56 protein-coding genes, 1 other RNA gene and 2 pseudogenes (2 of these 59 cut by a window edge) are annotated in these 57,671 nt (G+C 50.7%); 17 read left to right on the top strand and 42 right to left on the bottom strand.

Features of this window, described 5'->3' with window-relative positions:
* The 7 genes from DQX05_RS00570 to DQX05_RS00540 all read right to left on the bottom strand — a co-directional run.
* Positions 1-1,618 carry the 5' portion of a glycoside hydrolase family 3 N-terminal domain-containing protein gene (locus DQX05_RS00570; protein ID WP_119789982.1) on the bottom strand. 515 nt of this gene lie to the left of the window's left edge, so 1,618 of the gene's 2,133 nt are visible here — the first part of the coding sequence; the start codon lies at positions 1,616-1,618; the stop codon falls past the left edge of the window.
* A gap of 18 nt (positions 1,619-1,636) precedes the next feature.
* Positions 1,637-2,461, bottom strand: coding sequence for a carbohydrate ABC transporter permease (locus DQX05_RS00565; protein WP_119789981.1), 825 nt, complete (start codon positions 2,459-2,461; stop codon positions 1,637-1,639).
* Between the two features lie 4 nt (positions 2,462-2,465).
* A complete protein-coding gene (locus DQX05_RS00560) occupies positions 2,466-3,410 on the bottom strand; it encodes a carbohydrate ABC transporter permease (RefSeq protein ID WP_087441526.1) in 945 nt (314 codons plus the stop codon).
* Between the two features lie 137 nt (positions 3,411-3,547).
* Complete coding sequence (locus DQX05_RS00555) at positions 3,548-4,801, bottom strand: ABC transporter substrate-binding protein (RefSeq protein WP_119789979.1); 1,254 nt, start codon at positions 4,799-4,801, stop codon at positions 3,548-3,550.
* A gap of 187 nt (positions 4,802-4,988) precedes the next feature.
* Positions 4,989-6,536, bottom strand: coding sequence for a response regulator (locus DQX05_RS00550; protein WP_119789978.1), 1,548 nt, complete (start codon positions 6,534-6,536; stop codon positions 4,989-4,991).
* Positions 6,537-6,541: 5 nt separating this feature from the next.
* A complete protein-coding gene (locus DQX05_RS00545) occupies positions 6,542-8,347 on the bottom strand; it encodes a sensor histidine kinase (protein WP_119789976.1) in 1,806 nt (601 codons plus the stop codon).
* Positions 8,348-8,372: 25 nt separating this feature from the next.
* On the bottom strand, positions 8,373-9,116 hold the full coding sequence (locus DQX05_RS00540; protein ID WP_119789974.1) for a helix-turn-helix domain-containing protein: 744 nt from the start codon (positions 9,114-9,116) through the stop codon (positions 8,373-8,375).
* 115 nt (positions 9,117-9,231) lie between these two features.
* On the opposite strand from DQX05_RS00540, the gene DQX05_RS00535 reads away from it, so the two are divergent.
* Both DQX05_RS00535 and pgmB read left to right on the top strand, forming a co-directional pair.
* Positions 9,232-11,520 carry a glycoside hydrolase family 65 protein gene (locus DQX05_RS00535; RefSeq protein ID WP_119789972.1) on the top strand — a complete coding sequence of 763 codons (2,289 nt, stop codon included), beginning with the start codon at positions 9,232-9,234 and terminating at the stop codon, positions 11,518-11,520.
* Between the two features lie 55 nt (positions 11,521-11,575).
* Entirely contained in the window at positions 11,576-12,247 is a 672-nt protein-coding gene (gene pgmB / locus DQX05_RS00530; protein ID WP_119789970.1) for a beta-phosphoglucomutase, read from the top strand.
* 452 nt (positions 12,248-12,699) lie between these two features.
* Here the strand turns inward: pgmB and DQX05_RS30180 are convergent, their stop codons facing one another.
* Positions 12,700-12,978 carry a hypothetical protein gene (locus tag DQX05_RS30180; RefSeq protein WP_147385139.1) on the bottom strand — a complete coding sequence of 93 codons (279 nt, stop codon included), beginning with the start codon at positions 12,976-12,978 and terminating at the stop codon, positions 12,700-12,702.
* Between DQX05_RS30180 and DQX05_RS31320 the strand changes: the two genes are divergently transcribed.
* Together DQX05_RS31320 and DQX05_RS31315 are read left to right on the top strand one after the other, a co-directional pair.
* Positions 12,958-13,134 (top strand): hypothetical protein, encoded by a 177-nt coding sequence (locus DQX05_RS31320; protein WP_220483141.1) that lies wholly within the window; start codon positions 12,958-12,960, stop codon positions 13,132-13,134. The genes DQX05_RS30180 and DQX05_RS31320 overlap by 21 nt on opposite strands.
* Entirely contained in the window at positions 13,074-13,286 is a 213-nt protein-coding gene (locus DQX05_RS31315; protein ID WP_220483150.1) for a DUF6054 family protein, read from the top strand. The genes DQX05_RS31320 and DQX05_RS31315 overlap by 61 nt, the downstream gene beginning before the upstream one ends.
* Before the next feature lie 148 nt (positions 13,287-13,434).
* Here the strand turns inward: DQX05_RS31315 and DQX05_RS00520 are convergent, their stop codons facing one another.
* The 6 genes from DQX05_RS00520 to DQX05_RS00495 form a co-directional block, all read right to left on the bottom strand.
* Positions 13,435-14,148 (bottom strand): YebC/PmpR family DNA-binding transcriptional regulator, encoded by a 714-nt coding sequence (locus DQX05_RS00520; protein WP_119789968.1) that lies wholly within the window; start codon positions 14,146-14,148, stop codon positions 13,435-13,437.
* 227 nt (positions 14,149-14,375) lie between these two features.
* Positions 14,376-14,870 carry a spore coat protein gene (locus DQX05_RS00515; protein ID WP_147385138.1) on the bottom strand — a complete coding sequence of 165 codons (495 nt, stop codon included), beginning with the start codon at positions 14,868-14,870 and terminating at the stop codon, positions 14,376-14,378.
* 35 nt (positions 14,871-14,905) lie between these two features.
* Complete coding sequence (locus DQX05_RS00510) at positions 14,906-15,151, bottom strand: hypothetical protein (protein ID WP_119789967.1); 246 nt, start codon at positions 15,149-15,151, stop codon at positions 14,906-14,908.
* A gap of 74 nt (positions 15,152-15,225) precedes the next feature.
* Positions 15,226-15,870, bottom strand: coding sequence for a ribonuclease H (gene rnhA, locus DQX05_RS00505; RefSeq protein ID WP_119789965.1), 645 nt, complete (start codon positions 15,868-15,870; stop codon positions 15,226-15,228).
* Positions 15,871-15,872: 2 nt separating this feature from the next.
* On the bottom strand, positions 15,873-16,109 hold the full coding sequence (locus tag DQX05_RS00500) for a DUF6953 family protein (protein ID WP_119789963.1): 237 nt from the start codon (positions 16,107-16,109) through the stop codon (positions 15,873-15,875).
* Positions 16,110-16,121: 12 nt separating this feature from the next.
* Positions 16,122-16,829, bottom strand: coding sequence for a DNA alkylation repair protein (locus DQX05_RS00495; protein ID WP_119789961.1), 708 nt, complete (start codon positions 16,827-16,829; stop codon positions 16,122-16,124).
* 760 nt (positions 16,830-17,589) lie between these two features.
* Here DQX05_RS00495 and DQX05_RS00485 point away from each other — a divergent pair.
* The 5 genes and pseudogenes from DQX05_RS00485 to DQX05_RS00470 all read left to right on the top strand — a co-directional run bounded on the left by DQX05_RS00485 (position 17,590) and on the right by DQX05_RS00470 (position 21,099).
* Positions 17,590-18,099: a DUF4825 domain-containing protein gene (locus tag DQX05_RS00485; RefSeq protein WP_119789957.1), complete on the top strand. Its 510-nt coding sequence runs from the start codon at positions 17,590-17,592 to the stop codon at positions 18,097-18,099.
* 196 nt (positions 18,100-18,295) lie between these two features.
* Entirely contained in the window at positions 18,296-19,603 is a 1,308-nt protein-coding gene (locus DQX05_RS00480; RefSeq protein WP_119789955.1) for an MFS transporter, read from the top strand.
* Complete coding sequence (locus DQX05_RS32770) at positions 19,600-20,109, top strand: ChbG/HpnK family deacetylase (RefSeq protein WP_310735634.1); 510 nt, start codon at positions 19,600-19,602, stop codon at positions 20,107-20,109. The genes DQX05_RS00480 and DQX05_RS32770 overlap by 4 nt, the downstream gene beginning before the upstream one ends.
* Positions 20,048-20,548: a ChbG/HpnK family deacetylase gene (locus tag DQX05_RS32765; RefSeq protein WP_310735633.1), complete on the top strand. Its 501-nt coding sequence runs from the start codon at positions 20,048-20,050 to the stop codon at positions 20,546-20,548. Before DQX05_RS32770 ends, DQX05_RS32765 begins: the two co-directional genes overlap by 62 nt.
* A gap of 112 nt (positions 20,549-20,660) precedes the next feature.
* Positions 20,661-21,099 (top strand): annotated as a pseudogene (locus DQX05_RS00470) (carboxymuconolactone decarboxylase family protein).
* 89 nt (positions 21,100-21,188) lie between these two features.
* Here DQX05_RS00470 and DQX05_RS00465 read toward each other — a convergent pair.
* Positions 21,189-21,641, bottom strand: coding sequence for an SRPBCC family protein (locus tag DQX05_RS00465; RefSeq protein WP_119789953.1), 453 nt, complete (start codon positions 21,639-21,641; stop codon positions 21,189-21,191).
* Positions 21,642-21,914: 273 nt separating this feature from the next.
* On the opposite strand from DQX05_RS00465, the gene DQX05_RS00460 reads away from it, so the two are divergent.
* From DQX05_RS00460 to DQX05_RS00435, 7 genes are all read left to right on the top strand, one after another.
* Positions 21,915-23,282: an amidohydrolase gene (locus tag DQX05_RS00460; RefSeq protein ID WP_119790716.1), complete on the top strand. Its 1,368-nt coding sequence runs from the start codon at positions 21,915-21,917 to the stop codon at positions 23,280-23,282.
* 315 nt (positions 23,283-23,597) lie between these two features.
* Positions 23,598-23,912, top strand: a complete 315-nt coding sequence (locus tag DQX05_RS32970) for a ChbG/HpnK family deacetylase (protein ID WP_119789951.1) — start codon at positions 23,598-23,600, stop codon at positions 23,910-23,912.
* A complete protein-coding gene (locus DQX05_RS00450; protein ID WP_182914563.1) occupies positions 23,851-24,360 on the top strand; it encodes a ChbG/HpnK family deacetylase in 510 nt (169 codons plus the stop codon). Before DQX05_RS32970 ends, DQX05_RS00450 begins: the two co-directional genes overlap by 62 nt.
* A gap of 257 nt (positions 24,361-24,617) precedes the next feature.
* Positions 24,618-25,016 (top strand): hypothetical protein, encoded by a 399-nt coding sequence (locus tag DQX05_RS30175; RefSeq protein ID WP_147385137.1) that lies wholly within the window; start codon positions 24,618-24,620, stop codon positions 25,014-25,016.
* Between the two features lie 111 nt (positions 25,017-25,127).
* Positions 25,128-26,327, top strand: a complete 1,200-nt coding sequence (locus DQX05_RS00445; protein ID WP_119789948.1) for a hypothetical protein — start codon at positions 25,128-25,130, stop codon at positions 26,325-26,327.
* Between the two features lie 35 nt (positions 26,328-26,362).
* Positions 26,363-28,771, top strand: a complete 2,409-nt coding sequence (locus DQX05_RS00440; RefSeq protein ID WP_119789946.1) for a hypothetical protein — start codon at positions 26,363-26,365, stop codon at positions 28,769-28,771.
* Positions 28,772-28,773: 2 nt separating this feature from the next.
* Positions 28,774-29,640 (top strand): ATP-binding cassette domain-containing protein, encoded by an 867-nt coding sequence (locus DQX05_RS00435; RefSeq protein WP_119789944.1) that lies wholly within the window; start codon positions 28,774-28,776, stop codon positions 29,638-29,640.
* 360 nt (positions 29,641-30,000) lie between these two features.
* Here DQX05_RS00435 and DQX05_RS00425 read toward each other — a convergent pair whose 3' ends face one another.
* From DQX05_RS00425 to DQX05_RS00400, 6 genes are all read right to left on the bottom strand, one after another.
* A complete protein-coding gene (locus tag DQX05_RS00425) occupies positions 30,001-30,984 on the bottom strand; it encodes an SPFH domain-containing protein (protein ID WP_119789942.1) in 984 nt (327 codons plus the stop codon).
* A gap of 26 nt (positions 30,985-31,010) precedes the next feature.
* Complete coding sequence (locus tag DQX05_RS00420; RefSeq protein ID WP_119789940.1) at positions 31,011-31,808, bottom strand: TPM domain-containing protein; 798 nt, start codon at positions 31,806-31,808, stop codon at positions 31,011-31,013.
* Entirely contained in the window at positions 31,805-32,842 is a 1,038-nt protein-coding gene (locus DQX05_RS00415; protein ID WP_119789938.1) for a TFIIB-type zinc ribbon-containing protein, read from the bottom strand. The genes DQX05_RS00420 and DQX05_RS00415 overlap by 4 nt, the downstream gene beginning before the upstream one ends.
* Before the next feature lie 28 nt (positions 32,843-32,870).
* Positions 32,871-33,554 carry a PspA/IM30 family protein gene (locus DQX05_RS00410; protein ID WP_119789936.1) on the bottom strand — a complete coding sequence of 228 codons (684 nt, stop codon included), beginning with the start codon at positions 33,552-33,554 and terminating at the stop codon, positions 32,871-32,873.
* 254 nt (positions 33,555-33,808) lie between these two features.
* A complete protein-coding gene (locus DQX05_RS00405; RefSeq protein ID WP_119789934.1) occupies positions 33,809-34,303 on the bottom strand; it encodes a hypothetical protein in 495 nt (164 codons plus the stop codon).
* Between the two features lie 160 nt (positions 34,304-34,463).
* A complete protein-coding gene (locus tag DQX05_RS00400) occupies positions 34,464-34,964 on the bottom strand; it encodes a GNAT family N-acetyltransferase (protein WP_119789932.1) in 501 nt (166 codons plus the stop codon).
* A gap of 173 nt (positions 34,965-35,137) precedes the next feature.
* Here DQX05_RS00400 and DQX05_RS00395 point away from each other — a divergent pair, with 173 nt between their 5' ends.
* The gene (locus DQX05_RS00395; protein WP_259391712.1) at positions 35,138-35,311 is read left to right on the top strand and encodes an AbrB/MazE/SpoVT family DNA-binding domain-containing protein; all 174 of its coding nucleotides are present in this window, start codon (positions 35,138-35,140) and stop codon (positions 35,309-35,311) included.
* 610 nt (positions 35,312-35,921) lie between these two features.
* Here the strand turns inward: DQX05_RS00395 and DQX05_RS32965 are convergent.
* From DQX05_RS32965 to rnr, 21 genes and pseudogenes are all read right to left on the bottom strand, one after another.
* Positions 35,922-36,143 carry a type II toxin-antitoxin system HicA family toxin gene (locus tag DQX05_RS32965; RefSeq protein WP_119789930.1) on the bottom strand — a complete coding sequence of 74 codons (222 nt, stop codon included), beginning with the start codon at positions 36,141-36,143 and terminating at the stop codon, positions 35,922-35,924.
* A complete protein-coding gene (locus DQX05_RS00385; protein ID WP_119789929.1) occupies positions 36,136-36,552 on the bottom strand; it encodes a hypothetical protein in 417 nt (138 codons plus the stop codon). The genes DQX05_RS32965 and DQX05_RS00385 overlap by 8 nt, the downstream gene beginning before the upstream one ends.
* A 133-nt stretch (positions 36,553-36,685) precedes the next feature.
* Entirely contained in the window at positions 36,686-37,444 is a 759-nt protein-coding gene (locus DQX05_RS00380) for an ABC transporter ATP-binding protein (RefSeq protein ID WP_119789927.1), read from the bottom strand.
* A gap of 3 nt (positions 37,445-37,447) precedes the next feature.
* A pseudogene (locus tag DQX05_RS00375) lies at positions 37,448-39,307 on the bottom strand (ABC transporter permease).
* A 116-nt stretch (positions 39,308-39,423) separates the two neighbouring features.
* Positions 39,424-40,074, bottom strand: a complete 651-nt coding sequence (locus DQX05_RS00370) for a TetR/AcrR family transcriptional regulator (RefSeq protein ID WP_119789925.1) — start codon at positions 40,072-40,074, stop codon at positions 39,424-39,426.
* Between the two features lie 498 nt (positions 40,075-40,572).
* Positions 40,573-41,307 (bottom strand): YheC/YheD family protein, encoded by a 735-nt coding sequence (locus tag DQX05_RS00365; RefSeq protein ID WP_119789923.1) that lies wholly within the window; start codon positions 41,305-41,307, stop codon positions 40,573-40,575.
* Between the two features lie 25 nt (positions 41,308-41,332).
* The gene (locus DQX05_RS00360; RefSeq protein WP_119789921.1) at positions 41,333-42,433 is read right to left on the bottom strand and encodes a 2-aminoethylphosphonate aminotransferase; all 1,101 of its coding nucleotides are present in this window, start codon (positions 42,431-42,433) and stop codon (positions 41,333-41,335) included.
* Positions 42,430-43,590, bottom strand: a complete 1,161-nt coding sequence (aepY, locus tag DQX05_RS00355) for a phosphonopyruvate decarboxylase (protein ID WP_119789919.1) — start codon at positions 43,588-43,590, stop codon at positions 42,430-42,432. The genes DQX05_RS00360 and aepY overlap by 4 nt, the downstream gene beginning before the upstream one ends.
* On the bottom strand, positions 43,591-44,490 hold the full coding sequence (aepX, locus tag DQX05_RS00350) for a phosphoenolpyruvate mutase (RefSeq protein ID WP_119789917.1): 900 nt from the start codon (positions 44,488-44,490) through the stop codon (positions 43,591-43,593).
* A 725-nt stretch (positions 44,491-45,215) separates the two neighbouring features.
* Positions 45,216-46,601 carry a hypothetical protein gene (locus DQX05_RS00340; RefSeq protein ID WP_182914601.1) on the bottom strand — a complete coding sequence of 462 codons (1,386 nt, stop codon included), beginning with the start codon at positions 46,599-46,601 and terminating at the stop codon, positions 45,216-45,218.
* Positions 46,520-46,921, bottom strand: coding sequence for an SWIM zinc finger family protein (locus DQX05_RS32960; protein WP_119789913.1), 402 nt, complete (start codon positions 46,919-46,921; stop codon positions 46,520-46,522). The genes DQX05_RS00340 and DQX05_RS32960 overlap by 82 nt, the downstream gene beginning before the upstream one ends.
* Positions 46,922-47,289: 368 nt before the next feature.
* Positions 47,290-47,656: a transfer-messenger RNA gene (gene ssrA, locus DQX05_RS00330) on the bottom strand.
* Between the two features lie 216 nt (positions 47,657-47,872).
* Positions 47,873-48,346: an SsrA-binding protein SmpB gene (smpB, locus tag DQX05_RS00325; RefSeq protein WP_119789911.1), complete on the bottom strand. Its 474-nt coding sequence runs from the start codon at positions 48,344-48,346 to the stop codon at positions 47,873-47,875.
* A gap of 521 nt (positions 48,347-48,867) precedes the next feature.
* A complete protein-coding gene (locus DQX05_RS00320; RefSeq protein WP_119789909.1) occupies positions 48,868-50,475 on the bottom strand; it encodes a copper amine oxidase N-terminal domain-containing protein in 1,608 nt (535 codons plus the stop codon).
* A gap of 213 nt (positions 50,476-50,688) precedes the next feature.
* A complete protein-coding gene (locus DQX05_RS00315) occupies positions 50,689-51,795 on the bottom strand; it encodes a sensor histidine kinase (protein WP_119789907.1) in 1,107 nt (368 codons plus the stop codon).
* On the bottom strand, positions 51,785-52,438 hold the full coding sequence (locus DQX05_RS00310; RefSeq protein ID WP_119789905.1) for a response regulator transcription factor: 654 nt from the start codon (positions 52,436-52,438) through the stop codon (positions 51,785-51,787). Before DQX05_RS00310 ends, DQX05_RS00315 begins: the two co-directional genes overlap by 11 nt.
* 70 nt (positions 52,439-52,508) lie before the next feature.
* Entirely contained in the window at positions 52,509-52,694 is a 186-nt protein-coding gene (locus DQX05_RS00305) for a hypothetical protein (protein ID WP_119789903.1), read from the bottom strand.
* Between the two features lie 381 nt (positions 52,695-53,075).
* Entirely contained in the window at positions 53,076-53,891 is an 816-nt protein-coding gene (locus DQX05_RS00295) for an MgtC/SapB family protein (protein WP_119789899.1), read from the bottom strand.
* Positions 53,892-54,261: 370 nt separating this feature from the next.
* Positions 54,262-54,483 (bottom strand): cold-shock protein, encoded by a 222-nt coding sequence (locus DQX05_RS00290; RefSeq protein WP_119789897.1) that lies wholly within the window; start codon positions 54,481-54,483, stop codon positions 54,262-54,264.
* 85 nt (positions 54,484-54,568) lie between these two features.
* The gene (locus DQX05_RS00285; RefSeq protein WP_006678561.1) at positions 54,569-54,769 is read right to left on the bottom strand and encodes a cold-shock protein; all 201 of its coding nucleotides are present in this window, start codon (positions 54,767-54,769) and stop codon (positions 54,569-54,571) included.
* A gap of 259 nt (positions 54,770-55,028) precedes the next feature.
* A protein-coding gene (gene rnr, locus DQX05_RS00280; RefSeq protein ID WP_119789895.1) for a ribonuclease R crosses the window boundary here: on the bottom strand, positions 55,029-57,671 show its 3' portion. 222 nt of this gene lie beyond the right edge of the window; 2,643 of the gene's 2,865 nt are visible here — the last part of the coding sequence; its start codon lies off the right edge, out of view — the gene reads right to left on this strand; the stop codon is at positions 55,029-55,031.

The following is a 57,671-nucleotide window of genomic DNA, read 5'->3' as shown; positions in this document are numbered from 1 at the left end:
GGCCCGTCAGCACATCGACGAGCGCAGAGCCGGTCATCGTCCCCAAGTGCCAAGCCTCCACCACCGCATCGGCGTGGTGATGCACCCATTCGGTCGCCAACGGCCGCCCGTTCATCAAGACGACGATGACCGGCGTGGCGCTCTTCTCCTTCAGCTCCCGGATCAGATACTCCTGGCAAGCCGGAAGCGTAATCGAGGCGACATTGTAATGCTCGCCGGTCATCGCCTCGCTCTCGCCCACCGTAACGACGGCGACATCACATTGCTTGGCCAGCTCGACGGCGCGATCGATGCCGCCCGGGATCGCCTCGTTGATGCCGCTGCCCGGCTCATAGAACACCTGGGCATGAGGCCCGATCTCGGATTGGAACGCATCCCATACCGTCACGACATCCTCGTCCCGGCCCTTCCAGGCCCAGCAGCCCATCGAGTTGTGGCGGTCATCCGCCAACGGGCCAAGCAAGGCGATCTTCCGGTGCCGTTCATCATCGAGCGGCAGGATGCCGCGGTCGTTCTGCAGCAGCACGATCGACTTGCGCGCGCTGTCTCGCGCCTGCTCCGCGTGTTCCGCCGGAATGCCAGCCGCTGGCGGCTCCCCGGCATCGACATACGGCCGTTCGAACAAGCCAAGCTGGAACTTCACCATCAGAATTCGCAGCACCGCCTCATCCAGCAGCTTCATCAGCTCGGGGCTCTCCTCCACGAGCGATTCCAGATGCTCCAGGTAGACGCCGGAATGCATGTCCATATCGACCCCGGCAAGCAGCCCTCTGCGGGCGGAATCGCGGCGATCCTCCGCATAGCCGTGATAGATCAATTCTTCAATCGATTCCCAGTCGCTGACCACCATGCCGGTGAAGCCCCATTCCTCCCGCAAAATATCCCGCAGCAAGTAGGAGCTGCCGGTGGCAGGCACCCCGTTCAGCTCGCTGAAGGCGCTCATGACGGTCAAGGCGCCGGCCTGAATGCCGCCGAGGTAAGGCGGCAGCACGGTCTCCCGCAGCGTTCGCTCCGACATGTCGGTCGTATCGTAATCGCGTCCGCCTTCCGCCCAGCCGTATCCGGCGAAATGCTTGACGCAGGCGGCGACCATCGGGTCCCCGGCCGCGTTCGGGCTCTGGAAGCCTCTCACCTTCGCGGCCGCGGCCAGGGACGACAGGTAGACGTCCTCTCCCGTGCTCTCCGCGATTCTCCCCCAGCGGGGCTCGCGCGTAAGGTCCGCCATCGGAGCGAACGTCCAGCGGATCCCTTCCGCCGCCGCCTCGATCGCCGCGATGCGGGCGTTCTTCTCCATCGCGTCCGGATCCCAGCTCGCCGCTTCGGCGAGCGGAATCGGGAAGATGGTGCGGAAGCCGTGAATGACATCATCGCCGATCAACAGCGGAATGCCCAGCCGGCTCCGCTCTACCGCGATTCGCTGCAGCTCATTCACTTTATCCGCGCCATGCACGTTCAGCAGCGAACCGATCTTCCCCTCCGCGATCAGTTCCCGCTCCCGCTCCTCGCAGCGGCCGTACTGAACGGTCTGGCCGATCTTCTCGGCCAGCGTCATTTTGCCAAGCAGTTCCTCAGCCCGGCTCCTCCATTGCTCCAACCCGCTCTTCTTGCTCTTCTCCATACCATTTCCCTCCATCCATCAGCCTTTGACGCCGGCATTGGAAATGCCTTCAATATATTGGCGCTGGAACACGAAAAAGAAGATGATAATCGGCAGCGTCGAGAGGACGACCCCCGCCATAATAAGCGGCGTATTCTCGAAGAACATATCCTTCACGCTGTTCAGACCGACGACGAGCACATATCTCTCCGGCGTATTGGCCAGCGTGCTCGGAATCAGGTAGCTGTTCCATGTTCCGGCAAAAGCAAGAATCGACATCGTAATCAGCGAAGAACGGGCCAGCGGGTACACAATCCGCCAGAAGGCGCCCATCTTCGTCAAGCCGTCAATCCGGGCCGCCTCGATGAATTCGTTCGGCACCGAGATGAAGAATTGGCGCAACATAAAGATATACAGGCCTTGGTACAAGAAAGGCACCGTCAATGCCCAGAATGTGTTCAGCCAGCCGAGTTGGGCCACATTGACGTATACCGGAATCAAAATCATATGGTAAGGAACCATCATCGTCGCGACGACAATCCAGTAGATAACACTTTTGCCCCGGAAATCGAGCTTGGCCAGCGCGAATCCCGCCATCGGGTTAATGATCAGATTCCCTATCACGACAATCCCCGTCATAATGAGCGTGTTGAGGAACCATCTTGGCACATCATACGCTTCATTGGTGAAGAACATTTTATAGTTGTCGAGCGTCCACAGAGTAGGCGACACCAGCTTGTTGACATATCGCATCGGAACGATTGACGTATAGATCGTGTAGAGAAAAGGAAGGGCAAACAAGAGCCCAATCAGGATCGCGCCGAGGTACAGAAATAACCTCCCGGTTCTGCTTCGAGTCTTCATGCGCTCACCCCTTCTCGTCCAATAATTTTTTTTGCAGGAACGTGATGAACATAATGATGAAGAAGAACAGCACGACGGCCGCGCTTCCGTAACCGATGTTCATATAGCGAATCCCGTGCTGGTAGAAATACGTCACGACCGTGCTCGTGGCGCCGGCCGGCGAACCGAGCGCGCCGTATCTGGAGATGGCCGCGATCTGGTCGTAAATCTGGAAGCCGGTAATCGTAGAGACCGAGACGATGAAGAACGTAATCGGCCGCAGCGAAGGCACCGTAATATAACGGAACTTATGCCATTTCGAAGCGCCGTCGATCTCGCCCGCCTCATACAGATCCTTCGGAATCTCCTGCAGCCCGGACAAATACACAATCATCGTGAAGCCCGCCTGCTGGAAAATAAACAGGATGCAGACGAACAGCAAGGCATAGCTCGTATCCGCGAACCAGGTGACATTGCCGAAGCCAAGCATGCCGAAGAAGTCCGTCAGGAACGTCCCCTTCTTGAAGAGCATCATGAATACCGTCGTAATCGCAATCTGAGACGTAATATAGGGGAGGAAAAAGACCGTTCGGAAGATTCCCTTCCCCTTCAGGTTCTGATTCACGACCAGCGCCAGCAGCAAGCCAAGCAGCGTCTGAATCGGAACAGACAAGACCACGATTTGCAGGGAATGAAGCACCGCCCGGAAAAATTCCTTGTCTTGAAGAATCGTAATATAGTTGTCCAGTCCGATGAACTTGGCCTGATCGAGATTGGCAAAGTTCGCATCCTGAAAGCTTCTCACGAAGGACTGGATAAACGGATATAAAAACCACCATGCCCATAAAATTAGAAAAGGTAGTGAAAACATCCAGCCCAGTGTCATATCGGAATCCGCCAGGGAACGGAACCAGGATTGCCTAATTTTCGCCCCCCTTACTTCCGCGTTGTTACTGCCATGTTTGGACATTGTTTTCCTCCTGGTACTGAAAGTGTAAGCGGCCTGTATGAACGACAACCTGTGTCGATGTCACGTATAGATAAAAAGGTACTGCTCCCCCTCCCGGGGAGGGAGAAAGGAGCAGCAATCAAGACGGCCGACTCACCTTATTGGAATTGCTTCTGAATATCGTCCAGAATTTGCTGTGCCGTTTTGCCGGAACCGCCAAGAATTCGTTCTTCCAACTGCTTGACCAGTTCGTCGGTGAAACGCTTCGTATCTGTCGGATATCCATAATCCGTACTGTATTCCAGCGCCGGCTGCACCGGTTTGAATTCCGGATTCTTCTCGAAGTATTCCTTCGACAGTTCCGGAACGGCCGGGTTGTAACCAAGCTCCATGAACTCGGTCTGCGTCTTGTCATTCGTCATGTAGTAAGCGGCTTTGAGCGCAGCTTCCTTATTTTTGGCATCCTTCAGCACCACATAGGCGTCGGAGCTCATCGTGCTGCCGTTGGCCGTGCCCTTCGGAACCGGAATGGCGGCATATTTCAGATCCGGATTCGCATCCTTCAGGAAGCCTTTGTACCAGTATCCGCCCGTGCTCATCGCGCCCAGCTCATTGCTGAACACTTCGCCGTCCCAGCCGAAGCCAAGCGCCTTCGGCGTTACGGCCAGTCCGTCATTATACATCTCGATAATCGTTTCCAGCGCTTTTACGTTCTCTGGGGAGTTGATCGTTTTGCCATTTCCCCAGCCACCGCCGAAGCTTTTCACATAGTTGGTGATATGGAATGCGTCCAGATTGATGATAATACCGTTCACTTTATCGGAATTCAGCTTCTTGGCCGCCGCTTTTACCTCATCCCAGGTTGTCGGGTAATCGCCCAGGCCCGCATTTTTCCACATCGTCTCATTAATCAGGAACATTGCCGGCATGTCGCTGTTCGGCACGCCGTATTGCTGGCCGTCTACGTTCCAGATCTTCATCGAAGCTTCCGGGAAGCGGGTCATGTCAACCTGCGCCGAGCTGATCAGCTCGTCCAACGGTGTGAACAATCCTTTATTGATATACTCAAAAGCGCCTTCATTGGAAATTTTGATAAAATCTGGAGCCACACCTGCGGCAATCTCGCCAGGAAGCGTGTTCCAGAACTGCTCACTGCTTGGGTATTGCTTAATCTTCAGTTCGATGTCAGGATATTGCTCGGAAATATGCGCGGCTGCATCCTGATAGACCTTCAAGTCCTGCGCGGTGCCCCAGAACCCCATGTTAACGGTTACTTTTTGGCCGGCAGCCTCGTTGCCTGTTCCTTGATCCGCGGTGTTGTCCGCTTTGCCGCCTCCGCAGGCCGTCAAGCCGACAAGCAGGGCCAGACAGAGAATCAACGTGGCCGAGATCTTTCTCTTCATCTTGCGCATGTACGGTTACCCCCCATGTAGTATGTTGGACTTTCCTTTGCTTCTTCATCATAAGATGAAACGGATACAAAAAAAATTAATCAAATGATGATTAATTTCAAAATATCGGCCAACTCGGCCCTTTTCTTTTTTTTATACTGCACCGAAAAAATCATTTTTATAAATTTTTGTGCTTTTTTTTCTATAATCACACTTTTTCTTTGCGATATTGCATTGGGGACAGGCCTGTGTATTTTTGAAATACAATGGAGAAATGGGCTTGATTATTGAAACCGACCATTTCCGCAATATCATAAATTTTATAACGGTAGTCCTTGAGCAGAGCTGTGGCCTTCTCGATCCGAAGCTCATTGATATAGTCGAACAGCCCTCTTCCTACCTCTTGCTTGAACAGCCTGCTGACATAATTCGGGCTGACATGGAACAGTTCGCCCAGCATCTTCAAGGATAATCGTTCCTGATAATGCTCGTGCGTATATTGAATAATATTCCGCGTCAATTGACTGTAGCCTTTATCCTCCCGCTCCCTGTCCTGCGCGCGCTTCATGAAGATCGTCCGGTAATAAGCCGACAGTTGTTCGAAGTTCTCCAACTCAGCGGCATTGCCGTCGCCGTCCGGGGAATCGAGCTCATTGCCGTCTCCCCCCATCATGAACAGCAGGCCTTCATAGATTTTGCGCACTTCCTTCTCGTCCAGGCATTCCTCCTGACGGAGATGTCCCTCCCAGCGAGTCAGCAAGCTCATGAAGGTCTGATCGGCCTCTTCTCTCAGCGCCGATTTCATCTCTGAGACATACGCGTCGGCCCGCTCCACGGCATCCTCGCTCGGCCGCTTCAGATGCTGGTAATAGAAGATCGAAGCATTCGGATGATAGAAGCTGCGCGAGAGCGCCTCCTCCGCTTGCGCGTAGCCGTTCGCTATCCCGTTGAAATCGGCGAACCAGTCGCTGATGCCGAACACCAGATTAATATTGACGAACCGCTTGAGAGCGGCTCCGATCATTTGAACCTTCTCATTGACCCGGGTCAATGAGGCCAGCAAGCTTTTCAGCTCACTGTTGCTGATGAAGACGGCGCTGCGCCGCTGATCCAGCTGCACATATTCGATCTCCTTCTCCTTGGAGAGCAGCTCGGAGACGATGTTCCGAATCGTGTTGGGGAGCACCGACTCCGTGTCTGCGGTATACCTTCGAATGACCTTGTCATAGTCCTTGACGGCGAACAGCACCACGTATATATTCCCTTCCCGCAGCCCCGTCGCCGACATATTGTGCGGATGGCCATGGAGCGCGTCAAGCAAGGCCTGGTCTGTCTGGCGGCTGGAGCTCCCGGCTGCGGGGACGGCTGCTTCCGTGCCGTTCGCGGCGTTCTGCTCCTTGATGGCCGTCAGCATGGAGACGAGTTCGCGCTCGTTAATGTCCGGCTTGTGGAAATAATCGACCGCCCCCAGCTTCAGCGCCTGCTTCACATAGGAAATATCATCGAAGCTGCTCAAAATAATGACTTTGGCCGGGATATGTCTCTCCTTCATCGCTTTCAGCACTTCAATGCCGTCCATCTTCGGCATTTTGATGTCCAGAAGCACGACATCCGGCACATGCGTTCCCATCATCTCGAGCGCTTCCTCGCCATCCCCCGCTTCCCCGACAATGTCCACGCCCTGCTTATCCCAATCGATCGCCGATTTAATCCCGATTCTGACAAGCGGCTCGTCATCTACAATTAGCAATCGCATCGATATCACCCTGCCGTTTCTTCGTTGATAACCGGAACCCGGATCGTCGCAACGGTTCCGCCCTGCTCCCGGTCTGTAATCCATAAGCCGTACTCCGTTCCGAAATGAAGCTCAATGCGGCTTCGCACATTGGCGATACCGATGGAATTGAACGGATCGCGCGGCCCATCCTCATTACGCGGCTCCTGTCCTTCTTCCGGAAAGCCGCGCCCGTTATCGGATACTTGCATCACCAGCTCATTCCGTTCCTTATCTTCATGTATCGAAATAATCAGGCTGCCTTTGTAGTCGATTCCGGTAAAGCCGTGGAACACCGCGTTCTCAACCAACGGCTGGAGCAAGAATTTTAAGGTTTTACAGGAGAGAACGCCGGGATCGATATCATAGGTCACCTCAAATTTGTTCATATAACGGTAATCGAGAATATTGGTATAATTCTTGATAAATTCCACCTCATCGGCAATCTTGACATAGTTGCCGCTCGTTTTTACGGTGAATTTGATAACCGACGAGAACGCATGCAGCGCTTCTTCGATTCCGGTGGCGCCCTGGATCTTGGCCATCCACGTAATCACGTTCAGCGTATTGTAAATAAAATGCGGCCGGATCTGGGATTGAAGGGCGATCATTTCCAGATCCCGCTTCTCTTCTTCCTCGCGGTAAATCCGCCCAATCAAGCCCCTTATCTCCTTCAGCATATTATCCACCGTATTGCTGATAATGCCGATCTCGCCATACTGCTTATCGAATTGCACATTGAGCTGGCCCTGGGAGACCAGCTTCATCTTGCTGTTCAAGTCCGAAAGCGGCTTCATGATCATGGTCGCAATCTGGGCCGAGATGAGGATGGACAGCACCAGCAGCAGGATGAGGCTGACCGCCATAATCCCTACCATGAGATAGACGATGGAGAACAGCTCATGCTTCGGAATGACGGTAACCGCCTTCCAGTTCGACAGCTTGGAAGAGGAAGATATGAGATAAGTATCCTTCTTCTCATGAGTCACCGTCTCTCCCGACAGCTCCCGGAACTGTTCCCCCAGTATTTTGGAAGCCGGTTGGCCGATCCCGTTCCGATCCTTGCTGTAGATGATGCGGTTGTCCTCGTCAATCAAATAAAAATTCGTGTTCTCCGTAATGGCGGAATCTCTCCACAGCGTCTTCAGCTTGTCAACGGATATGTTCAGCAGGATGAATCCCAGATCTTTTTTAGTATATGGATCAAGAATGGCTCTCCCGATCGACACGACCGGCTCCCCATGAGGCGACAGCAGCCGCTCCTGATGGATCCCGATAGGAACATAACCCCCGTGCTCCTCCTTAATCCTCCGGACGAACGGTTCGTGAATGAATTCCTTATCCAGGTAGGAGACGTTCAAATACTGGCTGTTGCTGCGGCCGATAATGACATGATCATTTTCGTGATAAATGATGACCGAATCGATCAGATCTGAGTACAGCATGATGCCGTTCAGGATCAAGCCGTTCACCGTGTCGAAGTCACGCCCCCGTTCCAGCATCGGGTACGGTTTCTTGCTGTATTCCTTGCGCATAATCTGGTGTATGGTCGATTCCTGGAGCGGGAACATGGACAAGCGCTGCAGCGGCTGCAGCGACGTGTCGATATTGTTCATAATCTGCCGGTTGTTCTCGACTGCGGCATCCAGCATCGTATTCCGGTTATTCTCCACATATACCCAGGACACAATGCCGCCGATCAGCAAGAGCGGAACGATAATAAAACAGGAAAATGCCGCGATTAACTTCTTTTCGAGGCTCCAATGCAATATTTTCTGCTTCAGTTTATTCATAGCTGATTCCTACTTTTTTTGAGGTTTACTTACCGGAATTGTCCCTGCGGAACTGCCTCGGCGTCATGCCCGTAAATTTTCTGAAGATCTGTGTATAATAACTTTGGCTGCAGAACTTGAACAGGAAAGCGATTTCGGAAATGGACTGATTCGTATAAATGAGCAGATGCTTCGACTCCTCCACCTTCTTCGCGTGAATGAACGAGGTGATGGACATGCCAGTCTCGCGCTTGAAGCGACCTGACAAATAACTCGGATGCACGCCAATATGAGCCGCGATCCCTTTCAAGGCAAGATCCTGGAAAATATGCTCCCGAATATAATGCACCGATAAATTGACAATATGCGAATAGGGCAACACTTCTTTCTCCCGCTGGATCGTAGCGATGAACTGCATCAGCATCTCGTACTCGAACAGGTTGAGCCGCTCTACGTCACTCATCCGCTCGATCTCCAGGATCAGCGTATCGCTCAACTGGAAGGCGGTCTCCGCATCGACGCCACCCTTGATAATCGCCCGGGTGAACAGTGTGCAGGAAGCAATCAGGGCATTCTTCCTGGAGCGCAGCGGATAGGAAGCCAGAACGGCGCCTTCCAGCTTGTTGATGCGGTTCAGCATATCGAGCGCCTTGGTCTCGTCGCCGAATCGGATCGCCTCCAGCAATTCTTGCTCATAATCGAACGGAGGATGAACATAATTATCCTGCAAATATTGCATGCGGGACGACAAGAAACTTGGCCGCTCCCCGGCATGATACGACTTGTTCATGCATCTCTCTCCATTTACCTAAAAATCTTGATAATAATCTGAATATTTTAGTATAATCTTATCCTTTTACGAAATAAAATTCAAATCATAATCACACAAGGGAGGCTTCGCAACCATGACCTGGACAATTTCCAACCGTGATTTGACATCGGACGCACTGCTCAATATGGAAAGTATCTTTGCTCTTGGCAACGGTTACTTGGGCGTACGGGGCAACTTCGAAGAAGGCTACGGGGAAGCCATGCCGACGATTCGCGGCACCTATTTGAACGCTTTTCACGATGTTATCGATATTCCTTACGGGGAGAAGCTCTTCGCCTTCCCGGATACGCAGCAGAAGCTGGTCAACCTTATCGACGCTCAGACTATCCAGATTTATGCCGGCGAGGAGGAAGAACCGTTCCGCCTCGATCAAGGCCAAGTGACGGCCTTCGAACGCCGCCTTCATCTGGACAAGGGATATTCTGAACGCACGGTGCGCTGGACCTCGCCATCGGGCAAGGAGCTGAAGCTGACCTTCCGCCGCTTGGTGTCGTTCATCCGCAGGGAACTGTTCGCCATCAACATCTTGATTGAGCCGGTCAACTTCACGGGCGGAATCAAGATTGTCTCGACGGTCAACGGCAATGTGACCAACTACACCAACCCGAATGATCCCCGCGTCGGCGCAGGCCATGCCAAGCGTCTGACCGTAGCGGACTTCGGAACCGAGGGCTCGTACGGCTATGTCGTGGACGAGACGATGGCGTCCTCGCTGCAAGCGGCCTGCGTGGCCTGCCACCGCTTCGACGGCGAAGCGAAGGAAGCTTGGGAAGCCGCATCCGGGCAGGTTGTCTATACGGCAACGGCCGATGTATCCGGTCCGGTGAGCTTCACGAAATACAGCATCTATACCGACACGCTGCGCCACGGCGACGGTCTGGTGAAGCAAGGCATTGCGCTTCATGAGCAGCTCGCGGCGCTGTCGTTCGACGATCTGCTTGCGGAGCAAGCGCATTATATGGAGAATTTCTGGAAGTCGGCAGATATCGTCATCGAGAAGGATGACAAGCTGCAGGAAGGCATCCGCTTCAATCTGTACCAGCTGCTTCAATCAGCCGGGCGGGACCGGCACAGCAACATCTCTGCCAAAGGCTTGAGCGGGGAAGGCTACGAAGGCCATTATTTCTGGGATACGGAAATCTATATGTTCCCGATCTTCCTCATGACCCAGCCCGAGATTGCAAAGCAGCTGCTGCTGTACCGCTATTCGATTCTGGATCAGGCGAGAGCGAGAGCGCGGGAGATGGGGCATCGCCAGGGCGCGCTGTTCCCGTGGCGCACGATCGCAGGGACGGAATGCTCGTCCTTCTTCCCGGCAGGCACCGCGCAGTATCATATCAGCGCCGATATCGCTTATAGCTATATTCAATATTATGTGGCCGAGCTGGACAACGAGTTCCTGCTCTCCTACGGAGCCGAGGTGCTTATCGAGACAGCCCGCCTCTGGGCGGAGATCGGGCATTACCATCAAGGGGCCTTCCATATCGACGAGGTCACCGGTCCGGACGAGTATACCTGTCTGGTCAACAACAACTACTATACGAACGTGATGGCTAAGCATAACCTGAAATGGGCGGCCAAGAGCTGCGCTATCCTGCAATCTTACGATGCGGCGGGGCTGAAGGCACTGTGCGATCGTCTCGGCGTCACTTCCGAGGAAATCGAGGCATGGGAGAAGGCCGCGGAGGCGATGCTGCTTCCGTATGATGAAGAGCTGGGCATCAACCCGCAGGATGATACGTTCCTGCGCAAGGCGGTCTGGGACTTCGAGAATACGCCGAAGGACAAGTATCCGCTTCTGCTTCATTATCATCCATTGACCATCTACCGCTATCAGGTCTGCAAGCAAGCGGACACGGTGCTGGCGCATTTCCTGCTTGAGGATGAGCAGGATCTCGACACCATCCGCCGGTCTTACGATTATTATGAACGGATCACAACGCATGACTCTTCCTTGTCCTCCTGCATCTTCAGCATTATGGCTGCCAAGATCGGCGACGTGGACAAGGCATACGACTACTTCATCGAGACAGCGCGCCTCGATCTGGACAATACGCATGGCAATACGAAGGACGGCTTGCACCTCGCCAACATGGGCGGCACGTGGATGTCGATCGTCTACGGCTTCGCCGGAATGCGCCTGAAGGAGAGCGGGCTGTCGCTCGCGCCGGTCCTGCCGGCGGCATGGGAGCAATACGCCTTCCGCCTTACGTTCCGCGGACGCCTGATCGCCGTGCGCGTCGCCGGCAATGGCGTCACGCTTGAGCTGCTGGAAGGCGACAAGCTGGACATCGCCTTGTACGGCGATTCGGTAAGCCTGGACAAGACCGGGGCGGTTCATCTTCCGCTTGGCGCCAAGTAAATAAGTAAGTAGGACAACGAAGAAGAAACCGGAACCTATGGGAGGAGCGATAACGATGAATCAGACAAGTTCGATGCAGGCTGTCCTGTTCGATCTGGATGGCGTCATTACGGATACGGCCGAGTATCATTATTTGGCCTGGAACGCGATTGCTGAAGAGCTGGGAATCCCGTTCAGCCGCGAATTCAACGAGAATCTCAAAGGCGTCTCGCGCATGGATTCCCTGAAGCTCCTGCTCAGCCAAGCGCCAACGCCGCCATCCTATACGGATGAGGAGATGGAGCAGCTCGCGGATCGGAAAAACAAGCTGTACCAGGAGTTGATCGATAAGGTGACGCCTGCCGACCTGCTGCCCGGCATTGCGGACTTCATCGCTGACATTAAGCGGCATGGCGTGAAGATGGGGATCGCCTCCGCCAGCAAAAACGCCCAGGCGGTCATCGGCCGCCTCGGCATCGCGGATCAGTTCGACGTCATCGTGGATGCCGCGAAGTTGAAGAACAACAAGCCGGATCCGGAAATCTTCCTGACCGGCGCCGCCGCGCTGAACGCCGATCCGAAGTACTGCATCGGGGTCGAGGATGCGGTCGCAGGCGTGGACGCCATCAAGGCCGCGGGCATGTTCGCGGTGGCCATCGGAAGCCCGGCCGCCTTCCCGCACGCCGATCTGGTGCTGGAGAACACCTCACAGCTCCGGTTCGAAGACTTGGCGAAGCGGTTCTCGTAAGCCGCGATATTTCACGTGAACAGGCAGAGACATCCGTCTCTGCCTTGTTTTGTATAATTGCTTGAACGGAACAGGCTGTCCCATTGGTTGCGGGCGCTCGCTCATTGGTTGTGGATGCTGTCCCATTGGGCCCTGGACCATTGGTCGTGCAGAAGATGCAGCGAAAGACGGGATAACCGGGAAGATACAAACAGGAAGACAGCGGCAGGGAAAGCTGTAGGAAAAGCAGCAGAAAAAGTGCCGGGGGAAGCGGCGGAATATGGATGATGTTGTGAATCAGACAGATAATGTAATGAAGTCAGATGGATAATGTAATGAAGCCAGATGGATAACCGGTGGAATCCTGCGTCACTGCAGCAATTTACGCTCTTTGAGCCGATTTTTTATTCAATTCCTGCAAAAGTACATTATTCTCGCCGATTCTGCTTTCTACCTCTTTCAAATTGCCGAAATTAATGCGGTTCTGCAGGAATTCCTGTCACGGAGTAAATGTCATAAGAGAAAGCTGCATATTTGCAGTTTTCGGCAGTTTGAGCTTTGAGAATCAGGGGCTGTCGCATACAGAGCTTGTGAAGCCAACACTCATTCCAGCCCATTCCATTGGACATTTTGTGCCCTCGTTTCTCCAGTTCAATATGTTGGGATGAAACATCGATTACCGCTTCATCGTATGAACAGATATACGCCAGTAACATGAAGGAGGCGCCGCGATGAGCAATATCAGCTTTCACGTCAGCATCCCACCCGGGAAGGCTCTGGAATTGGTCAAGGACAATCAAAATGCCAATCTGGTTCATGAGGAATATCATGAAATGCCAAAGGGGACATTCATCGGCACGCAAGTGTACGAAAGTACTATTTCCGCTCCAAAAACAGGGCAGCATTAGTAGTCATTATCAATAACCTCTACGGGCGAACCCACGTCCGCGCGATCTCGACAGGAAGCTCCGAAGGGTTGTTTTTCAATATCGATTGGGGTGCGGCATCGAACTTCACTTCTTCCATTGAGCGCATACTGGAGGAGTATATAATCAAATAAAAATGCACCCCCTAGAATTCATCGGATAACCTAGGGGGTTCCAATGTCTATTCTACGGGGTGCACTTCAGACATGACCCATACCCGGGAGGAGGGCTTGTCTCTTCTAAGCAGTGCGTCTCATTCAGCGTGCCTTCCGCGGCAAGCTTCTATTGATCGACGTTGTGATACACCTGCTGCACATCGTCCAAATCTTCCAAGGCATCAATCATTTTATCAAATTGCGCCTGCACGTCTTCCGGAAGGGCCACATAGCTTTGCGGCAGCATCGTCAGCTCGGCCACAGTGAATTCCGAAGTGCCCGCTTCACGCAGCGCATTCTGAACCGCATGGAACTGATCGGGCGCTGCATAGATGATGACCACCTCGTCCTCTTCGAGGATATCGCGGACATCCAGATCCGCATTCATCAGAGTCTCCAGCACTTCCTCGGCGGTCTTGCCTTCCAGGCCGATGACGGCCGTCTGATCGAACATATAATTGACCGATCCGCTGACACCAAGGCTGCCGCCGTTTTTGTTGAATGCGGCACGCACCTCGGACGCTGTCCGGTTCACGTTGTTGGTCAATGCGTCGACAATCACCATAGTCCCATTCGGACCGAAGCCCTCGTAGCGAAGCTCGTCATAGTTTTCATCCGAGCCGCCCTTGGCCTTCTCAATCGCACGATCAATGATTGCTTTCGGCACATTGTATGTTTTGGCGCGCTCAACTACAAACTTCAAGGCTTGGTTTGATTCGGGATTCGGCTCCCCCTGCTTCGCAGCCACATAAATCTCTCTTCCGAATCGGGCATATATACGACTCGTGTTAGTATCCTTGGATGCCTTCTTTTCCTTAATATTATTCCATTTACGCCCCATCTGTACTCGCTCACTTTCCACATTGAATGTCCACAATCATATTTATAATAATATCTCTTCGCCGAATCTTGAGCAACAGTGGTCACAAAGCACCAGTAAAAATTTGCGGATGGATGTGGGCCTATTCCGGCGCAAGCAACGGCAGCGTTCAGAAGCAAGCCCGCTACATAGTGAAAGACTCTTTTCCCGGTAAAACAGAAAAAGAGCCTTGAGGCCACCTGCATCATTCACATCGACAATGCCTTGTTGGCGTTTTTCATATCGTTCTCCAGCAGCTTCGGCAGGTCGTACGAAGGATAATATCCGCGATCCAGCATAAAATGAAACACCTTCGCATGCAGGTCGATTGCGGCATTGAGCTGCTTCTTCAGCGTCTGTCGCAGCGACGGAGTCGATGTCTCGGTAATGCCGATCGCGTAGCTCCGGACCGATGTCTTGCAGAAGCCAAGGAGATGCCCGGCGTAAAATCCGGTCATATCCGCTCTGTCTCCCATATGACGAACAAATGCAGGGGCCATCGGATAGTAACCGATCAGATCCTTCAAGTTGTTCTCCATTGCATAGATCGCATCCTCATATAATGCGCGCAGCTTCGCATCCTTGACGTCGTCTATCATCATTTTGAACGCCATCAGATGGTTTGCCTGGAACGCCGTCAACTCGTGCATTTCCATCGTCTCATGCCAAGCCAGATGCTTCTTCCGTTCACTCTCAGCCAACATAATCCCCCCACCTTCGATTATGGGGTAGCATATGCCTATATTGGGCGGGGCGTGCCTGCCCATTCCGGCGGGTGGGCCTGCCATTCCCAGAACCGCTCAACGACCTTCTCGTCGCCAATCCAGGCCAGAGCGAGAAGAATGGCTTTGCGGTTGTCCGCATCGACTCCAATGGATTGTAGGCCGCCGGGTATGCATCCGCCGCAATATTTCCACCGGATCCGTAATCCCTGTATAGACGTCAATATCCTTGCGGTTCTCCCGGATACACGCCTCTTGCTCAAGCCGGAGAAGCTCCTGGCGGCACGGCACAGATGCCGCCCGTCTTACTCTGCCGTGCCGCCAGGACTGGATCTCCCTATTTCCGGCCGTAATCCGCTTTGATCTCGCCCCATGCCTTCGTGTCCCATTTCAGCACCTTATTGTCATAGGTGTTCGTCTGGAGCCAGCCAAGCGCCCGATCCACGAGATTCCAGATCTCCTTCGTCGACTCATTGCGCTCCAGGGTGGTGGCCACCTTCTTCTCCCGGACCCATTTCATGGCTGTTCGAGAGTCGCTGTACACCGTCTGGTTACTTCCCTTCCGCTTCAAATACGCCAGCGAGTGGACGATAGCCAGGAACTCTCCCAGATTGTTGGTACCGTTCGGAACCGGACCGACGGCAAACAACACCTCGCCCGTCCGGGTTGACACGCCGCGGTACTCTACCGGCCCCGGATTGCCTCTTGTGCCGACATCGACAGAGATGCTGTCGTAATCCACCTCTGCCGGCGGGGCGCTGGAAGCCGCGCCTCCCCGGGCTGACGAGCCTGTCCCGTCCTTCTTCTTGCCCCAATGCTTCTGCCAGCCGTCCCGATAGGCCTGCTCCGCCGCGGCCTTGGAAGGAAATGATTTGTATTTGGCATCTTTAAAGTTATCCGTCTGCGCCTTGCATTCCGCCCAGCTTGCATAAACGCCTGGACGATGTCCGGCCCATACGACGTAATATTTTGCCTGTGCCACGATTATGTCCACCCCCAGCAGAAGCCGTCCCGATCCCAGGCAATCCGGCCGCGGTGCAGCTTCCGGAATGCCTTCTTCACTTCCTTGTCCAGCGACGCATTGCCCCTCTCATTCACGAATACGAACGCTTCGCCGAAATGAGCGCGCACATACGCAATCACATCGCTCTGATGGACGGCTCCCTTCGCCTGAATCTCGGATACCATCCATTCCGCCACCTGCTGTGCGGTCGCTTCCATCCTGTCCACTCCTTAACAAATACAAGTCTTCTTCCGGGTCCCCAGCTTGCTGGCGGCCACCGTCTTCTCGATATAAGACACGGCATCCGGCACCTTGCATGCGGTCTGCCCCATATGAACCTGCACCTTCCCGATCGCCCCGGCCACCTGGACTGCCTCCTCGTGCAGAGGCCGGACATAGGAGCCGACGACGATCACGAACATGTTCATCGTATAGCGCACCCGATTCTTCTCGCTATGAATCGTGGCCGCAATCTGCTGTAGAAGCCGGCGGATCTCTTCGAGATCCAAGTCTTCATCCTGCGTCATCGAGATATAGTTCGCATACGTGCTCCAGCCGCAAGTGGCGATCATCTCGTCGTCCGATTTCATCCATTCCCGGGCCAATGCAAGGGCATGCGGACTTTCTGCCGCTACCCCCGCCACCGTATACTCCGCAAGCAAGTACCAATTGGCCCGCTTCGCCCAAGCCTGCAGCGTCTCCCTGTCCATCGTCTTCGGGTTTACCGTCAGCCCGGCCAGATACATCGCATCACTGTTGCCCGTCTCGTATAACGCCCGGGCGAGCGCTTGATCCTTCTTCACATCTGTGACCAGCTTCTTCAGGTCCCCCACCTTGACGCCGAACAGGGGCTCCTGGGCTCCATGCCGGAGGAACGTTTTTTTCGTCTGCTCCGACCCCATCGCCTCCAGCTTCTGCAAGATGTCTTCTACGGTCATGCGCTTCACCTCTCGGGCAGAATGATTATGCGTGTATTATATCATGCTATCAAAAAATAAATCTTTACAAAAGTAGAGTTTGATACCAGCGTTAGCGGTGCGTATTTATTCCAATATTACCCTCAAATGGACCCCTATTCCGAAAGCCATTGCATCCGGAATACAGTCCTGCCGCAGCATACATAGCAAAGTTTTTATGGACGCTAGTGTAAACATTACATAAGGGAAGCGTCTTAGCTTCCATACGCTCCGATTCCGACATACTCCGTGTGCGGCATAAACCGATACTTATGCTCTCTTGCCTAACTCCAGCAGCGATTCCATCTCATCATCGCTTAGGTTCGATCCATGCTTCGGTATAATTTGATTAGCTGGCCAGCTTTCAAATATATCACTTTATTCATGAAGTTCTCATTGGTGATGCGTACTAAGAAGATAGTAAACAAATCATTATTGGCACTATTGTCCGTACCTGTTCTTACCTTGTCCATGGGCATCTTTAATACAGTTCTGATATGAGAATCGGATGATTCAACATATATACGCGGGCAACATAAATCGTATTTTGGGGCCAGGTTGCCGGGGGAATCGCGGCACTATTTTTCTAATTATAGTATTATTTATAATTAATCGGATTATTGTGCTAGTCATCGCTAAAGGCTACACGTCCAAAGATATTCTGACTTTGCTGAAGACGAACAAGGAATTCGAATGACGCCATCCTTCGAAATCGAGGGCAGACGAACAGGGAGGATCATCGATGAAAGTGAGCAGACTTTTGATTTTTTTATTTGTCCTATTGTTGACGCTCGCGGGGTGCGACTCGAACAGCCGTAGCGCAGGCGCTGTAGACAAAGACATTTTCCAGTACAAAAATTCTTATATCGGCGATAACAGCGCCATCGGCAGCATTCTGGGGATACTTCCGCAGAGCGACCGATTGAAGCAGTTCTCGCTGAGCACGGCCGAGAAGCCTTACCGTATCACGTTGCAGTATAATGAGGCAGCTTCTCCGATGAGTGAAAGTGAGATTCGAGAGACCGTCATTTTCAACGCTACCTTTTTGTTCGCCTTGGTACAGAATGTCGACCAGGTCCACCTGGAGCTCGAGGGCCAGAGCTACCTCATCACCAGAGAACAATTGCAGAGCTGGTACGGCAAAGAGCTGGATCAATTCGAGAACGAACAGGATCTCAGAAATTTGACGCAGGAGTTCATACCGGATAAAGACAAAGTGGATCAGTTATTTGCGAAGCTGCAGCAGCAGTGACAGCGGGGAAAGAGCCCGCAGGCCGGCCCGCGAAAGCGCGGACCGGCGGCTGCCGCCCGGCAGGGTCAATCTCATTCTAATTCGCGCTCCGGCCGCATACATACGTAAGTAGCGGATTCATTCAACGCCGTATGGGAGCGCTTCTGCCAACGTTCCATGAGACGGCAGACAGTTCCCAAGAACGGAGGAGCTTCTGATGCGCGGAACGTGGCGCAATTCCCCGCTGTCCTACGCGCTCGGCATGTTCGCGATGATGGTGCCGACACAAGCCTTCAGCGCCTTCTACAGCTACTATTACGTCGAGAAGCTGGGGCTCGGCGTCGGGCTGGCTACGCTGGCCCGCACGATCTATTTAATCTGGGATGCCGTCAACCAACCGCTGTTCGGCCATTGGTCCGATCGCACCCGAACGCGCTTCGGGCGGCGCAAGCCGTGGATCTGGGCTTCGATCCCGCTGTTCATGATGACGTTCTGCATGATCTTCGCCGTGCCGCAAGGCTTGGCGCAGCACCAGAACAGCCTGTTCCTCTGGTTCCTCGTTGCGCTCCTGCTCTTCGAAGCGGTGTCGACCGTCATCTGGGTCAACTATGGGGCGCTGTTCCCGGAGCTGTTCCGCGGGGAACGCCTCCGGGCGAAGGCCTCCGCAATCCAGCAAGGCTTCCAGATCGCCGCTATCCTAATCGGCTCCGCCCTGACTCCGATTCTGTTCGCCGTGATGGGCTTCGGCTATATGTCCCTGGTCTACGCCCTTCTCTTCGCCGTATTCATGCTGCTGTGCATGGGTTCCGTCAAGGAAAATATGAATATTCAGCAGGAGCCGCAGCTCCCGTTGAAGGAAGCGTTCCGCGAGACGCTGAAGAATCGCGAATTCTGGATGTTCAACATCGCCAACTCGTTCGCCCAGACCGTAAATGGCCTCGTCAGCTCCATGATCCCCTTCTACGCAAAATATGTGTTGGCGATTCCCGAATCTCAGGTATCCCTGCTGCTGGCATCCGTCTTCGTCTCCGTCATCCCGCTCGTCGCGGTCTGGTACTGGATCGTCAACCGGCTGGGCGGCGTCCGCAGCTGGCGGCTTGCACTGGCCGTCTACGGGCTGTCCGTCATTCCGCTCTGGTTCGGCAGCGGCCTGGCCAGCGGCATCGGCGCCGGCATCATTGTCGGATTCGGCTTGGCTGGCTTCCTCGTCACGCCGCCGGTGCTGGGCAGCCAGATCATCGATCGGGATTACGCGAAGACGGGACAGCGCCGCGAAGGCGTCTATACGGCGGTCGGCGGCTTCATCATCCGCTCCAGCGGTCTCATCTCGGCCCTCTCGTTCTGGGTCGTCGGCCTGTTCTTCGGTTATGTGAGCGGAGAAAACCCGGGACCGAACCCGGAAGGGACGTTCCGGGTATTGATCAGCGTCGTCCCGTTCTGCCTTCTGGCCGTCGCCTTTCTCTTATCCCTAGCCGTGAAGCAGAATGATCACCCCCATTCTTGGGGAAGGAGCCATTCGTCATGACTCAACGCCATATTCGCACCCGACTCATCCTCAATTGCGACGATTTCGGACAGAGCCTGGCAGCCAATCAGGCCATCATGCATCTGCTGGAGGAGCGCACTGTGTCCTCGGCGACGATAATGCCTCCTGCTCCCGCCTTCGCGGAAGCGGCGGACTGGTGCCGGCGAACCGGCCAACGGAACGTCGGCCTGCACCTCACGCTGACCAGCGAGTTCGACGGATACCGCTGGAGCGGTCTGACCGGGGGGCTGTCCCTGCATGATGGGTCTGGCTATCTGCGCGCCACCGTCGAAGCGTTCGAACGAAATGCAAGCACCCGGGACGTGAAGAGAGAGCTGAACGCCCAATACGAGGCCGTCCGCGGGGCCGGCATAGACATCTCCCACGTCGACAATCATATGGGCAGCCTGTACGGTATGGCCACAGGCAGAAGCTTCCTGCCTTATGTGCTGTGCGCGCTGCTCCCGTTGGGGCTTGCCCTTCCGGCTGTTCCGGCGCATCGATGAGCGGGATCAGCTCCTTGCCTCGATCGCTGGGGCGCCGCAGACCTTGCGGAAAGTGGTGGCGCTCGCTGATGCGCTTGGCGTCGCTCTGCCCGATTACCTGCTCTCTCACCCGTATCATGTCGAGGTAGGGGAGACCTATGACAGCTTCAAGCGGATGCTGATCGGCAAGCTGTACGTTCTGCCGGAAGGCATCGTCGAGACCTATATTCACCCAGGGGTGGAAGATTGTTACATGGCAGCGCGTATTCCTTCTTGGGAAAAGCGAGTATGGGAGTACCGGCTGATGCTGGACGATGATTTTGCCTATGCGAGGCGTGATGCTGGGGTGGAACTGACCGATTACCGTTACGTGCGGAAGACGCGGAGACCGGTCAGGCTTAGAGGAGCGCTGCGCCTGCTCGCCCTGCTTCTCCCTGAATCCAGGAACGGAGCCAAGTGAGAAACGCGGACAAATACGATAAAATACGCTCGTTGTGTCACAAAATATTCGTCTCTCTCGTCTTAAAGGTGAACGGCCTGAGAAGGCAATCTATTCGATGGAGGAGATTCGAATGATGCAGAGACCGCAAATGAATGTAACCAACCCCGAGGCCTACCAAGCGATGGGGCAGCTCGAAAAATACGTTGCTTCCTCGGGACTGGAGCCGCGCCTGCTGGAGTTAATCAAGATTCGGGCTTCCCAGATTAACGGCTGCGCCTTCTGCCTCGATATGCATACGAAGGACGCTAGGAAGCTGGGAGAGTCCGAACAGCGCATCTATACGCTTCCCGCGTGGCGCGGAGACGCCTTATTTCACTCCGCAAGAGCAAGCCGTGCTGGCGTTGACCGAGGCCGTTACCCTGGTGGCGGAGACTCATGTGCCGGATGACGTCTATAATGAGGCAGCGCGGCATTTTGAACCGGCCGAACTCGGCAATATCATTATGGCGATCATCACTATCAACGCGTGGAACCGCATTGCGATCGCAACGCGCAAGATGCCCCAGTAACGATTGGTCTGTTATATAGGAAAAGAGCACCGCGAAGGCAGATGCTCTTTTCCCATGTAAGGCTCTCTTTTCTCATGCAATGCGGCAGGTTACCACCCGAGATCCAGCGTTCTGCCCGTCTCGGCCAACGTCTTGACGTTGGATAGAATCATCCACCAATGGGCTTTGGCATTCTGATAGGAAGGATGGTTCTCCTGCCATTGATCGTTAACAAGCGTAAGCTTCGTGCACTGGCCAACCGTCTCCAGCGTGAAGGTGATTCTCGTCTCCAGTTCGGCGTGGTTGCTGTTATAGGACGGGCCCGGATGCTCCGTTCCGCTAAACGCCTTGTTCGGCTCATACTGCAGCACGGTGCCATACACGTGGACCGTCTCATCGCCATCATTACCCGGTCCTACGTATTCGTACGTATCCCCGACCTGGAACGTAGACCGAAGTTCGCTGCCAAAAAAGATTTGGCGCGTCCCTTCCGGTGACATTAATGTATTCCAGACCGTGTCGACAGGGGCGCCAATATAGAACTCGTATTTCAAATCTTCCAATTCACTCACTCCTCTGCTCTCAGGGAGAAGGCTCCCTCTCCATATCGTGCCGCGATAGTAGCTTCTTCCGTTGAGCAAGGATTGTAAAAATGCGACAAGCTGTCTGCCGCTCCCGATCTTTACCAAAAGCGAACATTATATCTTTTTAATTCTTGAAACGTTCGTGATTTAATTGACATCGAGTCGGTTAGACTGGTATCGTAAACAAGTAATGAAGTGACCTGATCGACCATGACGATAAACATTTGCAGAAGCGAAGAGAGGGATTATCCGGTGAGACAAGTATGGTTGAAGAACGGCTGGATATTGACGATGGATGGAGAGCGCCGCGTCTTCCAGAACGGCGATGTGCTGATTGAGAACGATCGCATCAAGGCGATAGGCGCAGTCGATCCGTCCGAGGTGCGGGCGGATGCGGAAGTGGTAGAGCTGAACGGGAAGACGGTCATGCCGGGGCTTATCAATACGCATGTGCATACGATGCAGCAGCTCGGCCGCGGCATTGCCGACGATGTCGATCTGCTCACCTGGCTATACAAGCGCGTCTTCCCTTATGAGAGCTGCATGACCGAGGAAGAAGCGTATCTGTCCGCGCTGGCTTGCAGCCTGGAGCTCATCCGTTCGGGCGTGACGACGTTCGCGGAGGCGGGCGGCAAGGAAGTGAACGGCATCGCCCGTGCGGTGCAGGAGGCAGGCATTCGGGCCGTGCTCTGCCGCGCGACGATGGATATGCCGGAAGGGCTGCCGGATCCATGGCAGGAGTCGACGGAGCATTCGCTCGCCGTGCAGGAAGAACTGTTCGATCGCTGGCACGGCAAGGCGGACGGGCGCCTGCGCGTCTGGTTCGGCCTTCGCACGATCTTCAACTGCTCGGACGAGCTGATTGTGCGCACGAAGGAATTGGCCGATCGACACGGGGTCGGCATCCATATGCACGTGGCGGAGATTCCGGAGGAGATCCGCTTCGTGGAGGAGCAGCGCGGCCGCACGACCGTAGAGCATCTGGCTCATCTCGGCGTGCTCGGCCCGAATATGCTGGCCGTTCACACCGTATGGATGACGGATCGGGAGATCGATCTGTTCCGCCTGCACGATGTGAAGGTATCGCACAACCCGGCGGCCGCGATGCGCGTGCTCGGCTTCGCCCGCATTCCGGAGATGCTGGAGCGCGGCATTACCGTATCCATCGCTACGGACGGCGCGCCATGCAACAACCGGATGGATATGATCGACGAAATGCTCCTGACCGCGCTTATTCACAAAGGCCGCACACTCACCCCGACGAAGCTGCCGGCCGTGCAGGTGCTGGAGATGGCGACGGTCAACGGAGCGCGCTGTCTCGGGTGGGAGGATGAGATCGGATCGCTGGAGGCAGGCAAGAAGGCCGACCTTATCATCATTAATCCGCGCAGCGCAGGCGTGCTGCCGGTGCATGATCCCGTATCGACCCTCGTCTACGCGATGCATTCCAGCAACGTCGAATCGTCGATGTGCAACGGACAATGGATTATGAAGGATCGCCGCATTGTCACCCTGGATGAGGACGCGATTCTCGATCGCGTGCAGGACACGGCTCGGGCGATCGTTCAACGCGCGGGCATCGAGCTGCCGCACCCTTATCCGGTCACCAAAGTACGTTAATTAGGGACACGGTTAACATTGGAGCCGCCATTTTCTCGTTTTTGAGACATGGCGGTTTCATTACCCCGATCCTTGGCTCAATCGAGGCACCTCAGCCGAGATACTCGCTTTCCTTGGTGATCTCCGTTGTCGTCTCGTACCTAATTACGAGAAAGCTTCTTCGCCGCTTGGAACGAAAGCATACGCTGTAGCCATCGAGGAAACGCCCCGATATCGCTTATGAGCCAACAGTTCCTCGCAGTCAGGGATTCGTAGCGTGAACTGCGCACTCTTAGATGAGCCCCCACATACAATAAGAGCATGTTCATCTCGTGAATGAGGGGGAGCCCAGCCTTGGCTAAATATCTGATTATGAATGCTGATGATTTAGGATACTCCGAGCCTGTCAACATAGGAATTATGGAAGCCCATTCCTTCGGAACCGTAACCAGCAGCTCACTCCTGGCAAATATGTCGGCATTCCAGCAGGCTGTCGGGTGGGCGCTGCGTACTCCGTCGTTAGGGGTGGGCCTACATTTCAATTTAACCTGCGGAACCGCCATCGCTCCCCCTGAGTGCATTCCATCCCTTGCGGGAATGGGACGGCAGCTTCTCGGGAGAGCGGCACGCCTGGAGAGAGGCGGAGATTGAAGTAGAGCTGACTCATCAGTACAACAAGCTGGTCACCGCCGGAATTATGCCTACCCACCTGGATTCCCATCAACATATACATCTTGAGGTTCCCCCAGTATATGCCGTTATGAAGTCGTTCGCCCAGCAGAGGAACATCCCGATACGGCTGCATCCTTGGTCCAACGACCCGATCAGGCGGCCCTTGCGCACCGATCGTCTCATCATGGATACGTATGATGCCGATGACGGCCTGACCCGGCTCCTGCATCATATTCATCATTTGCACGAGGGAACAACCGAGATCATGTGCCATCCCCGGTACCTTGAGGAACCTCATCTGCTCCGCATCGAACCGGAAGCCAAGGATGGGGAACTCCGCGCCTTGACCTCTCCGATTCTGCGATACGCCATTCGAGTGCAGCGCATTCGCCTCATCCACTTTGGGCATTTGGCCAAAGTGTCATAGATTGAGAGAGAGGCATACGAATGGTATGCCTCTGCTTGTGCTTCAGGTGCAAGGCTGGGTACCCCGGCGTGTTTCAGCGGCATCTGGTGACTTAGGGGTTTCATCTGAAGCGCTTAAATTTTTATTACATATGAACCTACTATGTGGTAATATATGTATCGGGTTGTATTAGTACTACTAATTCGGCCGAATACTGGTAGGAACACCATGGGAAAATCACTTGCAAATCACCTAATAACTGATTAGGAGTGATTCTCTTGAAGCTTAACCGCAGAAAGTGTTTAACTCTTGTAACTACTGTGCTGACAGCATCGATGTTATTTGCTAGCGGGGCTTATGCCAAGTCATATACGACTGGTAAAGCCGGAAATAATGATACTTCTGGCAGGGTAACAATTTACAGCGACAGCGCCTCAGGACAAACTTCATGTGGAGGCAGCAATTGCTACTCTCATGTTAAAGTAACTTACTACTACAAGCATGGAGATGCAACCGTGACTCGCTCTTCAACAGCTTCGGCTTATGAGAAGCAGCCCGGAGTCTCGGCTACCGCCAAAGCACAATACGTGCCTGCATTGTCAGTATCCGCATCTGCAGAGCATAAGGCGGAAGTAGGTTCTGCTACATGGGAAGATACTACGTCGGTTAACTACTAGTAATATTTCACATTAATGATTTAGCCTTGGGTGAGGGGAACGGATCACTTTCCCCAAGGCATTATCTCTTTATCGTCTCATAACTGCAATATCTAGAGAAAGGATACCGTGATGAAGAAATACATTTCCTTTACCCTGCTACTATGCCTGATCCTTGCATCAGGGTGTTCCAGTAAGACATTTCCAGGCGACAATGAATATCACTTGGATTGGGATTATCCATTTATGTTCCATGAACAAGGATATGGTTTGAAGATAACCCGATCAGAGACGGGATATTACTTCCTTCATCAACAACTTATTTATTATATGGACAAAGAGAGCACAAAGCCCATTCTTCTGGATAATCGTCCTGACAATCAATGCATGGATATTCCGACTACAGAAAACTGCTTCGCGTTCGTTCCATTTTCATCATCCAATCCGCCTCAGTTTTTACAATATTATGATACACATCTGTATGTGTTAGAAAGCTACTTGGATCGAGAAAGCAAACGCTCGAGGTTCGATAATACTTGGACGCTCGTCAGGCTAGATCCGGACGGACAAAATCGAAAAGTCATCAAAGCCTTTGAAGCCGCACCGAGATCACTGGCCATTCACCGGGGCTTTCTTTATTATACGACGACAGACGGGAGCAGAGAGAATGACCTGGAACTTAATGTTTTCAAAGCGAGCCTTGATAATTTGAAGCAAGATCCCGAATTGATTTATCACGCATCTGATAAAGTGAATGAGATAACCGATATCATTCCATATGGAACGCAATTATACTGGCTCGTATTTAACGAGAAAGGCTATGAAACCCAACGATACGATCTTCAAAGCGGCCAGGTAACAACATTGTGGGATCGCGGAGATGGGGGATTATCCAGCTTACGCAGCATCGCTAATAACAGGCTGTACTTCTCTTATTTCTATGGAGATCCGCTGGACAAGCGGACGCATAAGAAATACTCGTCTGACCTGGAAGGGAAAGATATCGAAGAAGTTACGATCGATCATCCCCCTATCATTTCCTATATTTACAAGGATTCGTCATATACTTATATCCAGCCTATAGGCGGATATGTCCATGCGTATGCTCCAGACATCCCGGTTCAGCTATCGATTTTCAAAGATAATACTCTGGTCCATAAGATCGATTTCTCTCCTTTTTCTAAACATATTGAAATGGTTCCAGGTGATGACCGCTATATGTTTGCCCATAACGAGCAGTCGGATAAGAGTTCCATCTTGTATTTGGACAAACGAGAGATTGAGTCAGGCCAGGCTACATTAAAACCTTTGTTGGAGACAAAGCTTCGTTAATCCCTATTGAATGCCATTAATGCAAGGAGTTCCTCATGACATTAATCGGATATGAACTGTTGAAGGTGTGGCATAGACGAGTCTTTGCCCTTCTGGCCGTCCTGCTCCTGATCGGCAATGTGCTGTTCTACTATAATACGCAGTTCCGGGAACAAATGGCTCTGATTCAACATAAAGACGAGTATCAACGCCTAGAGCAACAATATCGAAGCTTGCCAACCGATGAGGGGCGGGCATTAGCCACAAGACAAGCGGAGTTGTTGGCTTTGTATAGCACCTTTGCCCAAGAAGGCAGGATGGCCGAGGAGATCTGGGAACAGGCTGTTAATGAAGCGAAGCAAGTCCACCCTCAGGCGTATAAACGTTATAAACAAAGCCCGTATGCAGGCAATCCGGAGCTGATTGGCCGGGATTTATATCTCATCGAACGAATCAAAAAGCAGTACGAGCATATGGACCAGTATCGGCGAACGATGGAGGAAATGAACGCTCGGGCAGAAGAGATGCTTTCTGTCTCCATCTTCTATCAGGAAGGCACTTACTCCTACCGTAATATTGGGAAGACGGTGCAAGATTTCGAACCTCTACGCGGATTGCCGCTACAGTTAGGACTTGAAGAAGGGCTCACCTCAGGCACGCGGTTGCAGTCCACGGATATGTGCCTGGCTGCGCTCTTGTTCCTGCTATGTATCATTTTGTTCCAGGTTGAGAAGGAAGAAGGGCTGACTCGCCTCCTCCGTTCCACGCGCAATGGCCTGCTTGGCCTATGGGGGGCCAAATGGGTTGTTCTAAGCCTACTGACCGTGCTGCTAAGCTTCTTATATCATGGATCGATTTTGGTTGTTAGCGAACAACTCTATGGCTTTGGAGACCTTCACCGTTATATTCAATCCATGCCGTCATTTCAGGGAGCAGTCGAGGCGTTGACAGCGGGGCAGTTCCTTGTCCTGTATCTGGTACTGAAGGTAGCTGCGAACCTGTTATTTGCCTGGACGCTTGCCGCCTTATTCTTATTATTTCGCCGTGCCGGAGGAATCTACCTGGCAACTATAGCGTTACTCGGCATCAGCTTCCTATCCTATTCGGTTATTCATCCGAATTCTTACCTGAATATGTTGAAATATATGAATGTGGTTGCTTTCTACGATTCATTCCAGCTTCTTGCGGATTATCGCAACCTGAATGTGTTCGGATACCCAGTGAAGAAGACGACATTGACCTGTTGGATTGGCGGGGCTGTGATGATTCTGTTTCCCGTACTATGTGCGTGGCTTTATGTGTCCGATACCGGCATCGGATCTCGGCTTCCTTGGGATCGCTGGCGGGGAAGACTGAATGCCGCGTGGTTCAAGCTGCGACGCACCAATTCCATATTGATGCATGAAGGTTATAAATTGTTCATCTCCGGCAAATGTATTCTCCTGCTGGTGCTCGCCGGAGTTATCGTATACCAGCAGATCGATTGGGATGAACGAAGGTTCGAATACGATTCCATCGTCTATAACCGTTATTTGGATCGTATCAGCGGCATAATAAATGAAGACAAGCTAAACTTCCTGCAGGAAGAAAGGGAAAAATATGATAATCTGCCGCGGCTATTCGCTTATTGGTATGACCAATATATGTCCGGCAGCATTGATTTTACGGCCTACAATACAGAAAAGGTGAAGCTGGAGGAGTTCGCCAAGCAAGCGAAAGCATTTCAGTACATTGAGCAGCAGAGAGATTATTTACTGAGATTGGAGGACGGCTGTGGAATTATAGGAAGCTTCGTGAATGTGACATCTTCCGATGCGCTGTTCAACCGGGAGCAATCGGATCTGCGGGATGGCCTATTGTATACCGTCTTATTGCTGGCCGGGGTAAGTCCGCTATTCGCCCTCGATTACAGGTATGGGATGATGGCTATACTTAGGAGCACCCGTTACGGTAGGGGGAGACTGTTCCTCTCCAAGCATGGCCTTGCCTATCTCTACAGTGTCTTCCTGCTCCTCCTGCTCCAGATACCGAAATTCTATAATATGCTAAGGCATTACCCTGAGATTGATTGGCAGGCCCCGGTTCAGAGCATCGAGGTGCTCGGGCATGTACAGGGATCGTTGAGCATCCTGCAATATGTCCTCCTGATGGGTGTGCTCCAGATCGGAGGAGTGCTGCTTCTCGTTCATGTCATTCTCTTCCTGGAGATACTTGTCCGCAAACAAGCGATCCTGCTATTAATTTCAACAGCTATCGTGATCATCCCGCTTGGTCTGCAGTATATGGGATGGAAGTCACTCGGCAACATATCTTTCAATCTTATTTTTCAACTGTACCATGCCTTTCCAACATCACAGTATGCGCTGAACATGAGCATCTATTATGGAATACTGTTTCTTCTTGGCGTTGGGTGTGCCCTTGGCGCGTGGCGGACATTCAATAGCTTTACTTGGAAGGGGGATTAACGTTGGAACTGACGATTGATCGTGTAACGAAGCGCTATAACAAAGGGCAAAAAACAGCGCTGGATCGCTTCAGTGCCGAGTTCTCCCCCGGAATATACGGCATATTGGGTCCGAATGGGGCAGGCAAGTCTACGCTGGCGAATCTGATTACGATTCAGTTGAGGCAGGATGAAGGAGAGATTCGATATAACGATCAGAGCATCTCTCGTCTCGGTAAGGAGTATCGGAATATTTTGGGATACATGCCTCAGCAGCAAGGAATATATCATCATTTCACGGGCCGGAGGTTTTTATGGTATATCGCCGCTCTCAAAGGAATCAAGGCGCCGGAAGCCAGAGAAAGAATCAATGATCTGCTCGACATCGTGAACCTGCGTAAGGATGCGGATACGAAGCTTGGCGCATACTCTGGTGGAATGAAGCAGCGTATTCTTATTGCCCAAGCGTTACTAAATGATCCGAAGATTTTGATCCTGGATGAGCCAACCGCAGGACTTGATCCGAAAGAACGCATTCGCATCCGCAACTTCATATCGACCATCGCCATGAATAAAATTGTACTCATCGCAACCCATGTCGTGTCCGATATTGAGTTTATCTCGAAGCAAATTCTTCTGCTGAAGGAGGGCAAGCTTCTTGTCAAAGACGAACCTGCACGCATCCTGACCGGCATGGAAGGCAAGGTTCATGAAGTGCGCGTCCCGGAGTCTGAGTTGGCCGAGGTGCAGTCCCGCTTCAAAGTTAGCCACATTACGAGCGATTCAAGCGGCATCTGGGTACGAATCGTTCACGATGAAGCCCTGGAGCATATGGAATCCCGAGCCGTAAAGCCGAATCTGGAGGACGTGTACCTTCAATACTTTGAGTGACTATACGTGCGGGGGCATAATGTGAACTGCAGACCGTTCTCATCAAACCATTCCGTATTTCCCAAGAACGCGTAAAAGGGGATGCCGCCCTGTTTGAAACAACGGGACAGTTCTTCTATGTGTTCACCAGGTCCAGCAACGCCATCATTGCGGCCCCCCCTGATTGCTTCCTACAGCATTTTTTCGGTCATCCTGTCCCGATTTGTCTCCAGGAGCAGTTGAACAAGAGGCAATATGCCATTATTGTCTTAGTCATCGCCGGCATCGCCTTGTTAGGCATTGCGGATGACCTATAGTCTCTTCCATGTCACCAAGCCTAAAAAAAGCCGACCTTGCAGGTCGGCTTGCGGATGCCCCAGGTCAGTTCAGCTTGTGACCGCAATTCGGGCAGAAGTTAGCTCCTTCGTTTTTGGTGCCGCAGTTCGGGCAGAAGTTTGGCTTTTGATTGCCTTCCGCAGGAGAAGAAGCGGCAGGCGCGGTCTCGGCCACAGGCTTTTGATTTTGATTCATATTTTTCATCATTTCATTGGCGATGTTCATCCCCATCATCATGCCTGCCATGTCCGAAGCGGCGCCGCCGCCTTTTACTTTGCCAGAGGCAATGCCGTCCGTCATCGTCACCTGCTGGTACTTCTGCAGATTGCCGATCATCTCATGAGAAGCCGTCTTCGTAATCATATCTTGAATTTCTTGCGGGTAATTGAAGCTCATCACTTGAAAGCCGGTAATCGTCAGGCCGGTGTCCATCACTTGCATGTCCAGGTCCCCTTGTATCCCTGCGGCAATATCGGAAGCATTCGCCTGCAGGTTGAACATGTCCTTCCCCTCTCGGCTGATCCACTTCATTAACAGCTGATCCAGCACGGAAATAATTCGGATTTTCACATCCTCGACCAGATAACTGTCCTTCATCCCGGCCACCTTATCGATCAGCGTTACGTAATCGTTCACTTTGAAATTAAACGTGCCATTGGCGCGAATAGGCATGCCGCCCGGAAGCTGTGGAGACGGGATCAGAACCGGGTTCTGCGTTCCCCAGCGGACGGTGAACTCTTTCGTGTTCACGAACAGGACCTCCACTCTCATCCCGCTGTTGAAGCCGAATTTGAACCCTTTCAACGTGGACAGGAAAGGGATGATGTCGGAATCAATGTTATACTCCCCTTCATCCTTGAAAATCCCCTCGATCTTGCCGTTATTAACGAAAATCGCGTCTTGTCCGGCGCGGATAATTAACTTGGAGCCTTTTTTAATCTCCCGGTTGCTCCATTTCCAAAAGATCATATCATCTCTAAATTCTTCCCATTCGACTACATTCGCAAATTGGTTTCTGAAGAATCCCATCCTCATCCCGTCCCTTCGCTAATTCTCTAAAATGATCCTCTGCTGCCGCTATGCGAATGGCCGCCTGACGTGGTCCCTCCGCCTCCGCCGCTTGAGCCGCTGCTGCTGCTTCGTTCAATTTTCCGTCTCGTGGTATTGGTATGAAGGTACCTGTCCTCGTGAGCAACCACGCCTGAAGTACTCGCATTCTCGTAAGTCCGGGAATTGACCGTAACCCGGCCGCCCGAACGAAGGACCATCAAAGTAACGATGCCCCCTCCGAGGACCAGCGCGATGCCCAATTGCACCCACGTATTGAACAAGAGATTGTCCGGGTTAACCCCTGGACGGAATCCCATATATTTATGTGCCAATTGAATATATTTTTGAAAAGCGAGGTTATAATCGCCGGCTGACATATACGAGGATATCTTGCTTCGTATATTGTCCATTCTGGCATCATCTAGATAGGTCTCCGCTTTGTAAAATCCAGCTAAATATATCTCCCGATGCGCCATATCCACCATCAAAATGGCGGCATTGCCATGCGGCTTATCGTAGCCGGGCCCATAATTATCGTAGAAATCCTGCGTCATTGCCTTCACATCATAAGCTTCCGGGCCGTTGATCGTAACAATGATAAAATCCGTTTCCCGCTCGGCTCCGTATTGATTCGCCAACGCGTTCAGCTCTTCAATCTCCTGCGAAGTAAGCAGCTCCGCTGTATCGAAAATCAACTGCTTTTCGTCCGTCGCGGCCGCTTCACCCGCAATGATGTCCATCGGGATGGCCAGCATCATGAGGAAGAAGAACAGGAAGGCGAGGATCGCTCTCTTCCTTCTCACCACAATCCACCTCCCAAAACCCAGGAGGACACCGCATACATGACAAGGAAAGAGGCGGCCGAAATCCCGGCAAACCATGCAGCCACTTTCCCCTTGCTAATCGGAGGCTTGCCGACCACCTTGCCCGTCTGGCCATTCATGGCAAAAGTATACTCCTTTTTATTGTAATCATAGTTCACCATCCATACCGGAAGCAGGACATAATCGGAACGCTCCAGTTCGGTATCAATGTTGACATCGGTATAGTTCACGGTCGTATATCCCGACACCGTTGACTTAATATAAGAGCGGATATAGTCTTCTACCTTATGTTTAACCCGGGGGTATAGCTGTTCCTCGTTATAGCTGTACTTTTCGGCAATGTAACCGGCTAGATACGGCGTTTTGAAGCGTTCCAGCTTATCATAAGGAAAAGGCTCCAATTTATCCATCAGTTCATCATTCATTTTCTTCGAAGCATCAATCGGTACCCTTACGTAATCGAGATGGATTTCCCGGTATACGTCATAGTAATCCGTCTTAGTATACTCGTACTCTCCTGATCTGTACGTGCTCACTCTCGTAGCACGGGCATGCGCTTCGACTTCATTATGCAAATCATACAGCCAAAACGGCACATACAACCCGGTGATTCCTTTGATTCGATCCGCTGTCATAAACCCGCTTGGCGTCACCAAGCCGCCTCGACACCATTTGCGGAAGGCCTTCATCGCTTGTTCCTTGCTGATCGAAAAAGGAATAATCTTCGCCGGAGCCAGTTCCCCGGTCAACCGATCGCCGAGCACGACGGCCGATCCGCAGAAATTGCAGTTCGTTGCGCTCGTCTCCGCCTCGGTGATAATGACGGCTCCGCAGCTATTGCAATGATATTCTCTGGTCTCATCTTCTTCCGAAAACACTTGCTTCATCAAAGGATCGGGAATTCGCTCGATATTGTCTTCCCTTCCGCAGCTGCGGCAGGATAACATTCCTGTATCTGCATTGAACTCCATCCCGCTGCCGCAGTTCGGACATTTATATTCGATAACCGGCATCTGCTCACCCCTATCTACAAAGAAGCCACTATTCCTTCTTGTTCAATTTCTCTTTGAGTGCAGCCAATTCATCTTCCGCATTGGTGGGCGGATTCGCATTATTCCGCATATCCTTCTCCAATTGTGCGATGAGGTCATCCAGATCGTCTTCCTTCGATCCTGCTCGAAGCTCGGCCAAGGCCATCGCTTCATCCAAGGCGCGATTCGCCCTCTCCTCCAGGACATCGAACGAGGAATTGACATCACCCAAGGTAGTGCCGCCGGAATTCATCTTGATAGCCGCCAGCTTCCCTTTCAGCTCGGCGTGCCGCGCTTCCAGCCGGGCGATATCCGCTACCAGCTTATCCTGCATTTGCTTCATCTGTGCGGCGTTGGCCGAAGCCAATTCATAAGCCGTCTGCAATTCACTTTGTTTCCCTGCCAGCGCTGCCTTCCTCTCGAGGAACTTGTGCGCTTCCTCTTCCTTGCCGGCTTCCACGGACTTCTCCGCGTAACGCTGCAGCTTGCGGATCTCGGCATTGCACTCATCCAACGCCCTGCGGGCCCTTCCCTCATCCGCCAGCACCGAAGCTGTCTCCGCCTTCACCTTGCCCAGGTCCTGGTTCAAGCTCCGCATATATTGATCAATCGTCTTCTCCGGATCTTCCGCCTTATCCAATAAAGCATTCACATTGCTTGCCATAATATCCTTGAACCTCGACAAGATTCCCATGCTGCGCTCCCCCTCGAAAAGATTCCATCTTATCTTATAATACAGGAAAATGGGGAACGAGGTTTCATTTGGAGCAAATTGGTGCATGGTGAAATTGGGTATAACACTCTGGTTGTTCGGAATCAGCAAACGTACAAGGGCAGCATTCCTTGAACGCAAAAGAACCGTCAAAGGCATCACAGAGGATGCAATTGACGGTACCTTACAAGCGATTGGCAGGGTATGCAACCCCTTTTCAAAACCATCTAAAGAGTTCAGGAATGATGCCGACGCTTCCAGTCGCGGTGCCGTTCCGAAATAACCGGTTCGATGATGCGATAATTCTCGATAGTATCGTCTACATGATAGATCGTCGGCAAGCCCGCTGCCAATATTTCCGTGAAATCAACAGCCGTATAAATATCGTTATGGATATTGAGGTATTCTCGCGGGAACTCGCCCTCGTAATGCCATTTCGCCTTATCGTACACAACCAGTTCTTTTTTCTGGAATTGAAATAAAACATCCCGCGATGCTTCGATGAACCCTTGGCCCTTGAACTCGCCCGCCAATGCATTCAACCTGTCGAGAGCTTCCTGCTTGGTAGGATACGGCTCATAAGTCGGATTCCTCGTCTTTCTGTCGGAATACAGCCGGCCTTTAATGATATTAAGAATACAGGTCTGCGTTGCATCCGTAATCGTCAAATGCCGATAATCTGTAAAGCTCTTTCCCTGCTTAGTTAAGACCGTTTCTGTTTTTGTCGTCACGGCACTTCCTCCAATCCATTCCCTCGTAACGCTTACGCTAGCCCCAACCTTTGTAATAATTTTGCCCAAGATTGCGTGATATGGGAATCCAGCTAAGTACTAATATCTGTGAAGGAAGATGCCAGCTACGAACACTTGTTATGAGGATGTCGTATCTCCTTCAACCATATAATTTAAGGTCTCGTCCATCATTAGAAATCGTAACCATGCTATCAAAATGCAATCCTAGTTTTTCAAGAAGCTTTGCGGAACGTTGATTGCTGGGAGATGTTATCGCCACAATGCGAGGCAGTCTCAAGATATTTTTTCCATGCGTGAGTAATGCAGAAGCTGACTCATAGGCATATCCGTTCCCCCAGTGCCTCGGGAGGAATGCATATCCAATATCTACATCTTCTAATGTATCCCGCTTCATTAATCCACAGATTCCTAATGGGACACCGTCCGTTTTCCGTTCAATTAAGTACAGCCCGAAGCCCAAGCGGACGTACATTTCAACCGGACCATTCAAAATATAGTCACGCGCAGCTTCGACGGTTCTCACGCCTTTGTCGCCGATGAACTCCAGCCATGAGGGAGTATTCAGAAGCTCCAGCATAAACTCCGCATCATCAGTTGATAACCAACAAAGGACTGGTCGATCCGTTTCAAGAACTTTCAAGCAGAATCCCCCTTTTTGAGGTCTAGCAAACAACACCCCATGTGGATAAATTACGAAATAGAAAAGGCAAACATGCTTGCAAAGAATTATCAAATCATCATTTAGATTGAATTCCGAAAGCTAAATCGTATTATTGTTATAACGGTTGAATAAGATGATAGGGAGGGAGTTTAATGACTAGGGTGGTTGCAATGGAACGAAAAGTGGCGAAATTCGGCAATAGCTTAGGTATAACAATGACAGATGCTTTAAAACAAATTGGATTGGAGCAAGGCGATACGGTTAGTATTGATGTGAATCAATCCAGTGAAGAGATTACGATCAAAAAAGCCAACAAAGGTACCTGACCTGAAGGAAAGCGATGAATTTGTACAATCCCTCGCAGACGTGATCAACGAGTATGATCAGACACTGCGAAATTTAAAAGATAGATGAACCAAGTTAAATATTTATCCGTTAAAGAAGTGATTGCCATCAACGTCACCAACTCTTTCCCGGTTGGGGTAATTAGTATAACAATAGTGACTGACAGAAGTAACCGAGCACGTCTATGGATTAGCACGAAAATTTAATCTGATTAACGACCAATATATAAGTTAACCGGATATTACCGCTGCCGCTCGATCGCAAATGAGAGGAAGTTGTTTTTGGTACAGAATTTTCTCGTCAATTTAGTGCTAAACAGAACATAAAATTTCCGTATTGTAAAAAAATCGAATGACGGACAGATTATGTGCCCTTCCCTGGCCAAAATGTTGGAATACCGATAACGGGCGGCTGTAAGTGTTAGAGACTGCTCAAAGAAGAGCGGTTTCCTTGGTATGGCAAAAACCCGACCTCACGCGGTCGGGTTTTTCATGGTGGAGACGAGGGAATTCGAACCCCTGTCCGAAGATAACACACAGGCTTCTACGGGTGTAATAACGATTTTGATGTCACCTTGGGAGAATACCGTACTCACTTCTTCGAATTGAAGTACTCTTTGTCTACGCGTAACTGATGCTTAAGAATCCGATTGAATAACCCTTTGCCAATCTCACCAGTACCTTTTGATACGGCCGTTCGTAACACTTCTCCGTTAGGCAACGTTTTCTCATAGATTTTATCTCTTCCGTTGTGCCGCACCATACCCCATCCGTCACGCCTTAGAAAATTCTCCAGATCACTCCAACTAGGCATGAAACATTCCTGCGACCGAATCAAGATCGTCTTCGAGAAGTACTCGCAAGATATAGGGAGCATGTTTATGACGGTTAGACGTATTGTAATAGCGGAAATAGTTATTCTCGTAATCAATCGCGTATTCGATTAATTGACGGGCTAACTCCAGCTTGAGCTCATCGATGGTCTCACCGTCTGCAACAATGTCCTCAATTTGCTCAATAGACCCCGCATATCTGCCATCTTCATCTTGTTCATATTCGAATGTCAGTTCATACACCGACAACAGTTCCTTCATTTGCTGTTTGGAGAATGCTATAATGACATCTCTGTTGCGTTTAATCGCTTGCGGTTTCTCTCTTACTATTGTGTCAATAAATTGGCCGAAATTAGCTCGTACATCCGTTGCGTTCAAAAGTGTTTGCATATGCACCCCTCCTCACCTCCATAGTATATTATTATGTACAGGATGTACACTATGCAGTATATACATTTCCGCTGCAAAACATGCTTAAACAAAGTAAAAAGACACCTGCTCGGTGTCTTTTCAAAACAACAAATCATATTCCGATTTCCCTCATTTTCACCGTTACTTTCTCGATCCGGCCATCCATATTCGTCCCGTCAAACTTCGGAAGTTGCAGCTCGCTTACGATGGTTCCGTCGCGCATAAACATAATACGCTCCGTCCGCGCCGCAACCTTCGCGTCGTGAGTGACAAGCATAACCGCAGTACCCTCCGCGTTGATTTCGGAAAATAGGTCCATAATCTCCTGCGCGGATTGGGAGTTGAGCGCACCCGCAGGCTCGTCGCCGAAGATAATTCTCGGGCTGTTCATAAGCGCGCGGCATATTCCCGCACGCTGAAGCTGACCTCCTGACACCTGTGTGATGTCACGCTTTTCAAGCTCCGCAATGCCTACCCTTTTCATAAGCGCTCTTGCTTTTTCCGTAATTTTTGCGGCGTTTTTTCTGTTGCCCCGCATAGACGGAAGAATGATGTTGTCGAGGATGTTCAGATTTTTCAGCATCGTCGGCTGTTGGAACACAAATCCCATTTTTGTTCTCCGTATATCGGAAAACTCATTCTCCCCGGTCTCCGATAAATCCCTGCCGTCAACAACGACTTTTCCGCCATTAACACCATCCGTCCCGCTCAGTGCAAACATCAGCGTTGATTTTCCCGAGCCGGAAGGCCCCATCACCGCCACGAACTCACCCTCGTTTATTTCAACGGATACTCCGTCGAGAACATTGTGCTTTTCATCGCCCTCGCCAAAAGATTTTACGATACGATCACCGATAATCATCCTCTTCATTGTCTACTCCTTTATATTTTCGGAAATTTTGAATGTCCCGCGCCCGATGTCCCGATGATAGTTGCGATAAGTACCGAGCCTATCATCAGCAGCGGACTGAACAGATACGCAGCAAGCGGATTGACCGTAAAATGAAACGTCGACGCTCCAAAGGAGGAGATCACCGCACCGCAAGCATCTCTCCGAGCGTGTTAGCCAGAAGGTCCCGAGAACAATTCCGATAATCAGGACGAATACCGAACGAGAAACATACTGCACCTGAATATCCGAGTTTGTAAAACCGAACGCTTTCATGACGGCAATAGAATATCTGTCTTTTGCGACAAGCAATTTCATAAACAACAAAGTAACCAATACCGTTATAACCAGCGCGACGGCAATAGCAGCATTGGAGGCCTGTCCGACGGAGCTTATTGTCGAGCCATATGTCTGTGCCATATATTCATCAATATCCGAAACCTTTGCATAATCAAACCTGTCCGCATATTCCGAAACCTTACTGTCGATAAGAGATTGATCGGAAAGCTCTGCATAGATTACGTACCACATAATGTTCGCCGAATGGTCGGTGAAGACAGCCTTCGCGGTCTTCACCCCGTTAGTAATGTCGGAATAAATGCCGCTTACCGTGAGATTTTTTTCCTTCCCCTCAATCACCAGTGTAATGATTTCGCCGACCTTTTTGTTCAGCTCAGTGGCGTTCATAGCCGACAGCGCAATTTCGTCTTCTGCTGCGGGTGCTCTGCCCTCGGCATATTCTACAGGGAATATGGAATGGTCGCCGAGCTCAATTTTTAACCTTTCCTCCGAGCCGCCCTCCGTCTTTGCCTTGAACGTTTTGGTCGTAAGCACGGCATACTTTGAAATGGCACTGTCGCTGCTCATCGTTTTTATAATTTCAGCGGCTTTTTCAGAAATAGTGTCTGTTTGCTGAATGTCTATGCGTATATCGCTGTTACCTATCCCCATATATTTGATGAAGCCTTCCGAGGAAATCGTGTTGTACAGGTTTTGCGGAACAATTATGATAAATGCCGAGAGTACAAGCACTGCAAGCATTGTGGCGTAAAGTCTTTTCCTAGCGAAAGTGCAAAACCGAGAATACAGCCTGCCGCCGCAATCGCCGCGTACTTCGCGAGATAAATTTTCTTTATGTCGGAGATCCGCAGCCCGATTGCCTTCATAACGCCAATTTCGCGGTAATCGTCTTCGATTTTCGCGAGGAGCGTAAAGCGTATGCACATAAATGCGATGGCAACGACAAGCACGCTTACTAGAAGGATAACCCCTATCATCATCCCGTCGGAAAGTGCGTTAATCGTTTTGAAAAGCGGATATGTAATCGTTGGTCCGTTCGCCTCAAGTCCCGCGGAAGCATAAGCCGCGTCGAGTTCGCTGAGCTTGGACAAATCCTTTACCCTAAACTCAATCAGATACTCGATTCTTCCAAGATTTCTTAGATCCTCGAAATCATTTTTACTGATCAGAATTCTTTTGGAAGAGGCTAACGTGGAATTCATCTGCGAATCTCGAAGCAAACCCGCAACCGTAAATTCCTTCCCGCCTATGATAGCCTTGTCGCCAACCTTTGTGATATGAGAAATTCAAGCACCTGGAATTCCTCGACATTGTGATTTTGCTCCGCAAAAGCCTTCAGCCGTATAGTATCATGTTCGCCCGAATGCATCTGCATAAAATGCGGAGTTTTCGCTTGTGTCATAAGCGTATCCAGGCACCAGAAAGATTGACGACGAGTATCGCCGCTAGCGAAACAAGCATAGCCGCAGCAGCGACAAATAACATGGTTGTCAGCGTAATTGCCTTGCCCTTTAAAATGTCATTGCGGATTATCCTGGAATACATAAGCCACCTCTGTTTTCAAGCTTTTTAACCGATTTCAGTTACAAGTACCATGGCCGATGCCTTTCCTGTCTGCTGGAAAACATAAATCCCCAGCCCGAACGACGTAAGCCCGCTTCCTATGGCTGAAATGAACTGTCCCGGTCGCCAAACATCTGCATAACGTTCATAAGACTTCCGCTCTGGGCACCGAGCAGCCTTTCTGCGTTGAACACAAACGCCTGCATGCGTGAAGCGCGCTCTTCGTTCGTCATTTGAACCATATCATCATCAAAAACGGTATTCGCATAGGTCACAACCATTTCCATGCATTCATATGGGAACGGCGTGCTGAACAGCCCCTGCTCTATGCCCTCGCGGATGATTCCCGTCAGTATCGGCGTAACGCCGTTGATGATGACCCTTTGTATTTTCTGATGCATAAGCGCATTCTGCGGCTTATGAATGTGCTCCATAATTTCCTTGCTGCTGCTTCCGCCGCTTATGTTCAGTGCCATAACAACGCCGATAATGCGCGCAACGACGGGTATGCTCTTATCTGCAGCAATTTCCTGCGCCGCACCTAAAAGACGGACACTATACCGCTCAATCAGCGCGTCCATAATATCCTCCTTCGACTTGAAGTGATGATACAATGTTCCCCGCGCAATTCCGACCCTTTCGAGAATATCGTTAGTACTTGTACCGTCAAAGCCCTTCTGGCCGAAAAGCTCATCCGCCGCGTCAAGTATTTCGTTCCTGCGTTCATCCGCTTTTTTTACAACTCTCATTTTTGTACCTCCTTTTATAACAGACCGACTGCCTGTCGTTTAATAGTAACATGCTATGTTATGATGTCAAGAGGGTTCTACATCTAGTCAAAGAAAAGCCACATAAAACACGCCAATAAAAAAGGGCTTCCGCCCGGAAATACGTTATATAAACGGTATGCTTGTCCGCTAGTTCCCTTCCACGGGGCGAAATCGCCCATTCCCTGCGCCCCATCAAACCTTCTGTCTTCTTCATCGCTCCCCTTACATAGACGGAAAAAAGCAGGCCTCACGCGGTCGGCTTTCCTGATGGTGGAGGCCAGGGGATTCGACCCCCTGCCCTAAGATAACGCCACACAGGCTTCTACGGGTGTAGACAGTTTTGATGTCACCTGCGGGAACGCCCTGTAACCGGCTTTCCCACAGGCCAGCCTGATTGTCTTCTTCCGTTAGCCCCAGGCGGAAACTACGCGGCGTATCCCACTGAAGTTGAGCCCCTATCCCGGATCTATATCAACCTTATTTATATGAGAGTATTCGGCGGTACATCATTTTATCCTTCAGCTTAAGGAAATGGGACATCGCCGGATAAAGGTTGGCTTCAATTATGGATACGCGTCCTTGGCGATCTGTTGCAACGTCCAGGCCATAAATACGGTGCCTAGGGAATAAGGCTTTTAAGTGTTTCGCAGAAAGAAGCGAAACCTCATCTATTCGGGATTCTAATGCGGCAAGAGACAAATGTCTAATGGATGAACGTCGGATCCCCCGCTTAAACCTAAGCAGTTGTCCATGACTCCGCGTATTGTTGGAAACAACGTAACCTTTGCCCGCCACCTTGATTGCCTTTCCCGTAACGACCCATCGGGGAGATCTTTTTTTCCGTTGAACGATGACTCTCATATCAAATGGGCGCCTATTAATGGTCGGGCGATTAATTCTCTGTTGAACCATATAAGCGGCAGACCCGATTTTTCTTTTAATATAACGATAGGTATTCTCTCTTCCCCGCTTCACCGTCTTCATACTCTCGTAATGTATGGCGTAGCTGTCATTTCCCAAATCCGAGACTTGAATGATACCCCGTCCTCGGCTCCCCCAAACCGGTTTAACTATGACATAGCCATGATTTCCCAAAAGAGTCCAGAAGGATTGGCGGCTCATCCTCCTGGTTTCCGGCAGGTAGGGCGCTAAGGTACCATTCTTTTTCATAAACAAATATTTTACCCACTTATTTTTTGCTACTCTTCCCACGGTACTCCACCTTTCTCGTATTTGATCATGTGCCACTCAGATAATCTTCGAGCAATTCCAAAAAAAACTCGATATCCTTGGCCGTAATGTCCCCAATATTAGCAATTCGGAACGTCTTTAGTTCCTCCAGTTTGCCAGGATAAATCATAATGCCTTTGCTGTAGAAAAAATCATGCATGGATTGGAAATCAAAACCTGCATAAGGTTCATGAATGGATGTAATAATCTTGGAGTGATGCTCTTCGGGGACGAGATAGGTTAAACCCAGCCTTTTTAGACCGCTGATTAAAGTTTTCCAAGATGCCATGTACCTTTCGTAACGCTTTGCCATACCTTCCTGCTTTAATTCCCGGATGGCTTGCCTAAGCGCGTACAAAATCTGTACCGGCGGTGTAAACCGCATTTGCGCATGTTCCGCAAAATATTGATATTGGGCGTACAAATTCAAATAGTAACTTCTTGGTTTCCTGTCCTTCAAATTGTCCAATTTACTTTTTTTAGCTATGACAAACGAAACCCCGGGCATTCCCTGCAGATTCTTATTGGAACTCGACGCCAAAAAGTGAATGTTCATTTCTTTCATTTGAACCGGAATAGCACCAAACGAACTCATCGCATCCACCATCATGTCGATATGATACTTTTTGCATAATGCACCAATTTCCTTCACCTTGTTCAGAAGGCCGGTTGTTGTCTCATGGTGTACTACAGCGAGATGAGAAATAAGACGATCGGAAGATAGGATGAACCTCTCTAATGCATCCATATTAATACCACCATCGAAGGGACTCCTAAATTCTAAATAATCGATTCCGTAGACCTCGGCGATCTCGCACATCCGTTTTCCATAAGCGCCATTATTGACAATGATCATAGCTTGGTTGCCCGGGACGGAACTAATCATGGATTCAACGGCAGCAGTGCCCGATCCGGCAAACAATATAGTCTGATAATGGTCCGGATCCGCAACCAAACGGGTGAGCTCCGTGGAAATATGCTCCATAATTTCGCCAAACTCGGCTTCGCGGGGGCATATATCTGGAACCACCTGTGACCATTTCACACTCTCTGTAGTCGTTACCGGACCTGGAGTAAGCAAAATGTTTCTCTTTACGGCAGAACTCATGAGCCCTCCACTCCCTCGAGTTTTACGTAATCGTCGTGGATAAGTCGCTGTAGACGTTCTTTTACTTCGTAAGGCTTTATGCCCGGGCGAGCAAGCCGATCCTTGGACTGATTGGATATTTTCATATACAGGAAAGTAAGCCCTTTAGTCTTTTTCCATTCTTGTAGACAAGCTTTCAGTTCATCGAGGTTGTGGACATGGATCGACTTCGTATAACCGCAGGAAGCGGCAATATTAACGAAATCAACATTATGGGATACCGTGCTTTGTCCGCCTGTCGATTCGTGAGCATTATTATCGAGAAGAATATGAATCATATTGTTGGGGCTATAATAACCATTTGTCGCAAGGCTACCCATACGCATCAATAAAGAACCGTCCCCGTCAATCGCGACAATATTCTTGCCAGGCTGACTTAGGGCGAGCCCGAGTCCGAAAGAACCGATGCACCCCATAGAGCCCACCATATACAGATTGTTGCTGGCATCTTCAATTTCATACAATTCCCGACCTGTTTTGCCTGTGGTTGCAAGTTGTACTGTATCCCTGTCTTTCAACGAATTAATTACAGCTAATGCCTCAAGCCGTGCAGGCATCTGATTGTCTTTATGGGCATGCCGTATGATCTGGTTTGAGTGAATAGAGTTTTGTTGCTTTTTCAAAGGCTCTATGTCAAAGGTCCCTTTCTTGACGACAAAGAAAAATGGCCGATTACGGGAAATTTGCTCATTGGCCTGAATCAATTGTTGTTTGGCCTCCCCTAAATCTTTGGAGAGATATCGCCACTCCACGTTCACGATTTCCAGCAACTGTGTCGTGATCCTGCCCATAAGTTCATGTTGAGGCTCGTCAGGGACACCCGGCTCTCCGCGAAGGGTGACAAATCCAAGCAGGGGAATACGAAATGGGTAGATAAGGGATGTTAGCGGAGAAAGAGCGTTGGTTAGTCCTGAATTTTGCATAAGTACAACGGATTTCTGTCCTCCTATATAAGCAGCGGATGCGATGGCAACTGCATCCCCTTCGTTGGCTGCTGCAACGTAATCGAATTCGTTGATGGCATAATTGATTAAATTTTTCAAGTAGGAGCACGGTACACCGCTAAAAAAGGTAAATCCTAATTTTAGGAGCTCGTCTCCAAACAACTTGGTGTCCATTTATTTCCCCTCACTCGAGCCGGACTGCGACGCCGGAAGATATTGTTGCTCCGCAGCTTCGAGTTCTTCTGCCCCTTGAAGCCTGAAAACTTCTTCCAGTGTTGCAACATCCTTTTCGATATGGACAAGGCTCTCATCCTGATAAATTCTGCGGGATACTTGTTTCATGGCTTCAATGGATGATCTCAAGTTATGGTTAGCCCAAATCACAAGGCTAATCCCCAGCTCCCGAAACTTGACGGTTGGAGTCAAATAATACTTCGTAGGTACGATGACTACGGGCAATCTTCCGGCCCATTCCTTCATGAACGCCTCGATCTCCATAATATCCGGCCTTTTGCTGTGTATGAGCACCGCGTCGGCACCTGCCTTCCGGTATGCCTCCGCCCGCCTCAGCGCCTCTCCGAGTCCTCTCCCCGTAATAAATGCCTCTACTCTGGTTACAACGACAAAATCATCGTCGGTTTGCGTATCTTTCATGGCCTTGATTTTACCGCAAAATTCTTCGATATCAGCCATCGGCTGTAATTGGCCGTTTATGAAAGAGTTCATTTTGGGAAATTGCTTATCTTCAATACAAACCCCTGCAATATCCCGCTGTTCTAGCTTCTTGATCAGGCGTCTTGCATTATTGAAGTTCCCGTACCCCGTATCCCCATCAAGCAGAATCGGGATAGACGTCGCGTCGCTCATGAATTCCAGAACATCCAGAACCTGGGTCCATGAAGCTTCGTTATTGTCTCTTACTCCCATCGCTGCAGAGATCGATAACCCGCTTGCCCAAATCCCCTTGAAACCTGCCTCCTCAGCAATTTTGGCAGACAGACCATGATGAGCTTCCATGATGAACTCCAAATTTTCGGAATTGATCAAGTTTCTAAGCTCCTTTGTTTTTTTCATTGCACCTTTTCTCCTTCCCTTTAAACATAATCAATATGGAGCTTATACCCTCGATGGAACATTTGTTTTACCTATACTGCGGTTGAGCATCCGTAGGAGCCTTGAATCCGTCATCCAGTGAGTTTCAGGTAAATGTGGACGCAAGATAGGGGAATGTAACATGTGTTGTGTTCAGTTATAATGAGCATATTCATTAGATATCCCTGGTGTATAGACTAACTTCCTAATAAGGAAAAATTAAAAGGAGTGTGCATTTGTCGTCCTTTATTTTCGCCAAGGTGATCGAATTGGAACGAAAAGAGAAGAAGCCCTGAAAGAACTAGCACAATCAATTTCAGATACAAGTAACATGATCGCCCATGCAAAGACCAACTATAATCCGCTCCCGCATGGCCGTGCAGATATCGCTTATATCTTCCGTTTCGAAATTGTGTTTAGAATTTATTACATTTGCATTTATGAATCGTTGGAATACACTCGGCCCTTGGGTATCCCTATTTGATATAGGAGTACTAATTACGACATTTGGACTTTTCATCTATTGCAGATCAATGAACAAGCGTGGGGTGTTAAGATAAAGAAATGTAGACAATTTCAGACATAACAAAAGCCCAAACCGCATGAGGTCGGGCTTTTCATGGTGAGGCGAGGGGGAGTGGCCCCCCTGACCGAAGATAACGCCTCACAGGCGTCTACGGGTGTAATCACATTGGATAGCACCCGAATTAGACTCGTTTAATCTTCCGCAGTTCATCGATAAGAGCAGGCCGATTGGGATAAGTGGTGCACAACTGTTCAATAACCTTTTCCGCATGGGCTGTCCCGCCTGCTTTGATGAGATCACGAATCATTCTGCATCCTTTCTGATATTGCTTTCGATTGGAGGCGCGGGCGATTTCCTCTAATATGGTTTGTGTAAATAAAACAAAGACCTCTTCTGCATATTTACTTACGAGGTGTGGATAGTAGTCCAGTACCGTCCGCTTGTTCTTCCGAACATAATTCAGCAGTTTGTCCGTTGCCTTCTCTTCAACAAGCACCCGGGTATATAAGGACTCCGTTCGCCAATTCCTGTTGTATTCGTCTTCCAATTTGGCTAATAACCTCTCGTATGCCTCTTCCCATTCACCTCTGCTATATAATTCTTTTAACATAATATAATAATGATAATCCCCTGACACTGCGAATTCCTCTGCAAGCTTCTTTTGAAGATCCACTTGACGAGTATGACCATAAATTTCGAAGCGATACTCCTCCCATTGTTTAACAAGACCATGGTAGCCTTTTTTAGCGTCTTGTTGTTCTCCTTGCTCGGCAAGCTCTAGTGCTCGATCAAATTCCTGTCTCTTTATGGCATCTTCAATCGCCATTTTGCGAAAATGTGGATTGTTGAGATGGTCTTGTAAAAATTTCAATGCTACACTGTCACCTTCAAACTTTTGAATGACTTGGTATCGAAGTATAGTTGCATGCTCTGTAAAAAAAGAGCCATATGAAGACTGACTTCTTTCATGAGCCTCTAATTTTGCGATCAACTCACTCCATAAATCTTTTTCCGCAGAAGAGGCAATCAAATAACTTGCACTTTCCAGAAGAGACAATTGCCACTCATTCCAGCCCATTGTATTCGGATGGAGCACCTCTTTGAGAACCCGTTGAAATAGGACGGCTCTATCCTTAGAGGAGCTATTTTCAAGTTGAACTGATATACGGTGAATATTGTTTAGACATTCTTGAATTAGACCTCCGACGATTCCTCCGGAATCATCACACATCTGCAGCAAATCTCCCATCTCATGCATAATGCAAAAATTAATTTCTGCGGCACGAACGTAATTTTCGCTATCCAGCGCTTCCTCCGCCTTCTTCAGTATGTTTTCAGCACCCGTAACAGCGCCGGCAACATTCCGGTAAGCAACAAACCCAGAACGATCAGAGTTTTGTTTAATAGAGCTACGTATCATTTTTTTAAAGTGGTTTAAGCTTTCCTTATTACCGGCGTCCATAAATTTCAGTGAGAGCGCTTGCTCTACTTCCGTAATTTCGTTAGAGAAATTGACAAGCAGCGCGACCAACTCGTCCTTACTGAGCTTGGACAAATGGTCAGCCATATTCTTTTTAGTTGCAGACTTGCCTTCGGAATCGGATTCCGCCTTCTTTTTTGGTAGGCATGTCTGATTGCCAAAAGGACAGCTACGACATGCTTACAAATGGGGTCTTTGTCATAGGGGCAATCACAGAATGAATGGACGACTTCCCCACGCGAACTAAGTTTAATTTCGACATTGTAAAACACAGCTCCCTCCACCTCGGCGTGGTAAACCCGGGGCTTCACTTCACGAAAAGCAACGATATGACCGTTTTCCCAGTATGCTTCTCCTCGCTCTAGAACAATTGGATCTATCCTATTTTCAATTTCCGTCAGCTTCATTTTGTTCACCTGCTTTCTCTTTATTGGACTAGTTGTTATTACACTAAATACAAAGGTGATTGGAAAAGTTATCTTCTCTGATGGTAAACAAAGAGCTAAAACATACCAAGATTACACCAATCAAGATTAATTGCGAAAAGTTAACTTTACGCCGCAGGTTTCCCAGATGGCATTCGTAGATAGAGGTTCAAGGCTGTGCCCATTTGCTACTGCTTTTTGACACACGGCTTCTCTGATGCGGATACCCCCTTGCCATTAGCCAACTGTAGCCACGCCAAATCGTTCGCCCTATTGATCCCTATTGATGTCACCCATAATGGCTTACAACGCAGAAAAGCGACCTCACGAGGTCGCTTTTCTGATGGTATTGGTGGAGGCGAGGGGATTCGAACCCCTGTCCGAAGATAACGCCACATAAGCTTCTACGGGTGTAGTCACAGTTTTGATGTCACCTGCGGGAACGCCCTGTAACCGGCTTTCTCACAGGTCAGCCTGATTGTCTTCTTCCGTTAGCCCCAGGCGGAGACTACGCGGCGTATCCCACTGAAGTTGAGCCCCTATCCCGGCACATGGGCGATGCAGGGTAGAAGCACGCTAGCAGGTTATTAAGCTGCTAAAGCGTAAGAAGTTTGTTGTTTGCCGTTTAAATTTGGCGTTAGCGTTGATGAAGCGGACGCGTCCCCACTACCCGCTACCCATGCTCGAACTATCCCCGTCGAATCCAAGAACGCCCCCGTAATCGAAGCGAAGCAGATGAGGCTTCACCCCAAGGGGTAGTCCGTCTCGGATTAAGATGTCGAGACATCGGTGCATTGCATTCCATCGTCCGGCCAGCTCCACCTGAAGCCGATACGGCCGATGCATTTAGTATACCATAAATCAGGCCACAATGTGTATTCACTTCTTGCCAAGGAGGGAGAAGACTGGATGGTGTCTACCCCACCGACACGCTCAATACTTCTGCTTCTCCCGCAGAGCCCGCTGAATCTCGCGCTGCGCATCGCGCTTGGCGGCCGCTTCGCGCTTGTCGTAATTCTTCTTCCCGCGTCCCAGGCCAATCAGCAGCTTCGCATAGCCGTTGCGCACGTAGATCTTGAGCGGCACCAGCGTATAGCCTTCCTGCTTCGTCAAGCCAATCAGCTTGCTGATCTGCTCCTTATGAAGCAGCAGCTTGCGCGCCCGGGTCGGATCCACCGGATTGAACCGGTTGCCCTGCTCGAACGGGCTGATGTGCATGTTGTGCACGAACACTTCGCCGTTCCGAATCGTAGCGAACGCATCTCCGATGTTCGCCTTGCCCAGCCGGAGCGACTTGATCTCCGTTCCCGTGAGCACCATACCGGCTTCATAGGTGTCCTCAATGAAATAATCATGGGACGCCTTTTTATTTTGAGCCAATACCTTGCCATCGGTCTTTTTCCCCATGATCGACGACCTCCAACGCACGCAGTAATAAGTGCCAATCCTGATTCCCGCTCGGTCGCAGCCATTCCGTCAGGAAGGCGCAGATACCGGCAAGACAGCAATCGGACTAGACTTATATTGTATCAAAAAAGCCCCATCCGACTCAAGCCGACGCAATCACTCAGTTAAAATGTTACTCAAGAGGCATCGGTTGACTCACATCGTGCTTGCCCAACTCCACGCAGAAGTCCCTATGTCGCTTACGATTGGGATGAAACGCGCCGGGGCGCCGTGCTTCGCGAACGGCCAAAAGACCCGTTGCCCGGTTAATCGATACCGTGCTCTCGCCTGAACAATCCCAACAGCTGCAGGCGTTTCGGAATTCCCAAGATCCACTTCCATTACGCCACAATTGGAGGCGGTGCTTTCCCGCCCCGTGACGTCTCCCCACGCCGCGCACCCAGTAGACGCTGTGTAACAGCCTCCACTGGGTAACAAAATTACGTGAGTGAACCATTATCTTATCGGTAACCGCACAGCAATCAAGGCTGATTCGTACGATAGTTTTCAAGAAAATTCGATGATTTTTCTTTTAATAAATTTTGACGATCTAACGGGGTTCCCTTCGTCAATAGGTGCCTGCGATTCAACTCGTTAAAATACGCATCATCTTTATAAATATCAGGCGAAGGCTGGGTGATTGTAAATGAATGAATCTCCCCTAGATATAAGTAGCCGTCTATGTCCGCTTCCTTCATCTTGCCCGATAATGGAATCGCAGATTTACCGCCCATCCCCGGTCCAAACATGGTACTTCCCAACGAGTCGTAGCTGCTGTCCAAAGCCCCTATCCATGTTCCTTTTATCGCTGCAATGGAAGGGGTTGCCCATGATTCAAGTTTCGATTCCAATTCATCATTCTTAGCTCCAAATCCTGTATGAACCGCGATCACATACGTTGTGCCTGGATGTTTTTCGTCGATAAGCTGCAACATGGATTTGGATTTGGAATTGATTTGGATCGGTTGTTTCTTGTCGGAAATGGGAGCATTCGTACTCTTGTCATCCGGCACTTCTTTGAAAAATTGCGCTTGCTCGCCTTCTTTGGGAGGTTCAGGGACGAGCTGTCCAGCTCCGCCCGGTTTATTGCGACTCAAGTGGCCGCTGCCAATAATGACGAGTCCCTTGGCATTGTTTCTATAGATTTCCTCTTCTACGACCCCGGCCATATGGGTGTCCCGCTGCGATAGCCATTTATCCAAATCCTCTTTCGTGTTTACATGGTTCCAATCAATGGGCGGATCTCCAAGAACAATACGGAGTTTTTTTGAAGCGGGCAGCTTTTGATTTACAGCCCTTACGGCCTCGAACAATTTTTCATTGGACATTGTATCCGTAGGGCCCATCCCAGAAACGGAAAGATGGCGCCATACTTTTCTAAGCTCTTCCATATCGACATCCGCGCCATTGATATATCGATCAACCAAGTCTTGGTACCTTGCATTCCCGGTTTCGATAATAATTGTCTGCACCATTTCGGTGAATTTCGGATTTGATACAAGCGATATAATGAAATCCCGTTCTTGATCGAGGCCATGGACGTCTCCCAGAGCAACAAGCTGGTGGTTTTCAAAAGCATGTAATATCGCTTCCGTCGCATCTACAGGTTCCGGCTCAATGACGATCGAGATCCTTTTATCCTTCTCGTCGATCGTCGTGTCGGCTGTGTATAGTTCGGATATAAGGCTTACTGGCATTAGTGTCGTATTGTCTTTAAGAAAAGGCGCCGATGCAAGCTCTTTTTCGACATCGTTCATCGTAAATGACGTACTGTTTATCTTCGTGATGATTACCGCTTTATCGTTTTTTATTGTGATGGAACTGCTCTGTTGATTCCATTCTACGGCTGCCCCCAAGCTCTCAAAAAAAGCTCTCAACGGTATATATTGTTGATTATGGATGATCATTGAGTTTACATCAGATTCGATACCCATGTTATTTACGGACAAACGATACTCGTTATTTGGGCTTGCATCGTAAGCATACACTGATCTTGCTGTTATGGGCGTTGCAAGCAATAGTGCAATAACAACAATCACAAAAAGTCTTCTCGTGTTTAATCGTACATTCTTTTTCGATAGAAAGCCCATTATCCTTCCTCCTAGTTCCTTTGTTGGTAATCATACTTCCTGAAACAGGCAGAACGATCATAAATGTAACAGGTTTCTTCCCTTATTCCTGATAAGGTTTTTGATTTCCTTTTGCAAAATATACAAAGGCGGTCCTCCTCGTTTTGCGAAATATGGGGTGCTTCAATATCATCATAACGCACTCATGGTTAAGTATCGGTTAAGCAAAAAACATTATATTTCTACAGTTATCGTGGTTCCGGCCCCAATGTTGCTTTCAATATGAATATTTCCATCATGCTTTTCGATTATAGCCTTAACGACCGATAATCCCAGACCGCTGCCACCGAGTTTTCTCGAGCGGGAAGGTTCCACGCAATAAAAAGGTTCAAAAATATGCTGAATGTAGGAAGCGGGTATGCCGATTCCCGTATCCGATATGACGATTTTGTTTTTATCGGAAGAAATCGTGATTTGTCCCCCATCTTTGTTGTATTTGACTGCATTCTGCACGATATTATAAAACGCATGATACAGCAAGTCCGGTATGCCTAAAATCATACATTGGCAATCATTTGATGTTCGGATGTTTTTTTGTTTGATTGAGGGATCTAGTTCGTGAAAGATCGTTTCAAACATCTCGTAGGCGTCGGTTTTTACCATGCTTTCTTCACATACAGAGACATGAAGCTGGAGCAATTCCGAAACAAGCTGTATCAATTTTTCGGTACTTTCCTTTGTAATTTCAATCACTTCCTTGTATTCTTCCTTGCTCGGGTCTTTATCAAGCTGCAAAACCTCAATATTGGTCATAATCGAAGCAAGCGGTGTTTTAAACTCATGTGCCGCATGCTGAGCGAATCTCCTTTGACTCTCAAAGGCGTTTTCAAGGCGTGTAAGCAAATGATTGAAAGATGATGTAAGCTTCGCAACTTCGTCGCCATTATGGATGGCCGTAATTCTGGTTGTTAAATTATTTTCATCAATGTCTCTAATGTTTCTGCTCAGATCGGTTACCGGTTTTAACACTTTTCCTGCGATCAGATAGGTCAATCCCGTACCTATCACGATAAACATACACATATACAGGATGCTTATATTGGTGAATTTCCGTTTGTTCTTCTCGTAGATAAAATAGACATTGTCGCTACCTTGTGAAGGAACCTGTTTCACTTCATCAACTTGCTGCGGAATTTGAAGTCGCGGCGAACTATTGGAGGGAGTTGAAAAGGCCAGCCCGGCATTAAAGATCGAGAAATAAGTCAGGCAAACGCATACGGCCGCCAAAATTAATGCAGTTAGAAGGGTTAGCCTGCATCTCAAAGTAATTTTATTCCACATAATACCCTTCTCCTCTTAGATTCCTTATCAAGTTCACGGGCAGTTTTTTTCGGAGACCGTGGATATGCACCTTAAATGCATTTGTATAAGTGTCAGCCTGACTTTCCCAAATATGCTCAATTAATTCTTCATTGCTTACGATGCGGCCTTTGTTCATCATGAGATATTCCAATATGGCGTATTCTTTTCTGGACAGATTAATCGCATTTTCTTTTACAAACACTTTTTTGGTTGCCGTATCAATCTTTACATCGCTGCACACGATAACGGTGTCGGTTGTCTCGAATTTTCTCCGAAGCAACGCCCTTATCCTTGCTTCAAGCTCAGCAAAATGAAACGGTTTGGAAAGATAATCGTTTGCGCCTACATCGAGCCCGACAATTTTATCCTTCACTTCAGCGCGCGCCGATAAAATGATGATATGAATCGTTTTGTCTTCTCTTCTGATTTCGGCGAGAACTTCAATTCCATCCATCCTAGGCAAGTTTAGATCAAGCACCACGAGATCATACATATTCGAATAAAACAATTCAAGCGCTTGTTCTCCGTCCTCCGCCGTATCAACCGCATAGCCAAGCTTAGTGAAACCTTTTTTTAGAGCCTTTAAAATGTTTACCTCATCCTCCACAATTAGAAGCTTCATGACCTTTCTCCTTGCACATGTTTTTATGGATTAAGAATTGTTCTATACTGTTTAGAATAACATCCGGAGGTTAAAAATAAGTTAAAGATTGCAGGACAATGCTTTTATGGAGCCAAGGAAGGAACAGATCGTTTTCCAAATACGTTACCGCTTCTCTTAGCTCGATGGCTCTGTACGGATTTCCCGCAGCTGCCGAATCCCATTCCAGGGCTTCCCCCTTCGGTTCCGCTTGCGCTCCCACAACAGTTTCCAGCATTCATAAATGAAAATCCGGAATAGCCATGTTTTTGCAATATGCCGAGAAAGAGTGAGAAAACATGTCAGCTAAATGCCACCGCATCGGCCCATCCGTTTTCACCTTTCGAAGCTGCGAGCTCTTCGTGCGTTTAGAAAGAAGTGGATTGACGATCAGACGTCTCACCTCCCGGGCTGCCAAGTAGGTCTACGCCCCTAAAAGCCCCATCTTTCTTCCGGCTACCCGCCATCATAAGATGCCTCCAAAAAAGGCCAACCAGAAGTTTCTGGCTGACCTAATAATACGAAAATCCCCATCCGACTCAAGCCGATACCGGCGCCATTCCCAAACTTCCACACCTACAAGTCAAATCATCACCCCGTGCAAACCGAAACAATCACTTCAGGACACAAGCCGCACATCCCGAACGCCTTCCTTCGCGAGAAGCAGCTCCGAGCACGCGGCGATCGATTTCATGTCCTCGGCCAATACCTTCAGCTCGATGCGCACATAGCGGCCGGAACCGGCCTCCCCATCCGCAGGGTCTTGCTCATCCTCATCTCGTCCTTCCACCTCATCAGGCTCTTCAGAATCACTTGCTTCTTCCCGTACCGGCTGCAGCCATCGGGTCCAGCCCTTGCTCCGTGCAGCGGACACGGCATGCATGCGGAAGCTGCGCACCGACATGCCCTGCGCCTCTACTTCCTTCGTCATCGCGGTCAGCCAGCCCTCACGTTCGTCAGCGATAATCTCCAACAGATGAAGACGGTGGGCGACCCGGTTTTTGATATCATACTGATTCAACACCCACAGCGCGACCAGCGATAACCCGCAGCCGAGCAGCGCCGCCGTAATGAAGCCCGAACCACAGGCCAGCCCGATCGCAGCCGAGACCCACAGGGAAGCGGCCGTCGTCAGACCTTTGACGCTTGTGCCGTTCCGAATAATCGTACCCGCTCCGAGGAACCCGACCCCACTGACCACCTGAGCCGCAATCCGGGCCACATCGACCTGCGCCTTGCCCTGCCCATCGAGAACGGGAAATCCGTACACCGAGATCAGCATGACAAGCGCCGACCCGAGACTAACCAGCATATGCGTGCGCAGGCCGGCGGCCTGGCTTCGCTTCTCCCGCTCCAGACCGATGATGCCGCCCAGCACGACGGCCAGGACCATACGGAGCACCACATGAACCAGAGAAATATCCGCAGGAGTCATCTGCCATCACCTTACCCTTCCTCTCCCAACAATAACAATATGTACATTATACCATATGTATGCCGGCCGATTAACCGTTAACATAACTCGGGAGGGTGGGTGCCCATAGGAATAGAATGTCCAATACCTAACCATCTCTTGGCTCTGGCGAACAGACCATTCAAGCCACACAGGCGCATTTGAGGGACCTGAGGCCAATCAAGAGTACTTCAACATAACGCAGCAAGGGCCGACCGCATAAGCGGAAGGCCCTCAACATATAACCTGCAACTGCATCTATTTCCGATTCATCAACCAAGGAACCATCCCCTGCTGTACAAGAAGCCCACCGTCAGTCAGCTTCTTGATATGACAGAGGAGTATAGCGCGGCTACTCGTCTGATTTCTTCGACTTGGAATCGCCGTTCGTATTGACAAGCAAAGGCAGCATTTTCATATCACGTGCCATGGCAGAGGAGCACATCGGGCAAGTCGGCTCCAGATCGAAGGCAAAATTGTCCCGCATCCAGCCGTTGCAGTCCTCATTCGTGCACGACCAGATTGCCGTGTCCTCCACCGGAATTTCCTCTACTGGCTTCTTGCGATAATTCATCTTGATACCCCTCCTCTTTGATAATCGGACCAAAAGAAAGAACTGCCCCTCACGTATGTTCAGAGCAGTCCGGCTTGGCTTTTACTTACAGCTTGGTTACGTTTTCCGCTTGTGGTCCGCGGTTGCCTTGTACCACATCGAATTGTACGCGTTGGCCTTCGTCCAAGGACTTGAAGCCGTCACCATTGATTGCGCTGAAGTGTACGAATACGTCACTGCCGCCTTCGACTTCGATGAAGCCGAAGCCTTTTTCTGCGTTAAACCATTTTACTGTACCTGTTTGCATGGATAAACCTCCAAAAATTAAATGAATATGATCCATTTTTTACATCAAATATAAAAAAATTCACATATTGAAAAAAGTTCCATTGTGTAAAATGATACCCTTTTCAATATGTGAATAGCGGTTCAAATTTAACAACAAGGTTAGTATAACATATTCGATTATAAATAGCAAATCATTTAGAAAAGTTTTTCAGCAAAAGGGGAATTTGGATGATCGGCCGAAGGAGCGGCCCCGAAGGGCCGCCTGGCCGTTACATGCCTTACCGCTTCTTGCGCACGAACTTCGCCGTTTGGCTGCTTGCCTTCCGCTTCTTGCGCGCGGCTTGGCCCGCTTGCTTACGCGTCCGGGCGGCAGGCTCGCCGATGAAAATGCCGCTCTCGGACGTGCTCTTGCGGCCCGTCTTCCCGCCGCCGCTTGGCTCGTCGCTGCTGCGCCGGCCGTATCCGCCGCGTCCGGAGCCGAAGTCGAAGCGGCGCTGTGTCTCCTTCGCTTCCGCTTCGGCATGCTCGATCAGCTCCTCGACCCAGTTCTCGCCATCCGACAGCGAACCGGCCTTCTCCGCCTTGCCGCCTCTGTCCTGGCCGAGGCTAATGCCGCCCTTGCCGCGCGCCCGCTCGCCGTTGCTGCGCTCATACGGATTCACCTGCGGCTCGTTCCCGCGCCGGCCGCGGCCTCGTCGGCCCTGCCGCTCGCGGAACTCGGCCTGATTGTACCAGTCGCCCTCGAGCGACTCGGCCAATTCCTCCGCGTCCGCTCCCGGCGAACCCGCCGGCTGCGTCCCGGCGTTAGTCCCACCGCCGCGCCATGGCTGCGGCGCAGCCTCCGCGCGGGCGCCCGGGCCGCCCTGCCGCCCGCGGCGCCCATTGCTGCCGCCGCGCTCATCGCCCCGGGCGGCGCGGTTCCCGCTGCGCTCGGCGCCTTTGCCCCCGCGGCTGCGCTTGCGCAGGTCCAACCCGAACTCGCGCACATCCCGGTCGCTATACCGCGGCGAGCTGCTCACGAGTTCAAAATCAACCGTGTAGTCCTCCAGATTGACCCGGCCTACCCGGATGCGAACCTCGTCGCCAATACGGAAAATGTTCGACGTGCGCTCCCCGACCAGCAGCATATGCTGCTCGTGGAAATGATAATAATCATCCGTCAGATCGCTCAGCCGGATAAGTCCTTCGACCGTGTTGTCCAGCTCGACGAACATGCCGAAGCTCGTCACACTGCTGATGATGCCGTCGAATTCCTCGCCGATTTTGTCGAGCATGAACTCGGCCTTCTTGAGCGCCTCCGTATCCCGTTCGGCATCCACCGCCACCCGCTCGCGCTCCGACGATTGCTGCGCAATGTCAGGCATGCGCGTCTGCAAATACTCCTGCCGCTTCTCGGACAGCGTCCCGCCGTTCTGGATCACCTCGCGGATGATGCGGTGAATGACGAGATCCGGGTAACGCCGGATCGGCGATGTGAAGTGCGAATAGAACTCGGCGGCCAGTCCGAAGTGGCCGGTGCTCTCGGCATCATACTTCGCCTGCTTCATCGACCGCAGCATCATCGTGCTGATCACCGTCTGCTCGCGCGTGCCTTCGATTTCCTCCAGCAGCATCTGCAGCGAGCGCGGATGAACCGAATTGCCCTTGCCGCGCACAACATAGCCGAAGTTGGCCGCGAACGCCATAAAGTGGAACAGCTTCTCCGCGTTCGGCTCCTCGTGAATCCGGTACAGGAACGGCACGCGCAGCCAATGGAAATGCTCTGCCACCGTCTCGTTCGCCGCCAGCATGAATTCCTCGATAATCTGCTCCGCGATCGAGCGCTCCCGCTTCACGATATCGACAGGCTTGCCCTGCTCATCCACGATTACCTTCGACTCCTCGAAGTCGAAATCAATCGCTCCGCGCTGCATGCGCCGCTTGCGCAGCTTCAGCGCCAGCTCCTTCATGAGCAGGAAGAAGTCCTCCAGCTCCGCATAGCGCGCACGAACCTCCGGATCCTCACCTTCGACGATTTTGCGCACATTCGTATACGTCATCCGCTCCACTGTCCGGATCACGCTTGGGAAGATATCATGGCGGATCGGCTTCATCTTCTCATCGAACTCCATGACGCAGGACAGCGTCAGCCGATCGACATGCGGATGAAGCGAGCAGATGCCGTTCGACAGCCGGTGCGGCAGCATCGGGATGACCCGATCCACCAAATAAACGCTGCAGCCGCGCGCATATGCTTCCCGGTCCAGCTCCGAGCCTTCCGGCACATAATAGCCGACATCGGCAATGTGAACCCCGAGCTCATAATGCCCGTTCGGCAGCTTCACCAAGTGGACCGCATCGTCAAGATCCTTCGCATCCTCTCCGTCGATCGTCACGATCGTTCTGCCGCGCAGATCCCGGCGTCCCTGACTGACGATCTCCTCTTCGCTAATCGCATCAGGAACCGCCTCCGCTTCGGCCATCACCTCGGCCGGGAAAGCCTCCGGAAGCTGATGCTTGCGGATAATCGACAAAATATCGACGCCCGGATCATCCTTATGCCCGAGCACCTCGATGACTTCGCCCTGCGCCGCCGCACGCCCTTCCGGATAGACGATGATCCGGACGACGACCTTCTGCCCCGTTACCGCGCCATGCATATGCTCGCGCGCGACGAAGATATCCCGGTTAATGCGCTTGTCATCCGGAATAACGAAGCCGTACGATTCATGATTTTCAAAAATGCCCACAATCTGCTCCACCGCACGTTTGACGACGCGCACGACCGCGCCTTCCATCCGAGTTCCGTCCGTTCCCTTGCTGGTGATGCGGACGAGCACGATATCGCCGTGCATCGCCGTCTTCATATCGTTGGCATGAATGTATACATCGGGATGCCCCGTTTCATCCGGTATCAGAAATCCAAACCCCTTCGCATGCGC

The organism is Paenibacillus thiaminolyticus (assembly GCF_003591545.1).
In the GTDB taxonomy this organism is placed as follows: Bacteria; Bacillota; Bacilli; order Paenibacillales; family Paenibacillaceae; genus Paenibacillus_B; species Paenibacillus_B thiaminolyticus_A.
This window is presented reverse-complemented; position numbering and strand designations above follow the sequence as displayed.

Bases quoted from the DNA above. Each gene is read 5' to 3' on its own strand.
- DQX05_RS00550 (WP_119789978.1), bottom strand. From the start codon at position 6,536: ATGCGATTGCTAATTGTAGATGACGAGCCGCTTGTCAGAATCGGGATT.
- DQX05_RS00385 (WP_119789929.1), bottom strand. From the start codon at position 36,552: ATGCAAACACTTTTGAACGCAACGGATGTACGAGCTAATTTCGGCCAA.
- pgmB (WP_119789970.1), top strand. From the start codon at position 11,576: ATGAATCAGACAAGTTCGATGCAGGCTGTCCTGTTCGATCTGGATGGC.
- DQX05_RS00535 (WP_119789972.1), top strand. From the start codon at position 9,232: ATGACCTGGACAATTTCCAACCGTGATTTGACATCGGACGCACTGCTC.
- DQX05_RS00515 (WP_147385138.1), bottom strand. From the start codon at position 14,870: ATGTTGGCTGAGAGTGAACGGAAGAAGCATCTGGCTTGGCATGAGACG.
- DQX05_RS32970 (WP_119789951.1), top strand. From the start codon at position 23,598: ATGAGGGGGAGCCCAGCCTTGGCTAAATATCTGATTATGAATGCTGAT.
- aepX (WP_119789917.1), bottom strand. From the start codon at position 44,490: ATGAAAAAAACAAAGGAGCTTAGAAACTTGATCAATTCCGAAAATTTG.
- DQX05_RS32765 (WP_310735633.1), top strand. From the start codon at position 20,048: ATGTGCTGTGCGCGCTGCTCCCGTTGGGGCTTGCCCTTCCGGCTGTTC.
- DQX05_RS00425 (WP_119789942.1), bottom strand. From the start codon at position 30,984: ATGGGATTCTTCAGAAACCAATTTGCGAATGTAGTCGAATGGGAAGAA.
- aepY (WP_119789919.1), bottom strand. From the start codon at position 43,590: ATGGACACCAAGTTGTTTGGAGACGAGCTCCTAAAATTAGGATTTACC.
- DQX05_RS00520 (WP_119789968.1), bottom strand. From the start codon at position 14,148: ATGGGGCGTAAATGGAATAATATTAAGGAAAAGAAGGCATCCAAGGAT.
- DQX05_RS00410 (WP_119789936.1), bottom strand. From the start codon at position 33,554: ATGGGAATCTTGTCGAGGTTCAAGGATATTATGGCAAGCAATGTGAAT.
- smpB (WP_119789911.1), bottom strand. From the start codon at position 48,346: ATGGGGAAAAAGACCGATGGCAAGGTATTGGCTCAAAATAAAAAGGCG.
- DQX05_RS00395 (WP_259391712.1), top strand. From the start codon at position 35,138: ATGACTAGGGTGGTTGCAATGGAACGAAAAGTGGCGAAATTCGGCAAT.
- DQX05_RS32960 (WP_119789913.1), bottom strand. From the start codon at position 46,921: ATGAAGCTGACGGAAATTGAAAATAGGATAGATCCAATTGTTCTAGAG.
- DQX05_RS32965 (WP_119789930.1), bottom strand. From the start codon at position 36,143: ATGCCTAGTTGGAGTGATCTGGAGAATTTTCTAAGGCGTGACGGATGG.
- DQX05_RS00310 (WP_119789905.1), bottom strand. From the start codon at position 52,438: ATGAAGCTTCTAATTGTGGAGGATGAGGTAAACATTTTAAAGGCTCTA.
- DQX05_RS00485 (WP_119789957.1), top strand. From the start codon at position 17,590: ATGAAAGTGAGCAGACTTTTGATTTTTTTATTTGTCCTATTGTTGACG.
- DQX05_RS00340 (WP_182914601.1), bottom strand. From the start codon at position 46,601: ATGGCTGACCATTTGTCCAAGCTCAGTAAGGACGAGTTGGTCGCGCTG.
- DQX05_RS00290 (WP_119789897.1), bottom strand. From the start codon at position 54,483: ATGAATTATCGCAAGAAGCCAGTAGAGGAAATTCCGGTGGAGGACACG.
- DQX05_RS00295 (WP_119789899.1), bottom strand. From the start codon at position 53,891: ATGACTCCTGCGGATATTTCTCTGGTTCATGTGGTGCTCCGTATGGTC.
- DQX05_RS00360 (WP_119789921.1), bottom strand. From the start codon at position 42,433: ATGAGTTCTGCCGTAAAGAGAAACATTTTGCTTACTCCAGGTCCGGTA.
- DQX05_RS00540 (WP_119789974.1), bottom strand. From the start codon at position 9,116: ATGAACAAGTCGTATCATGCCGGGGAGCGGCCAAGTTTCTTGTCGTCC.
- DQX05_RS00545 (WP_119789976.1), bottom strand. From the start codon at position 8,347: ATGAATAAACTGAAGCAGAAAATATTGCATTGGAGCCTCGAAAAGAAG.
- DQX05_RS00495 (WP_119789961.1), bottom strand. From the start codon at position 16,829: ATGACCGTAGAAGACATCTTGCAGAAGCTGGAGGCGATGGGGTCGGAG.
- DQX05_RS00380 (WP_119789927.1), bottom strand. From the start codon at position 37,444: ATGAAGAGGATGATTATCGGTGATCGTATCGTAAAATCTTTTGGCGAG.
- DQX05_RS00560 (WP_087441526.1), bottom strand. From the start codon at position 3,410: ATGTCCAAACATGGCAGTAACAACGCGGAAGTAAGGGGGGCGAAAATT.
- DQX05_RS00480 (WP_119789955.1), top strand. From the start codon at position 18,296: ATGCGCGGAACGTGGCGCAATTCCCCGCTGTCCTACGCGCTCGGCATG.
- DQX05_RS00445 (WP_119789948.1), top strand. From the start codon at position 25,128: ATGAAGAAATACATTTCCTTTACCCTGCTACTATGCCTGATCCTTGCA.
- DQX05_RS31320 (WP_220483141.1), top strand. From the start codon at position 12,958: ATGAGCAATATCAGCTTTCACGTCAGCATCCCACCCGGGAAGGCTCTG.
- DQX05_RS00315 (WP_119789907.1), bottom strand. From the start codon at position 51,795: ATGTGGAATAAAATTACTTTGAGATGCAGGCTAACCCTTCTAACTGCA.
- DQX05_RS00440 (WP_119789946.1), top strand. From the start codon at position 26,363: ATGACATTAATCGGATATGAACTGTTGAAGGTGTGGCATAGACGAGTC.
- DQX05_RS00370 (WP_119789925.1), bottom strand. From the start codon at position 40,074: ATGAGAGTTGTAAAAAAAGCGGATGAACGCAGGAACGAAATACTTGAC.
- DQX05_RS32770 (WP_310735634.1), top strand. From the start codon at position 19,600: ATGACTCAACGCCATATTCGCACCCGACTCATCCTCAATTGCGACGAT.
- DQX05_RS00285 (WP_006678561.1), bottom strand. From the start codon at position 54,769: ATGCAAACAGGTACAGTAAAATGGTTTAACGCAGAAAAAGGCTTCGGC.
- DQX05_RS00565 (WP_119789981.1), bottom strand. From the start codon at position 2,461: ATGAAGACTCGAAGCAGAACCGGGAGGTTATTTCTGTACCTCGGCGCG.
- DQX05_RS00555 (WP_119789979.1), bottom strand. From the start codon at position 4,801: ATGCGCAAGATGAAGAGAAAGATCTCGGCCACGTTGATTCTCTGTCTG.
- DQX05_RS00500 (WP_119789963.1), bottom strand. From the start codon at position 16,109: ATGGAAGCGACCGCACAGCAGGTGGCGGAATGGATGGTATCCGAGATT.
- DQX05_RS00320 (WP_119789909.1), bottom strand. From the start codon at position 50,475: ATGGGCTTTCTATCGAAAAAGAATGTACGATTAAACACGAGAAGACTT.
- DQX05_RS00305 (WP_119789903.1), bottom strand. From the start codon at position 52,694: ATGCTGGAAACTGTTGTGGGAGCGCAAGCGGAACCGAAGGGGGAAGCC.
- DQX05_RS00415 (WP_119789938.1), bottom strand. From the start codon at position 32,842: ATGCCGGTTATCGAATATAAATGTCCGAACTGCGGCAGCGGGATGGAG.